The organism is Irregularibacter muris, from assembly GCF_024622505.1.
Classification (GTDB): Bacteria; Bacillota; Clostridia; order Eubacteriales; family Garciellaceae; genus Irregularibacter; species Irregularibacter muris.
Map to the genome: position 1 here is coordinate 57672 of NZ_JANKAS010000003.1, position 57671 is coordinate 115342.

Genomic DNA, 57671 nt, shown 5'->3' on the forward strand with positions numbered 1-57671 from the left:
TAATAATAATTGTGGGTTATCAGAATAGTCTGCACAGTTAAATAAGATGAATGGTACATTTCCAGAAAACACTCCGGATTTGACAGCATAATCATACATAGCCTCTGCAAAAATGGATTTCCCTACTCCGGTTTGTCCCACAATTAATGTGTGTAACCCCCTTGGTGGATAGATTATTGCAGCTTTAGCAAGTTCAATAGGACCTTTCATACTCTCTGTTGCACCAATCATATTGTTTAGAATACAATCTATTCTGTCATCCCTACTCTCTTGATCTACCCCATACCTGCTGATTTGATTTATATCATTTCTTTCATTCCTTAGATCCTTGTCAGCGTGCTTATTAATGATATAGTTTACCAGCAAATTAAACTCCTCTATATTTTTAAAGATATTATTAAATTTATATTTATATTTGTTTTCCGTAACTTTTTTGTCTATATATACTACTGGCCTTCCACTTATTTTTATTAATTGATCTTCTCTAAATAATTTGTTTAATTCTCTGCTGGCATTTGCTCTGCTAACCCCTATCAAACTTCCTATGTATTCTGCATTAAGTTCTGATAGGGTAATATTAGATTCATTTTTATAAAGACTCCGAGTTAAATAAGTTAGAGTGTCTTTTATCTTATCTTTCCGTTTACTAGGATTTTTTCTTCCTAAATCATTTTCTCTTACCATCTATTTCACCCTCTGTAGAAATCTTTTAAATCTATACGTATAAATATTTATGCCTAATTCATGCAAAATACGACAGAAATTTAAAAAATTTGTGGTGTAAATGGATTAATACAAGCATGATTATTTTAAGTCATTCACCCTAATCCCTTTACCATATTGCCCCTGCCAGTCCCCTGTAAACTGTTCTACAGCCATATCAGTTAAGGGATGGTAAATAAGTTTTTCTACAATCTCTATATTGGCAGTAATGGCATGACAGCCTTCTAGGGCACATCTATGAACCTGATGAACATTTTTAAAGCTTGCGGCTAGTATCTTTGTCTCTAGACCATAGAGAGTAAATAATTTCATCATTTCTCCCACTACTTGCACACCATCTGAAGAGATATTTTCTACCCGATTGACATAGGGGGCTACAAATTTTGCACCCGATTTGGCTGCCATAAGGGCTTGCTGGGCAGTAAAAATAGCAGTAGCTGTAGTCTGAATGCCTTCCTTTGCCAATATCTTTATGGCCTTAATCCCTTGGGGAATAACAGGAATTTTGACATAGATATTTCCCTCTAGTTGATTTTTTATAAAGTGAGCCTCTTCTACTATATCCTCCGCCCTTGTTCCTAGAGCTTGCACATGGAGCATTTTATCCTTCCCTATAATTCCCTGAATTTCTTTTAAAAGAGGCAAGAAATCCTTTTTTTCCTTGACAATAATAGAAGGATTGGTGGTTACTCCATCTATTGGGTATACTTCTACTGCTTTTTGAATGTCCTCTAGGTTGGCTGTATCTAATAAAAGTAACATTAGCTATAGACCTCCTTATTTTATCTATGCATAATAGGTATATTTACTATTTATTATAACAGATGCTCTTGCAGATAAATTTATTCATTAAAAACTTTTTATTAGGTATTATTAATCCTACCTCCTTATATATTGTTAAAAAAGGAGGTGTTATTTTGTCTAAATCTTCATTCCATGACTCAAAACTCTTAGAAGTTCACTTTTGCCACGAACAAGCCATTGAAACAATAAAAAACACTCTTGAAAAAGTATTACCTAGGCCCTTTGTGGCACTTTGTATAGGAACTGATCGTTGTCTAGGCGATTGTCTTGGCCCTTTAATAGGCTATGAGTTAATGAAAAATAATTTTCCCTATCCTGTATATGGCACTTTAGAAGATCCTATCCATGCCATGAATTTGAAAACTAGATTTTCAGAAATTAAACTCTCTCATCCTGATTTACCCTTTTTGGCTATTGATGCTTCTCTAGGAAAATTTGAAGCCATAGGGGATATACAATTGAGAAAGGGACCTATCTTCCCTGGCAAAGGTGTAGGTAAAGATCTTCCCCGGGTGGGGGATTACTCTCTTATCGGTATTGTAGATGCCTATAACCCTTTAGAGGAATTGACTATTCACCAAATTCGCCTTTATTTAATACATAGTATGGCTCAGGTCATTGCCCAAGGATTATTATCCGCGGTTAAAAGTACATAATAAAAAAGCAGGATGACTCCTGCTTTTTTATTCTTCCTGAAATTCCTCATCTTCATGCTTGGATTTTTTTATCAGCCATATTCCACCAATGATAAAAAGAATGGGTACTACACTTCTTTCTATCCCGTGTAAAACAATTCTTACAATCTCCGGTAAATATCCTACATATAGGACAGATCTCATAAGAGAAAATACTCCTATAACAATGATGGCAATTCCTACATAATAGAGATTGATATTTTCTAAAGATAGTCCCTCCAGCCCCTCATCTCTCACCACTTCACCTCTCTGGATGGCTTTTTTGGTGTTGTAGCTGTCAAAGAAGGCGTAAACATATATCAATATGGACAGCATACCCCCAATATGGTCAAAGAAATATAGCAAATTCATAACACTAACTCCCATGAGGAAGGCTCCTAGGATTATCGCCCCTCGCTTCATCAACCCCATGTACATATGGCCTGCTCCTGGTACTAGGGATAAAATAAACCAAAAGAAGTTGTTAATGTCATGGGAAACTATTTTCTTTCCCTTTTCTGTTGGGTATGCTTCCCTTGTCTCTACATTGTCTTTGCATTTTTCACAATAATGCTTTCCTAGTACTATGGCATCACACTGCTCACAAAGAGGTTGCCCACAAGATATACACATGGCAATGGCTTCTCTATCTCTATGATTTTTACATTCCATGATAATTACCCCCTATTCTCCATATTTTCCCTATGCAAATTTAACTGCTCTAATCCCTTGTTCAATAAACTGGCCGGACTGTATTCCATAATCTTATTTATATTAATTGGCTTATACTCTAGGTTTGTTGATAAAGTGGCTATTGTTGTGCCAAGGGATGTGAAATTTAGAAGCAACATGATAAACCCTGCTGCTACAAAACTTATTCCCCATTTTCTAAAATTTTGCCAATGGTTTGTCGTCTTGTTGGTTGTTCCCTGTAGCTTATTAATTTTATTCATAATGTTCATGGTAAAATTGTCGGGCAATTGGGGAATCTCTATTTTGTCTAATAAGGCATTAATGGTCTGTATCTCTTTAAGTTCTTCCGCACACTGCGGGCACATCCTCAAATGTTCTTCCATGCCTTTTTGTCTTTGCTCATCTAACTCCCCTTTTTCGAAAAGCTCTAAATTTAGTCTTATAATAGTACAGTCCACGGCATGTCATCTCCTTTTTTAGATAATAGTTTTTCTCTTAAAAGCTTTTTTCCCCTATATAATTGTGTAGCTACGGTTTTGCTAGGTAACCCCAAAGCTTTCCCGATCTCTTCATAGGATAATTCTTGAAAATGAAACATCATTAGGGGTACTCTATATCTTTCTGGCAATTGCCCTAGGGCATCATAAAGTCTTTGATTGGTTTCTTCCTTTATGGCTTTTTCCTCAGGACTAGGTCTAAGGTCTCTAAACTCCCGCTCCCCATCCTCTAGAATGGTATGGTCTATTCTTCTTTTATTTTTCCGAATCCAATCTATACATTGATTTTTAGCCACGCGATATAGCCAAGTGGAAAAAGAGGACTGCCCTTGAAAGGAACGAATATTTTGGTACACCTTCATCAATATTTCCTGTGTAAGATCCTGGGCCATATATGCATCCATGGTATAACCATAGGCTAGGGTATAGATTTTGTTTTTATACTCCTCCACTATCCATTCAAATTCACTGTTTTTCCCTTGCTGGATTCGGTGGATTCTTTCTTCCAAGGTCATCATTTCACCACCTTTACCCCAGATTCATCTCTCTTATTATTTGGGGTAAAATAGATTGAACCACAGATACTCCCCCCATAAAAATAACGAAAAATATTAATAGAATGATAATGCCTATATCAATTGTAACATGAAAGCCTTGCTTATTTTCATACAAAAACTTTGTAACCAAGAGTTCTATTCCATACAAAATTAGAAGTATTGGCCAAAAATGAGCAGCTTTAGGTATCCAAAGGGTTGGATATATATTTTGAATGGTCCAAAGACTCCCTATGGCAATTAAACCAACAGCCAGAGTAATGACTCCTACTTTTTTCTTTACAACAGGTTCCAAATTTTCACCCCCTACCCTTCTCTCTATTGATTAAGACGTAAGTATTTTTTAAATTACTTCATTTTTGCAAAAAAAAGTACCTATGGGGTGTGTGCAGGCCCATAGGCAAAAGTGTGTATAAAACAATGAAAATTTGTTCACTTCATGTAATATAATACCATGATATTCCTTCAGTGAAAATATTTAAAAGTACAATTTTTACATACAATTGTGTGTCAGTCAACAACATAAATTATTCTTGTATACACAACAAAGATTTTTCCATTTTGTTACTATATGTATTTTCTATAGCACTATAATTATATTCTATTTAGTTGCTTTTTGTCTTCTATAGGCCTTCTACAACCGTCATTACTTCGGCCATTAAATGATGGGCTGCTTTTTCTGCTGCGTTCATGGATTCTCCTTTGGTAGAGAAATAAAACTTAATCTTTGGTTCTGTACCAGAAGGTCTCATGCAAAACCATGACCCATCCTCTAAAATAAACTTTAATACATTCGATTTAGGTAAACCTAAGAGTTTTACTACATTTCTCTCATGATTGTATTGTTTTTGGGCTAAATAATCCTCTACGTAGCATACTTTTTTTCCATTCCATATCATAGGACAATTTTTTCTAAAATAGGATAGAATGTCATTGATTTTTTCCATTCCTGCCTTGCCCTCTAGAGTAATAGATTTTAAATCCTCATAGAAATAACCATATATCTCATAGAGTTCATTTAAAATTTCTTCAAGAGTTTTATCCTGACTATAATAATAGGCTGCCATTTCTGCAATGAGCATAGAAGATACTACTGCATCTTTATCTCTGGCATGGTTTCCTACAAGATAACCGTAGCTTTCTTCATATCCAAAAATAAAAGTATTTTTCCCTGTATTTAGAAATTCCTCCATCTTTTCTCCAATGAATTTAAAGCCTGTTAAAGTGTCGTAAACCTGTATATCAAAAGACTTTGCAATATCGGCACCCATTTCACTGGTCACAATGGTTTTTATGATGGCTCCATTGGAGGGCAGTATGCCTTTTTCTTTTTGAGAGGTAATTATATAGTTGGTCAAAAGGGCCCCTATTTGATTACCACTTAAAAGTAGATATTCTCCCTTTTTATTTCTAAATACTACCCCTACCCTATCGCTGTCAGGATCGGTAGCAATAATGAGATGGGCATTTTCTTTTTCCGCTAATTCCAGAGCTAAGGTATAAGCTTTTTCCTCCTCAGGATTAGGATATTCTACTGTTGGGAAATTGCCATCGGGTTTTGCCTGTTCTTCTACTACATAAACATTTTTAAATCCAACTTCCTTTAAAATCCTTTGTACGGGAATATTTCCAGTACCGTGAAGAGGAGTATATACCATTTTAAAGTCAGCAGCTAATTTTTGAATAACCTCCTGGCGCAAACTTTGGGTTTTGATGGTCTCTATAAAGACATCATCCACCTCTTTACCTATAACATTAAAAAGCCCTAGTCTTACGGCTTCATCCTTATCTATGGATTTGATATTGGAAAAGTCCCCCACCTTTTTTACTTCTTCTATAACTTTTTTTGCCTGTTCGGGGACTAGTTGTCCTCCCTCTGGGGAATACACCTTATATCCATTGTACTGGGGAGGATTGTGACTAGCAGTCACCACAATACCTCCTGCACAGCCTAAATGTCTCACGGCAAAGGAAAGCTCAGGAGTACTTCTTAATCCATCAAATAAATAGGTCTTGATGCCATTGCCATTGAGCACTAAAGCTGCTTCTTGGGCAAAATCTGGGGAAAAGTTTCTAGAATCATAGGCAATAGCCACTCCATCATACTTCTTCACTTTTCCTAGGCTATTTATGTAGTTGGCTAAACTTTGGGTGGCTACTCCTACGGTATATTTATTCATTCGATTAGTGCCTGCTCCAATAAGGCCCCTAAGACCTCCAGTACCAAATTCTAGATCCTTATAAAAACGATCTTCAATTTCAGCTAAGTCATCTTTAATGCCTTCCAGTTCATCCTTGGTTGCCTCATCAATATTTTCACTTTCCATCCATTGATTGTATTTATCCATATAACCCATGATTTTCCCTCCTGTAAAAATTTCATTTATTTACTATTGTACCCCAATTACAAAATATTTCCACCTAAGAGTGTATGGATTTTTTAATCTTTTTATTCAGCTTTTTAAAATCTTAAATTTTTCTCCTATCCTCTATACTCTTTCTCTTTTCTCCCTCTATCTCTCCATGGGATATTTTTCTCCATATGGGTATATTAAGAATAAAGAATTTAGGAGGTGCTTTATATGGATCAAAGTGAGATTGCCAATATCCTTAGGGAAATTTCTGAACTTTTGCAGTTTAAAAATGAAAATCCTTTTAAAATACGGGCCTATGAAAATGGAGCTAGAATTATTGAAACTTTAGAAGATGATCTCCATACCCTTGTAGCCGAAGATAGATTAAATACGGTTAAGGGGATAGGCGAAACTCTAGAAGAACAAATTAAGGAAATGGTTCTTGATCATCAATCTACATATTATGAAGAATTAAAATCTTCTATTCCCCCTGGTCTACTGGAAATGACTAAAATCCCAGGATTGGGAGCAAAAAAGATTATGAAAATATATAATGAGTTAGACATTACTACCCTAGGGGAATTGGAATACGCCGCCTTAGAAAATCGACTTTTAGACTTGGAGGGATTCGGCAAAAAAAGTCAGCAAAATATCTTAGAGGGTATAAAAATGATGAAAAGATATCATGGCCATTTTTTGCTTTCCCATGCCCTTGAGGCTGGAAAAGATATTTTACAGTGGGTAGAGAAACACCCCAAGACCATACAGTGTAGTCTGGGAGGGAGTATCCGTAGACGGAAGGAAATCATTAAGGACATTGACATCTTAGCCAGCTGTGCTAGGGAAGATCGGGAAGAGATCATGAATCACTTTTTATCCTATCCCCGAAAGGCCCATACCAATGAACAAGGAGATACCAAATCTAGTATGGGACTCAATATAGGCATAAATGTGGATATCCGCTTAGTAGAGAAAAAAGAATATCCCTATGCCCTTCATCATTTTACAGGGAGCAAAGAACACAATACAGCTATGCGCCATCGAGCAAAGAAGATGGGGCTGAAAATAAATGAATATGGCATTTTCAAAGAAGAAACAATCCTTCCAGCTAAAGATGAAAAAGAGTTTTTCTCTATTTTAGATCTTGATTATATTCCACCAGAACTCAGGGAAAATAGGGGGGAAATTGAAGCTGCTGAGAAAGGACAATTACCCAAGCTTATTACAAGAGAGGACATCAAGGGTACCCTACACAACCATTCTCACTATAGTGATGGGAATAATAGCATAGAAGAAATGGTCCAAGAAGCCATCAAAATGAATTTTTCCTATATCGGCATTTCTGATCATAGTCAATCCGCTGCCTACGCCCGGGGACTTACCAAAGATATTATTCATAGAAAACATCAGGAAATCCATAAGTTAAATGAAAAATATCCCAGCATAACCATTTTTAAAGGCACTGAATCAGATATTTTATCCGATGGCTCTTTGGATTATGATAATGACACTCTCCATCTCTTTGATTATGTCATCGCATCCGTGCACTCCCAGTTTCAAATGTCTAAAGAAGATATGACCAAGCGTATAATTACAGCCATTAAAAATCCCCATACTCGAATTTTAGGTCATGTGACAGGTCGCTTGCTTTTATCCCGTGAAGGGTATGAAGTGGATATAGAAGAAATTTTAAAGGCCTGTGCTCATCATCATGTGGCTATAGAAATCAACAGCAATCCCCATCGGCTTGATTTGGATTGGCGCCATTGTAAAAGAGCAAAGGAACTAGGCGTAAAGTTAGCTATCGAAGGGGACGCCCATAGATTATCAGGACTTCATTATATAGACTACGGCATTTCCATTGCTCGTAAGGGCTGGCTAGAAGCCCAAGATATCATTAACCATTATGATGCAGAGAGTATGGCAAAGTTTTTTAGGGAAAGGGATTAATCCATCTATCTTGTCACCATTCCCTTGCTTTATATCCTCTATAGGTGTAAAATTTTGATAAACAAAATTTATAACATTGGAGGCGGAAAATGTCTTTTGAGAGAAAACTACAACTTGCAACAGATTTTTACCAACTAAGTATGGGCAATGTATATTATCTTGATGATAAAAAAGAGCAAATAGCGGTTTTTGACCTTTTTATTCGCAAAAATCCTTGTGGTAGTGGCTATACTTTAGTGGCTGGATTGGAGCAGATAATAGATTACATAGAAAATCTGAAGTTTGACGAAGAAGATATCCAACTGCTAAGAGAGAATCATCCTGAATTTAATGAGGATTTTTTAGAATACCTCAGAAACTTTTCCTTTAGTGGGGAAATCTATGCTATACCTGAAGGAACAGTGGTATTTCCCAATGAACCCATTATTAGAGTAAAAGCTCCCTTAATCGAAGCCCAACTAATTGAAACCACCATGCTGACCATCATCAATCATCAGACTCTTATTGCCACCAAAGCCTCTCGAGTGGTCTATGCAGCAGAAGGGGATAGCGTACTAGAATTTGGTCTGCGAAGGGCCCATGGTCCAGAGGCAGGACTTTTCGGAGCTAGGGCTGCCATTGTGGGGGGATGTGCGGCCACCAGTAATGTAGAAACTGAATATATAACAGGACTTCCCTCTAAGGGGACTATGTCCCATAGTTTTATTCAAAGTTATAATTGTGAATTGGATGCCTTTAGAACCTATGCCAAATACAATCCTGACAATCTTATTCTGCTGGTGGATACATATAACACTCTAGAATCAGGTATTCCCCATGCTATTGAAGTATTCAAGGAGCTCAGGGAAAAAGGCAACCTTCAAAAAGGATATGGTATTCGTTTAGACTCCGGAGATTTAGCCTATTTAAGTAAACAGGCCAGAAAAATGCTCAATGAGGAAGGTTTCCATGATGCCATCATCTCTGCTTCCTCTGACTTGGATGAACATCTCATCAAAGACTTGAAACTGCAAGGAGCAGGCATCAATCTTTGGGGAGTAGGCACCAAAATGATTACCTCCTATGATTGTCCAGCCCTAGGGGCGGTCTATAAATTGTCTCAAATCGAAGATGGAGAAATCAAACCAAAAATCAAAATATCCAATGATGCCATCAAGATTACCAATCCGGGTTACAAGAAAGTCATTCGTTTTTATGACAAAGATACCCACAAGGCTCTAGCCGATTTAATTGCATTAGACCATGAGGTTATTGCTGAAGATAAACCTTTGGTGATCTTCGATCCTATTCACACGTGGAAAAAAAGAGTATTAAGCAATTTTTATATCAAAGAGCTTTTAGTGCCTATCTTTGTTAACGGCAAAAAAGTGTATAATTCCCCTAGTGTAGAGCAGATTAGAGCCCATGCCCAGGAGCAAAAGTCTACCCTTTGGGAAGAATACCAAAGACTCATCAATCCTCAGATCTACCATGTGGATCTTTCTGTAAAGCTATGGAATTTAAAGCAAGAACTTATCCATCGTGGCGATCATTAAACTTCATAAATGGCTAAGCCATAGCCTAAAAAACTGACGGGAGCTCCCGTCAGTTTTTGGTTTAACTTATTTTCTTTAATACAAAGCGCTCTATGACTTCTGCTACCCCGTCTTCATCATTGGTTTTGGGGGTAATATATTTGGCCAGTTTCTTTAGATTTTCACTGCCATTGGCCATGGCTACCCCTAATCCTACATTGGTAATCATCTCTACATCATTTTCACTGTCTCCAATGGCAATGACCTGTTTGGGATCTATATTTTGCTCCTTGATTAATCTTTCCAGGGCTTTATATTTACTTACATTCAGCCCTACCACATCCACAAAGAGATGATAGGTTCTTAGGATGGTGGCATCCTCTTTGGTGATCTCCCTTATACGTTTTTCTTCTTGTACGTTCTCTTCCCTTACATATATGACCATCTTTAATATTCCTGTTAACTCTTCTAATGCTTCCACTTGAAGAATTTGTCCATCTTGGCTTCTAGAGAAGACTTCCAGCAACCGTGGTGCTTTTTCATAATAGATACAATCCTTAGAAAAAGCCGCTATTTCTAAATTTTCCTTTTTATATCTTTTCACGAGATTTCGATAGACCTCATCATCTATTGCCGCTACATCCTCTGTTTGACCATGATGGGTAAATATGGTGTTGCCATTGCAGGCTACATGAGAATGATGATGAAGGTTTAAATCTCTAACTAAAGGCATCATAAAGCCATGCATTCGTCCACTCGCTAGGACTACCTTTACCCCTCTTTCCATGCATGCTTGAATAGCTCTTTTGTTCTTTTCCGAAACCATAGTTTGGGAGTTAAAAAGGGTACCGTCCAAATCTAATACAACCATTTTATACATAGAAATCATTCTCCTTAGATTTTTCTATACTGAAATTTATTTATATATACCCCATTTTATCATAGATTTTCAGTGATAACCTTTTCAACTTTTTCTATTAAATATTGAAGAAATCCTATGAATAAGGATTGATTATAGAGTTTTTCTATTGGATTTGTTGCTCTATCCATGATACTCTAGCCTTCGGAAGAACTTGTGTTATAATGATCAAACTATATATCAATGGAGTGATGGAAATGAATAAAATCATTAAAAACTTGCCCCTGCCTGTAGTTGGACTAATGTTGGCCCTAGCCACCACAGGTAATCTTGTTTTATCCTATGGGGAGATTTATAAAAATATTTTTGGTATATTATCGACAATTATTTTAGCATTGGTAGTCATAAAAATAATCAAGTATCCAAGGGAAGTTGCTGAAGACTTAAAAAATCCTGTTGTTGCCAGTGTTTTCCCTACACTTTCCATGGGAATCATCCTATTGGCAGCTTATATAAAACCTTATTTGGGTTCATTTGCCTTGGGATTATGGATTTTAGGACTTGTATTCCATGTACTTTTACTTGTTCATTTTACAAGAAAATATGTACTCAGCTTTACTATAAATAAGGTCTTCCCCAGTTGGTTTATTGTCTATGTGGGCATAGTAGTCGGTAGCGTTACCGCGCCGGTATTCGACAAGATCTATCTTGGCCAAATAATTTTTTGGTTTGGCTTTTTAGGCTATTTAGTATTCCTGCCGATCATTCTATATCGAACATTAAAAGTTAAGGGAATCCCAGAACCTGCCTTGCCTACCCTTATGATTTTTTCAGCTCCTGCCAGCCTTTGTTTAGCTGGATATATAAATTCATTTCCGGAGAAAAATATGTTTATAATAGGGTTTCTATTGGCCTTGTCTCAATTTACACTTTTAATGGTACTCATACAATTGCCTAAACTGCTCAAGCTAAAGTTTTATCCCAGTTATTCAGCCTTTACCTTTCCCTTGGCCATTAGTGCTATTTCGATTAAACTAGTCAATGGATTTTTAACCAATGCAGGAAGGTCCATTGCTGCACTACAATACCTAGTAAAATTTGAGGAGCTTTTAGCCCTTACCCTAGTCCTCTATGTTCTATTTAGATATATACATTTTCTATTGTCTAAAAGTAAGTCTACCAAAGTAACCACAGCTTAATCAGGCTTAGGCTTTGCTTTTCAAAGGAAAGCTTCATCTAGTTACCTGTTTGGGTAAAACAAATTTAGCAGAACCTAAAAGGATTACAAGCTCTTAGCCTTCAAAGATGGACATAGCCGAATTCAACCAATAATAAAAGATCAATGACGGGAGCCTGTCATTGATCTTTTATTATTCTACTTCTATTTGACCGTCTTCTATTAATTTTTCTGCTACCCATTGGGCAACTTTTCCTGTAATCTCTATACAATGTTTCTTTCTGCCAGGACTTTGGAAGTTATCCCCTTTCCATTGTCTAGTAATGACTCTACAGCAGGTTGAACCATATTGGTCCTTTACAAAATCATGCAAACCGGAAGCTAATGGGAACATTTTCTCATTCATAGCCTCTCCATGTACCCTACCATAGGCCATTCCCAGAGCCATTTGTCCACCACTTACTGCACCACATAAGCAGCCTGCCTTACCCATGCCTATGGGAAATCCTGATGCCATTTTTATAATATTATCTTCATAGGGTTTGCCTAATAGGTGATTGATGGTTTGGGCTACCGCCTCTGAGCAGAAAAATTCTCCTCTTTCAAAATACCCTTCGGCTTCCTTTTTTACGGCTTCTAATCGTTCTTCTCTTGTCATTTTAATCCCCCTAATAGCTTATCTATATTTATTTTAAGACAAGTCCTCTAGGAAGGCCAATTGAATATTTCTATACCTTTTACTTTTGTATAGATAGATATAATTCTCCTTAATTTTTAATTGATAGGATGAAGAAAGCAGCCATTCTCCCCTCTAATACTCTGAGAAATCTGATCCTTGGTGGGCAAGATCCCCTTCCTAGATCAAAATAAAAACCCCAGTTCTTGGGGTTTTAGATATAAAACTATATGGTCTTTTTATAGTTTTCCAGTAAATACTTTTCCGCTTCTAGCGACCATAGGCCATTATGCCTTTTAATAATTTTTGCCATCTCTGTAAAAAAAGGATCTCCATCTATCTTCGCCTTGTTTGCAAACTCTTCTATGGCCGTTAATTCCATGTCTATATGGGTATAGATTAGTTTTTTGCCTCCAGGTATATTGGGTAAGTTTAAGGTGGTATCTGCTGCCGCATTGAGACCACCGATATGGGTTATCATGACAGCAGGGTTGATAGCTTGTCGCGCGGACATCTCCAGAGACTCCTTCATATCATCAGTATTTCCCCCACTGGTTCCTGCAACGTGGGTAGCAGCATAGTGAACATTATAAAAATTCATCTGAGCTGAAAAATTGGAGTCTGTTGGTCCTGCAAAAAAGTTTAGACAACCATCTCTGGCTAAAATTTTATCTCCATCCTCCACAACTTCCTGTATAGGGGCGTAGACAAATACATCATGATAGCCTTCATTCTCTGTAAGTTCCCTTAAATATTCACTGGGATTTTCTATATTTTTTGTATTGACGAAAATCAGTTCTATGCCATTTTTCTTAGCCTCTTCCTTAGAAAACACAGTCTGGGCTCGGGCAATTCTCTCCTCATTAATATCTGTTACCACCAATAGCCTTGGCCTTTTATCACAATGTAAGATATAGTCTATGGCGCCCAGTCCCATGGGCCCACAGCCAGCTAAGAGAGCCATATTTCCACCTTCTACAATTCCCATAACATGCTCATATTTTCCCGTAACAGTATGATAATTGGCATGAAAAGCTCCAATGACACAAGACATTGGTTCTGCTAAAGAAGCTTCATAAAAAGCCTCCCCTTTATAGGGTAATAAACAACCTAATTCCATTACCTCTGGTGGAATAATGGCATAAGTACAGGCTCCCCCAAAATTCTTATAGGAATATCCTGGTGAGGCCATGCTTCCCTTATAGTTTAGTGCTGGTTGAATAGCAAATTTATCTCCTGGCTTAAATTGATGCTGCCATACCTTTCCTACTTCTACAATAATTCCAGAAAATTCATGTCCCATAATAATGGGGTTTTCTCCAATATCCTTCGGCACCCTTTTGTGATTTTCTCCTAAAATGGTTGCCTTATAGCTAGACATACAAACACTGTCGGTAATGATCTTTACTAATATTTCATCCTGCTTTATTTTAGGTAATTCAAACTCTTCTAACCTTAAATCCTTTGCTCCATATAATCTTACCGCTTTGGTTTTCATCTTTCTAACCACCCTTCCTATGATCTGAGTATATCCAAATGGACATGTTCTTCTAGCTGCTCTACCACCCTAGGATGGCCAGCCTCAGTACCTGCTGTCATGACACTGGCAGCACTAGTGGCGATAGATAGTTTGATAGCTTTCTCTAAGGAGTATCCCCTATGAATTGCTAAAGCTAGAGCCGCTACCATTGCATCTCCTGCACCAACCGTACTTATCACATCTACTTTTATCCCCCCTACCTTTATGGTTTGTTCCTTGGTCATAAAGATGGCCCCTTCTCCCCCTAGGGAGAGAACTACAATCTCTACACCATGCTTAAAAATATTTTTAGCACATTCTATTGCCTTCTCGGTATTTAGGATTTTTTGCTGATATACTCTTTCTAATTCATGAATATTGGGTTTAACTAGATAAGGACCAGCCTCAATACCTTGGCGTAAAAGAGAGCCATCGGCATCTAATATGGTTTTTACCTTCCTTTTCTTTGCCTTAGCAATGATTTTCTGATAAATCCCATCTTCCACATTACTAGGTACGCTACCTGATAACACTAGTATATCTTGTGGGTTCAATAAAAAAAAGAGCTTATCCATAACTTTTTGTAAATCCTCCAAGGTCAAAAGAGGTCCCTTTTCATTGATATCGGTATTCGTATTTTCTTCTCTATCTACGATTTTAATATTGGTTCTCGTCTCTCCGTTAATAGATATAAAATCATGATCAATTCCTAGCCTATCCAATTGGTCTTTAATAAAATCTCCTGACCTTCCGGCCAATACTCCAAGGGCTTTACTGTCCCCCCCTAGTTTTTGAATAACCTTGGACACGTTAATCCCCTTACCCCCAGGGTCTATCCTTACTTTCGATATTCTATTGACATGATTGATGGTAAAGTTATTTACTTCTATTGTTTTATCTATAGCAGGGTTTAAAGTCAAGGTGATAATCATTGGTCCCCTCCCCTCCTTCTTTTTTCATTTTAATAAGGAAATTGCAGAATAGATTTTTAGCATATCATCCTTCTCATTTATTCTATAAAATAAATAGTCATCATGATAGGATCTCTACTAAAAATTCTATCCATGCAATTTCCTTATCTAGATTTATAATGCCTCTGCTGTAAATTTGCTATAAATTTCTTCTACACTTGTTGTCTTTTTAAAAACTTCAGCTATTTCTTCATTCTCTAAGGTTGAGGCTATATTCGCTAAAATGCTTAAATGTTCATCCCCAGCCCCTGCAATACCAATAACAATGTGAACCTTGTTCTCATCAAATAAAATCCCATCTGGAAATTGCAACACGACAATACCTGATTTTTTAATAAGATGCTTTGCACTCCCTGCCCCGTGGGGAATGGCAACACCATTTCCGATATAGGTACTTAAATGTTCCTCCCTTTCAAGCATAGATTGAATATATTCTTTTTCCACATAACCATCATCCACTAAAATCTGTCCTGCCATTTTGATGGCTTCTATTTTGGTTACAGAAGGGAGATTTAATTTTATATTTGCTTTTTTAAGAACATCCATTTTTTCTTCAAAGAAATGAATCTCTTGTCTCCTATTGCTTTTTCCCTTTAGTCTATCTATAAGTCCTTCTAAAGCTGCATCATTAAAATAATCCTTAATGGATATATGTTCAGCATTTTTTGCTTTGGCCTTTGCCCTTTCTGTTAAACTCTCATGGGTAATCACTAGTTCAGCATCGGCAGGAATTTCTTCGATTGCCCCGTGGATTACCTGGATGTCTAAACCTGCTTTCTTTATCTTATTTCTTAAATTGGTAGCTGCCATAGCACTGGATCCCATTCCTGCATCACAGGCAAATACAATCGTATTCACAGATAGTTCTGGTTGTTTCCCCTTTAATTCTGCTACTCTTTCCTGGGCCTCTGACAGTTCATCTTCATTCTGTCTATTACTGACTCTTTTAATAAAGTAAGCCCCCACTAAGAAACTCACTGCTGTAGAGATCAACACTCCTGCCAATACAGGTAGGTAGCCCCCCTTTGGAGTCATGGCTATTAGTGCAAATATGCTTCCTGGTGAAGGAGTAGCCACTAGACCTGCTCCCAAAATACTAAAGACTAATACCCCACTCGCTCCCCCTGCGGCAACGGCTAATAGTAAGATTGGGTTCATTAAGATATAGGGAAAATAGATTTCATGAATTCCCCCTAGAAAATGAATAATCACTGCCCCAGGGGCTGATTGTTTAACCGACCCTTTAGAAAACACCCAATAGGCTAATAATATTCCTAACCCTGGGCCGGGATTTGTTTCTAAAAGGAAGAATATAGATTTCCCCAATTCCTTAGCTTCCTGCAATCCCAAGGGTCCTAAAACTCCATGATTCATAGCATTATTTAAAAAGAGAATTTTTCCTGGTTCAACAAATAAAGAAGTTAGAGGAAGTAGACCTGCATTGACAATTGCTCTCACGCCTACTTCTAATACATGGTTAAGGTTTTGTACAACAGGACCAATTCCCAAGAATGCTAGTAATGTTACTATAGCACCGATAATTCCTACTGAAAAATTGTTTACGAGCATTTCGAAGCCTGCTGGAATCTTCCCCTCTACGGCGTCATCAAACTTTTTAATGATATATCCTCCTAAGGGGCCCATGATCATAGCTCCTATAAACATAGGTACATCTGCTCCCACAATTACCCCCATGGTTGCCACTGCCCCCACAACGCCTCCCCTTTTACCGCCTATCATTTGTCCCCCTGTATAACCAATCAATAGGGGAAGTAGGTAAGTAATCATTGGGTCTACTAATGCCCCCAGTTGTTCATTGGGCACCCATCCTGTAGGGATGAACAGAGCGGTAATAATTCCCCAGGCGATAAAAGCTCCAATATTTGGCATAACCATGGCACTCAAAAACCTTCCAAATTTTTGTACTCTTTCTTGGGCCTTTTTTGTTGAATTATTTTTCTTATCCATTTTATACCCTCCTATCTTTTATTTATTCTTTCTTGATAAAACGCCTTTAACCCATTACTAATTTCTACATAAGCCTCCTCTCTTAGACCGTTTTTCAACAAAGATAAAAAATGTGGTCTATTGATGATTAACTTACTCACCTCACCCATGACCTCTAATTGAATAGGGGTACTGTCTTTAGGAGCTAACATAAGAATAACTAAGTGCATCCCTGTCTTTTCTTCATTATGATGAGTAAGATGAATTGCACCAAAATATAATTCTTCAATACTTGCACTTCGACAATGAAGTAAATGAAAGTTCTTATCAGAAATAAAGGTTCCACCCTTTTCTTCTCGATTACATAAATCCTGCCTTAATTGTTCTTGAGCTGATTTTTCCTCAAGTATTTCCCTACTAATGATTCCAATCAAGTCTTCCATTCCGTAAGCATTTAGTGTTTTAAGAAAAAAGTTATCCAAAATCTGTATAATCCCTTGATTATAGCTTTGCATCTGTAATAATTGATCTCTAAAGCTTATTTCTTTTGTTTTTCTTTTTTCTTTTGAAGCCATGATTTTTTCTGAAAAGTTAGATATGAATTGATCAATCTTCTCTTTATCTTCTTTTAATAAAAAGGGATTGACAATAATTACTGGAATATCATTTTTTTCAATGGAAATGGTGGAAATAATGAAGTCAATTTCCTCTTTTTCCAGCCATTTCTCTTCTATATGAAAAGTAGATATCACATCCACCACTTCAATCATTTTATATTCTTTTTCTATTCTTGCGGCTAAAAGTCTTGAGGTCCCAATCCCGCTAGGACAAGCCACGGCTACTCGAAACAAAGATTGGGGAAATACTTCTCTGTTTTCAATGGCTGCTCCCAGATGCATAGCCAGATAACCTATTTCTGACTGCGGTAGTGTTTCTCCCAAGTAATCCTCCAATGTCTTGGCGGCTTTTTGGCTAATGCTGATTAAATGGGGATATCGGGTTTTAATCTCCTCCAATAGAGGATTTCTAATGTCCATTTTCATTTTCAGTCTTTTCAAAGTAGGTCCTAAATGATTAACCAACCCCATTAACAGCTTTTCATTATTCCTCAGAAAATACCCTGTTTCTGATTCTGCTACTTTAATCATTTCCCTTGCTAATTTAACCAGTTCATAGTTTGCTATATTTTTATCTGCATTGTTATATACAATATTTTTATTTTTAGACCCCATAAGATGCATTGTAATATATCCCACCTCATCATCATGAATCTTTATATGAAAAAGATGAGAAATATTATTAGATATCTTTTTCGCGATTAAAAACTCTGGATTTTTACGGAGTTCCTGTAAAAAATTTTGATCCATTACAATTTTTTCACCGTTTTCAATGCGCTTGATGGCCAAGGCAAGGTGAACAATTAATCCCGCGTAAGCACTCTCGGCTAATTGATAACCCATATCTTCCTCAGCTTGATAGATAAGCTCTTCTAATTTTATGATGATATCCTTATCAATTAAATTCAACAGCCTATTTCTTGTCCTTATTTCAATATTTTTCGATCCCTCTGATGGATTGGTTATATTCTTTCGTACAAAATCTAACAATTGTTTTTCTTCTACATTTTTATAAATGAGATTGACTATGGCTCTTCTTTTATTCCTTTCTTCCCCCTGAATAAAAACTCCTAGCCCAGGCTTTCTCACTAATTTAAGATGATACCGCTCCAACCATTCTTCCACCTTATTTAAATCCTTACTGATGGTCCCCTCTGTAACATCTAAAATTAGGCTTAAGTAATATAATTTAATGGGTTCATTTTTTTGCAAAAGTTCACTGGTAATGATGGTCTGTCTCTCTGAGGGGGTAAATATCTTCACTGCACTTGTATTATTTATCCATTCCAACAGCTGCTCTTTTTTTTCTTTTGCACAATGCAAGGAAATGCCTACCCCAGTTTTCTTGATTAATCTTATTCCTCTTTTTACCAACCAATCTTCTATCTCTTTAAGCTCTCTTAAAATAGTTCTCGAACTTACACCAATGTCTTGGGCGATATCTGCTATAGTAATATAATCATGCGCATTACAAAGTTTTGCCAATATATCCTTTTTTCTTATACTTATTTTTTCCCTCTTCATCAAACTACCTCCCGGAGTATGTTTGGCTAAGTAACAATTGATTTTATCAAAATAACTTTCTCCAATAATGACATGATTAAATAACAACATCCCTATGAAAATGTTTTAATTTTCTTACTACTTATTATATTTTAGTCTCTAGGTCTATACAACTTAAAGATATGTAGATAAGTCCATAAGTAATTGTGACAAAATTAAATAGCTTAGGAAGTGTTCACTTCCTAAGCTATTTAATCATTTTCATATATTCTATATGATATAGAGATATTCTTTTTATAATTTTGAAGCGGCTTCCTGGTCTATAACCAATATTACATCCCTATGTAGCTGTAGGATGGAAGATGGTGCTTCAGGAGAGATCTCCCCTTTTACAGTGTTGTAAATAGCATCAGCTTTCCCTTTACCTGAAGCCATTAAAACTATTTTCTTACTTTTCATAATGGTGCCAATACCCATGGTTAAGGCCTGGGTAGGAACTTCCTCTTCACTTTCGAAGAACCTTGCATTGGCTTGAATGGTATCTTCATTTAAACCAACTAAATGGGTATCCCTCACAAACTCAGTATCAGGCTCATTAAAACCAATGTGAGAGTTATTGCCTATTCCTAGGATTTGAAGATCAATTCCTCCAGCCTTCTCAATTTTTTCTTCATATTCTCTACATTCTTTTTCTGTATCTTCAGCCATACCATTGGGTATATGGGTGTTTTGGGGATCCATGTTTACATGGTTAAAAAGTTTATCCTGCATGAAATAATAATAACTTTGAGGATTTTCCTTTTCTAATCCATAATACTCATCTAGGTTGAAGGTTTTTATTTTACTAAAATCAATGTCCCCCTTTTTGTTCGCTTCTATTAGCTTTTGGTACATTCCCTCGGGAGTGCTGCCTGTGGCAAATCCTAATACACTTTCTGGTTTTAAAATCATTTGACTAGCCACTAAAGCAGCTGCCTTTCGGCTCATTTCTTCGTGGTTCTTTGTAATAATTATTTTCATATCCTTCATCTCCTTTTATTCCATTTTTGTAACATTTAGTGGGCTTTACATAGGTCCACCCCTAGATGCTGGAATATACAATCTCGCCTTCTACTAAGGTCATAAACACATTGTAAGCCTCATCTAGGATACATAAATCTGCATCCTTCCCCTTTATTATACTCCCTTTTTTATGATGAATGTTTAATTTTTTTGCAGGATTTAGGGATAATAATCCAATGGCTTCCCATAGTTTGATGGGACTAGACTGTAAGATGTTTTTTAATGCCCCATTCATGGTTAAAATACTCCCTGCTAGAGTCCCGTCTTCTAGTCGCGCCGATTTGTCATCTACAACAACCTTCTGACCGCCTAAGTCATAGTTTCCTTCCCTGAGACAGCCTGCCCTCATAGAGTCAGTAACCAAAATTACTTTCTCCAATCCCTTAGTCTTTATAACAAAGTCTAATAAGGCTGGGTGAACATGAATGGTATCGGCGATGAGCTCACAGGTAATTTCACTTTGCAAAGCTGCTCCTACCGCTCCAGGTTCTCTATGATGTAGAGGAGTCATTGCATTAAAGAGATGGGTCCCATGGGAAATCCCCTTTTCAATAGCTTGTAAGGCTCTTTCATAATTGATATTGGTATGTCCCATAGAGAGAACCATATCCTTTATACTTCCTACTTGTTGTATAAAGGAAAATTTCTCATCTTCTTCGGGAGCTAGGGTAATGATTTTTATGACGTCTAAATAGTCCTTGATGAACTCAAATTGGGGCTTGATAATAAATTTAGGATTTTGGGCTCCCTTAAATTTCTCACTAATAAAGGGGCCTTCCATATGGGCACCTAATACCTTTGCCCCTGGCATTTTTTTATTCATAGCCTCTCTTACCCTATCTAATGCCTTATAAATACGATCTTTCCCCATGGTCATCGTGGTGGGTAAAAAGGAAGTAACCCCAGTAGTCCCTATGGTTTTACTGATGATTTCCAAATCCCTAAGAGTACCATCCATGGTATCACTACCCCCTGCCCCATGGATATGGATATCAATAAAACCTGGAGAGATATATTTGCCCTCTAGATCTATAATTTCTATGTTTTGGCTTTGGATAAATTCATCTTTGGGTAAAATTTCTTTAATTGACTTCTCAAATAGGATAATATGGTCTTCTAGTATTTCATTTTCCCCTATAATCCTTCCATTAATAAAAGCCTTCATCAGAATCACCCTTATTCTTTTATTTATTTCATCAATTCCTCAATTTCCTCCACGGTCTTGGGTATGCTCTTGGACAGTACTTCATGGCCATCTTCAGTAATGAGGACATCGTCCTCTATACGGATGCCTATTTTTTCTTCTTCTATATAAAGTCCAGGCTCTACAGTGTAGACCATACCAGGCTTTAGTATTCCTCCTCTTCTCCCCACATCATGAACGTCTAGGCCTAAATGATGGCTTATCCCATGATAATAGTATTTGGATATTTCCTCTTCCTTTTCAATAAGACCAATTTTCATGCATCCCTCTGCCAACACTTTTTTTGCTATTTTATTTAATTCATCATAGAGCAAACCTGGTTTCATAGCCTTAATAACTTCTAATTCTGCCTTTAAAACAATATTGTATATTTCTTTTTGTCTTTCACTAAATTTTCCGCTTACAGGGAAAGTTCTACTAATATCTGCACAATAATGCTGGTAATCTGCTCCTAAATCAAATAATATCAGTTCTCCCTCTTCTAGAGTATTATTATTTTCCTCATAGTGCAGAATAACAGCATTTTCTCCCGAAGCTGCTATGGTAGGGAAAGCATTGTCCCTTGCCCCTAGATAATTAATGGCAAAATCAAAGTAGGCTTCTAATTGGTATTCCTTTAGACCAGATTGCATATTGGTCATAATGTTTTTAATACCTTCTGCAGTTATTTCAATGGCCTTCTTTATTTTCTCAATTTCTTCAGGCTCTTTGATGGTTCTTAGCTCACTAATCATCGGATAGATGTCCTTAATCTGTAAATAGGGGAAACGCTTCCTTATCTCCTTAGCAAAATTTAAGCCCTTCTGTTCTTCACTATTCCATGTGGCTTTTTCCAAATCCAGATAAATATTCTCATAGGAATACTGAGCCAGTAAATTGGTCAATTTTTGCTCAAATTTATGGGTCCAGTCAATTTTAGCAATTCCTGATATATCCTCTGCCTGCTCTTTAGAATATTTTTTTCCTACCCATTTTTCTAAGATGGGATCTGCTTCATCAATAAATATTTCTTCCTCCACTTTTCCTTGGCTTTTGGTGATGATTAGCATAACATTTTCCTGATCTAGACCGGTTAAATAGTAAAAATGTCTATTTACCACAAAAGGATGGGTGGAATCTGCCGACCTTTGAGGGGCTTGCCCCGAAAATAGTACGACTATGCTATCCTCTTTTAATTGTTCTACAACTTTTTTCCTGTTTTTCATGAAAAAATCTTGTTTCATACGTTATCACTCCTTGTTCTGATTTTCCCTTTGATCATATATTCGCCATTTTATCAAGTATTCCTGCTCAATTCTATAGGAACTATGGGTCCTGTATTCTCTCTTTGCCTCTAAAACCTTCCTGTCCTTATAATAGAAACGATCAACCACAATCCCATCGCTACCGATGCCATTAGCCCTATTTTTACAAAATTAATCCCAATGATATTAAAGGCATTGCCCTGTAAGGACATTCCTACTATAAATCCACTAATGACTATACTTAGGGCTAAAAGAGCTACACTAAAGGACAGCTGATTGGCCATTTTATTTATGGTTTTTATAATCTTTTCTTCATTTTTTAAATGTACAACTATTTGTGTCTCCTTCTTATCAAATTTATTTAAAATATTTAAAAAACTGCCAGGTAATTCTCTAAAAAGTTTTGCATAATCTAAAATGCTTCCTCCCATATCCTTAGCTAGTTTTTTAGGAGAATAAATATCTAGTAATAATTTTTGTGTAATGGGCTGGGCAATTTCTACGATGTTGAGGCTAGGGTCTAACTTTGCCACCAACCCTTCTAAAATAATCAGGGTTTTGACAAGCATGGCAAATTCATTGGGAATAGTAATATGATATTGAAAGGCTAGTAGAAAAATTTCATTTAATACTTTTCCTATCTGAATTTCTTTTAAAGGAACTTCTAAATATTGATCCTTCATCCTATCAATTTCTTTTTCCAATCTTTTAAAATCTATGCTCTCTCCCATTGTCCCTATTTCACTTATGGCCTGCACCATAAGTTTGCTATTTCTTAAAGTAATCCCTACAATCATCCTAAAAAATTGTTCTCTCTTTTTCTCCCCTAATTGTCCCACAATACCCATGTCTAAAAAAACAATTCTATTTTCTGATAAAACTCTTATATTCCCTGGATGGGGATCTCCATGAAAAAAGCCGTCCCGGAGAATTTGTTCCAAAATAGAGGTGGTCAGTCTCTCTGCGATTATCACAGGATTAAAGTTTTTTCCACCCGATGATTCTATATCCCTTAGGGCATTTCCTTGGATATATTCCATGGTTAGGATTTTTTCAGTAGTATACTCTTCATATACAAGAGGGAAAAAAATATTTTTATTGTTTTTAAAGTTTTTTCTAAAAATGTTTATGTTTCTAGCCTCATTATGAAAATCCAATTCCTTATATAAGCTCTCTTTAAAATCTCTGGCCAAGGCAGTAAAGTCATATAGCTTACTATATTTGGTCCGATGATCCAAAAAACTTGCCACTTCCTCTAAGATGCCAATGTCGGAACTTATGTTTTTTTCAATTTCCGGCCTTTGTATCTTGACCACTACTCTTTTTCCATCCTTCAATTGAGCTTCGTGTACTTGAGCTATAGATGCTGTAGCCAGAGGCTTCTTTTCAAAATTCCAAAATAAATCCTGTAACTCTCCCTGTAACTCTTCTTCTATGATCTTTTTTATCATTTCAAAGGAAATAGGAGCCACATCATCTTGGAGATTTTCCAACTCTACAATAATATCAGCAGGCAATAAATCCCTACGGGTGCTTAAAATCTGACCAAACTTAATAAAAGTAGTACCCAATTCCTCTAATGCCATTCTTACCCTCTGTCCTCTTGCCAGATGGTCCTTATCATTGCTTAGATTTTTTCGAACAGGATGTACTCTGAGATGTTTTAAAAGACCCAGCTGATTTAACTGATTGTAAAAGCCATACTTAATAAATACTCCTAGAATTTCCTTCACCCGTTTTAAATTACCATATGTATTTCTCGGCCACAATTTCATCACAACCTATTTATTAGTTAGTTCTATCTCATTTTATTATGATATCCCTATACTTTCTTATTCCCTAAATCATTCAATCTAATCCTTGATCATCATTGTTCTCTTTTTGTACCAAAAACACCCAAGGTTTTATCCCTTGGGGTATGGTTAGATAACTACATCAGACATCTCTATACTGGCAATATCAATCCCACCATTTTGTTCTGTCTTATCCACGGAAAAAGCCTCTATCATGATCTTTCCATCTTTGTCTCTTAAAGATTTGGCAGGCAAAATCACTTTAAATTCACTTCCCTGTCCTACTTCACTAAATACTTCTATGCTTCCCTGATGCATTTCTACTAGGTGCTTCACTAGGGACAAACCTATACCACTTCCCCTTGGATTGGTTTCATGGAGGTCATATCCCTGTTTAAATCGTTCAAAAATACTTTCCCTTAGGGTTTTCTCAATCCCTACCCCCGTATCTTTAACGCTTATGGCCACCGCATCTTTAAGATCATTGACCACGACTTGTATTTCGCCACCTGCTAGTGTAAATTTTATGGCATTGGATAATAGGTTCAATAATATCCTTTCCACAGAGTTAATGTCTATGGCTAATATTTTTTCCTCTATATCGGTATCGAAAATAAAAGATATGTTTTTTTCCTCCATATAGGGAATGACTGAATAGCTAATATCCTCTACTACTTGTACGATATTATAATTTTTCATCTCTATTGGAAAATATCCCGAATCTATTTTATTCATGTCGATTAAATTATTAATGAGACGAATCATTCTATTGCAGTTCTGTTTGAGAACGCTTACATATTTGCCCATCTTAGGAGACTCTATTCCTGCCTCTATTTTTATCAAATGACTAACAGCAGAAATGATATTAATAGGTGTTTTAAGTTCATGGGAAAGATTGGTATAAAAATCAATTTTAAACTCATCTAGTCTTCTTTTTTCTTCCAACTTTCTTTCCTTTTCCTCCATATCCCTTTGCAGCTCTTCAGCCACCTTCTTTTGAGTAACCTCTCTTAATATGGTCAATACTATTTCGTCTTCTTTATCTCCATAGAGGGAGGAAAAGGATTCTACATAATGTAGGTTTTTATGGCTATCTAAAATTATATATTCACTACTGACATAGGTGTTGTTATTAAATAAGTTTTTGCCTTTTTCCCGGATATTCTTTATATCAGAATAAGGTAATATGGATAAAAGATTCATTCCAATAGCTTTTTTCTTGTCCTCTATACCAAATAGTTTGGCACAAGCGGCATTTGCATATATACATTTTAAATTGTGATGCAAAATTACAGCATCAGGCATGCTATCCATAAGCAATCTATACCTTTTTTGACTATCGATTAATAATTTTTGGTTATTTTTAATAGGAGTAATGTCCCGGAAGCTATGTAACCATCCCTTGGTATTATACACCTGAAAAGGAGTGATGAAGCTTTCAAAATATCGACCGTCTAGAAGAGCTATTTCAAAATGACCTTCATTATGGGTATGATAAACTTCCTGAATATTATTCAAAAATGTTTTAGGATCCTTAGTCATCTTCGCAGCATAATGTTTTGCCTGCTCATTATCCCTATTTTTAGATAAAAAATCTGACAATCCCCACATACAGGCAAATCGGTTATTATAATGAATAATTTCTCCTTGGTCATTCATAACCATAATCCCTTCTTCTAAGGAATTTAATACTTTCTGTAGAATGACCTCTTGTTGCTGTAAGTGTTCTTTTATTTCATTTTTATTCTCTATCTCCTGTCGAAGCTTTTCATTGCTTTCTATTAATAAAGAATAAGGCATTTTTAGATAATCGCCTATGATGGCCTTATAAATAAAATAAAAGGATATGAATTTTAAATTATGCCCCATGATATTGAAAAAAGTCAACTTACTTATATGAAAGATAAAACAAATCTCAGACAAAATAGACGCACCCAAGGCTAACATAGTGAAGGTACATATTTCAGGTTTATAATGTTCTTTGTCATTCCATAAGCGCATCATATTGATGGATAGAATAATGATGAGGAAGTAGTGACTCCACATTGTTGTAAAATAAGAGACCCTATAGGACATTTCAATATATCTAACTATATTGTGACCTATTATTCCCCCTATCATTAATAAAAGTATCGTGCCATAAATAATTACTACCTTTTTTCTCTTTAAGCTCTGATGAAAAAAAGTAATAGCCAAAATTAAAGTAATTCCCTCAAAATATCGCCCACAAAACAAAGTATTAGAGAATATATCCCAGTTTACATCTGCTCCCAAGTGAGGTTGAAGGGTATGGGCAACATCAATGGCAGTTACAATACTGTAACTAGCACCTAGAATGAGTAATTTATAGTCTTTGTTTAGTTTATAGGTATTAAAGGAAGTGATGGATATACTAAATCCCATGATCACGATAAGAGTCTGAATAGAGAGATGGAATAAGGAGAAATTTTTTCCACCAATATAAGTTAGCATCCCTAAGATGATTAGAAAGAAACAAGTAAAATAAAAAGCTTTTGTATCCTTTATATGGAACTTATCCCTTTTTACTTTATTATTTATTGAATCCTGAGCTAGACTAGTCATCCCATTCCCTCCCTTCTTTCCCCCTGAAAAGAATTTGTTTCGGTAAATGAACCTATTTAAAGAGTCTCATTGTTATCATTCGACACTATGCTGTTATTTCCTTTAAAGCTTGCTAAAAAGTTTCATATTATTTTTAGACAGGAACACTCGTTCTGAATGCTTTTAGAGATTTTCTCTCTGGAAGAAGAGGGGATGACTTGTCCTTTTTTGTATAAACTGTATAATAAATGAAAAGCCCTTTAAAATATAAACAATAAGGAAGGATGTATATTATGCTAGATAGGGAAAAAGGAGAAAAATTACTCCATCAACATGTAATCACTCCCCATATCCTCAAGCACTCCTATGCCGTAGAAAGTGTGATGAGAGCTTTAGCCAGAAGACTGGAGCCAGAAAGTGAAGATTTATGGGGACTAGCTGGACTATTGCACGATCTAGATAATGATTTAGTGGATTGGCAATCTGATATGTCCCTTCATGGACCAAAGACTGTTGAATTATTAAGGAATGCCAATTTAGGTAACGAGGAAATGTATCAGGCTATTCTAGCCCATAACCCGGCTACAAAGGTAAAACCTAAAGCTAAATTTGAGCGGGCTCTTTATGCAGGGGATCCCATTACAGGATTCATCACCGCTATTGCCCTAGTATATCCTAGTAAACAACTTAAAGATGTAAAAGTAAAGTCTATAACCAAAAGAATGAAAGAGGTCCGCTTTGCTGCAGGAGCCAATAGGGAAGCTATGGCCTCCATAGAAATGCTGGATATCCCCTTCCCAGAATTTGCAGAGCTTTCTTTAAATGCTATGCGAGAAATTTCTGAAATATTAGGATTATAAAAAAACAAAAATCCATGGAGTTGGTGCTCTATGGATTTTTGTTTTTCTTTTTACTTATTAGTTTTTTTCCATTAATTCCATGAAAACATTTCACCATCCCAGGGGAAACTATCATTAATCACCTATTTTTATATTTTAAATATGATGAATTATAACAACATAAACGGGGAGATTTTTAATGAAATGTACTGATTTTATATTTCAAGGAAAGGATGGTAAGTCCCTACAGGGATATAGATGGAGTGGAAAAGACTCAGTTGAGCCTAAGGCTATTATTCAGATTTCCCATGGAATGATGGAGCAGGGACAAAATTATGAGGATTTTTCCCATCCCCTAGTAGAGGCCGATTATGTGGTCTATGCCAATGATCATCGGGGGCACGGTAGAAATGTAAAAACAATAGATGAATTGGGATATTTTGCAGAAAAAGGAGGGTGGAACATAGCGGTTGGAGATATGCGGCAACTCACCAAAATTATCCAAAGAGATTATCCTCAAAAGCCCATTTATCTCTTTGGCTATAGTCTGGGTTCTTTACTTGTCCGGGATTATATCACCCACTGTCCTCAAAGTGTAGTGGGTGTCATCCTATGTGGTACCCATGGAGGAATAGGTGGATGGAATGTTATTGCCATGACAGCATTAAAATGGATGATGAAGTGGAAGGGGAAAAAGATGATTAGTCCCTTTTTAAATCAATTATCCCTAGGAAATTCCCAGGGGTTACTTCCTTTATCCCATATTCCAATCCCTTCAAAGCCTATAAAAAATATACCCCCTATAAACTCCATGGATTCTGTGTTTTATAGACAGCATTATAAAATTAGTTTTTATTATGATTTGTTATATGGTCTTAAGAAGGTATGTGATCCTAAAGTCATCCATGCTGTCCCAAAAGATCTACCTATTTACTTATTTTCAGGGGAAAAAGACCCCGTGGGCGACCATACCAAAGGCGTGCTCAAAGTCTATCATTCTTATCTTAAAGCAGGTATGAAAAATGTATATTGTCGATTTTATAAAAACGTCGGTCATGAAATTTATAATGAAAGTAATAAGTCGATGGTATTTAAAGATTTAATTGAATGGTTGGAGGATAATGCTCCAAATATAAAAAAATAAAAAGCCCAAGAGGGATTAGAAGTGAAAGAGCTGTGGCAAGAACATATAATATATATGCTTGTGCCACAGCTCTTGATTTATCTCTAAAATCCAAACTCTTCCTTTAACATCAGAAGGGTATGGGTATCCACCCCTGAAAGAATGGCACTCATCACTTCTTTTTGTTGCTTAGGTGGAAGGGTTCCATAGGACTTTTTTGCATCCTCTATATCTTTTTGAGAATGATCATCCGGATTTTTGATCATATTTTCTATAGACTTTTGAATTCTATCAATCACATCTTTTTGGTTATTTTCCTCAAGAATCTCCTTTATTTTGTCTAAATCCTCTAGAACATTGCCCAATATGTTTTCCACCTTTTCTTTTTCCTTTTCCTCTAAATCTAAAAATTGAAGGGCCCATTGGATTTTGCCCTCTTTATCTAAGGCAACATGTAATTGTCCATCCTTAACAGCAATATAGGAAATGGATAGGGGTAAAATACTTTTATCTATCTTTATCTTACCTTCCTCAATAGTAAAATGCTCACTGTCTTGTTTTTCTATTGTGCTGAGTAAGAAAGACTTAGGAATAGGTAGTTTTCCTACCATCACTTTATTAGGACGGTAATAAATATAAGGCTGTTCAAAATGAATGCTTCCCCGGGAAGTCAATGTAAAGGATAATCCCCTGTAGACAATAGGTACATGCAGGATGAGTTCTTCTTTTTTCATGTCAATTCCAATATCTTTTATTTTTAAATTGCCTATTATCCTATCTTCATTAAATTCTTTCTTGAGTAGGGCATTGATTTGATCCTTATTTAATATAATTTCTCCCTTTTCCCCTAAGGCATTTTCCATAAGACTAAATACCTGATGATCTTCATCGGATATTGAAGGCGGTTGGGGCTGCCAAAGGGCAAGGCCTAAGGTAAATAAAAATATCACCAGAAAGGCAAATATTAATTTCTTTTTGAAGAACTTTCTCTTGGTCATGGGATTATCTCCTTTAGCACTTTTATGCTTTTAATATTTCCTTGTTCCTCTCTTTTATTCTATTGTATTTTTGCGGGATATTCCACTACATTTTTCTTCTACCTCTTCCAAATCTGGTATAGATTGTCTTCCCCCTAATTTTTCCACAGATAGAGCAGATGTAGCTGATGAAAATTTAAGATTTTTCATCAGGGAAAAATCCCTTAATAGTCCATAGGCAAAAGCCCCGTGAAAAATATCTCCTGCCCCTGTTGTGTCAATAGCTTTGGCATTATAAGCAGGTAGCTTTATTATTTCACCCTGCTTATCGTAGATCAATCCCTGATCTCCCAAGGTCACTACCACTTGCTGTGGGGATAGTTTTTTCAATCTATCCATACACTTTTTATAATTTTCTGCGGAATCTAAATCCTCTATTGTACTATATTGTTTAGCAAACTTTTCTGAAGCCACCAGATAATCTACCTTCCTAGCCAATATCTCTGTAGCCTCCTTTAAAGATCCTGCATCTAAAAGGCTAATGGCTTTGGGAAATCTCTCTAAAATTTCTAAAGAAGCTTTCAACTCATGACCATCTACCAAAATAACCTTAGGTTGAATATTTTCTAAAAGCTGCTTATTGATTTTCAGACCTCTATGGGGCAGTTTTCTATTGATAATGGTCCTACTCCCATTTTCTTTATTGATGAGAATAGTGGAAAAAGGAGTGGGATAATTTTTTTCTATTTCTATTAAGGAAAGATCCACATCTACTTCTTGAAACTCTCTAATGATTCTTTCTCCATAGATATCCTCCCCGATCAAGCCCACAAATCCAGTTTTCACTCCCCACTTAGCTAATAAATAGGCAGCATTAGCAGCAGGACCACCCCCTGCTTCTAGGGATTCTTCAATAGAATATTTGTCATTTTCCTGCGGGTATTTCTCCAAAGGCAATGTAACATCATAAGCTGCATGACCAATACATAGTATGTCCATTTAACATCCTCCTTTACAAGATTCAACTAAAATATTACTTACTTTCTTAGAAAAAGTAAAAGCCCTAAAAAGGGCTTTTACTGATTATTCTTCCTCTTCCACTATATGATTCAAGGCTGGGCTCTTTGTTTTAACAAAGCTTGGGATAATGAGGACGAATAACGCGATAGCCACCAGTATATATATCCCCGCACTTCCTAAAAAGCTAGTTGCCTTACCAAATAGTATGCCTACTACACCAAAGTCAAAATCTCCAAAGGTAGTATTTTGGAATCCTAAATCTCCTAGCACAGGTAGTAGTAATGCAGGGAGGAAGGTAATGCCCAATCCATTGACAAAGGATCCTATAATAGCTCCTCTTCTCCCTCCAGTAGCATTTCCATAGATACCTGCTGTTGCTCCGCAGAAGAAGTGGGGCACTAAGCCTGGAATAATCAGAACTCCGCCTAAAGCTCCTAGGATAAACATTCCCACTATACCTCCTACAAAACTAGCTAAAAATCCAATCACTACAGCTGTAGGTGCATAGGTGAAAAGAACGGCACAATCTACAGCGGGTACTGCATTGGGGATAATTTTTCTGGAAATTCCTTCAAAAGCAGGAATTAAATCTCCTAGAATCATTCGCACTCCATTGTATACAATGGTTACCCCTACAGCAAATTTCAAAGCCGCCATAGCAGCAAATACGATAAAGTTGGTGCCATCAGATAATCCTTCTACAAAGGCAGGTCCTGCTGCAATAGCCGCAATGAGATAAAAGACCAACATAGTAATGGCGGTAGAGATGGTGGTATCCCGTAGAAATCCATATTTCTCTGGTATCTCAATGTCCTCTGTGCTATTTTCAGGCTTACCCACCAACTTTCCTACCCAAGCCGATAAGTAATAGCCTAGACTCCCAAAGTGACCCATGGCGATATCATCACCCTCCGTAGCCTGAAGGGTATATTTTTGTCCTATAGCTGGAGAAATGGCACTCCAAGCCCCTAAGACAAAGCCACCTATTAAGATCAATGTAGTCCCTTCTAATCCTGTTGTACTCAATACTGCGGATAATAAACAAGCCATGAAAAATGAATGATGACCTGTTAAAAATATATACTTGTACTTCGTAAATCGTGCAATAAGAATATTGAATATTAGACCAAACAATAGGATAAACATAGTCTCTTTTCCTAATAAATCCTGAGCAATAGCTACAATGGCCTCATTGTTAGGCACTACCCCTTTAATATTGAAACCATATTCAATCATTTTCCCTAAAGGTTCTAGGTTAGCCACTAAAAAATCCGCACCTGCACCTAGCATCAAATAACCTAAAATAGGTTTTAATGTGCCTGTCATGATTCGATTAAAGGGTCGACGTAGTGCCAACAACCCTACAAGGGATATCAATCCCATCAACAAAGCTGGCTGGGTTAAAATATCTTGAGAAATCACTCGCAATATACCCATGAATATTCCTCCTTTTTATTTTTTTACTGAAATCCTTCAAAACATCTGGTTTTATTTGTTAGCCTTCTCCAATAAAGTGTCTAAAACATCTTCTTTGATCTTCTTTTTATTGACATAACTTCTAACCACCACTAATTCTTTTCCTTCAAATTGGCTAGCCAATTCCTTCACTGTAATAATCAAATCACTTTTCTTTCCCTGGGCTGAATTAAAATCTGTCGATTCTACATTGGCTTTAATGCCCTCTTCTTCACATATCTGCTCTACTCTCATTTTCAACATTAAGCTACTGCCTATACCATTACCACATACCGTCAGAATGTTTAACATAAAATTCCTCCCTTTCTTTGCTCTAAATATCAAAAGCTCTTAGAATATTGATGACTTCTTCTTTATCCTTTGCTTGAATAATTTTTTCTATGGTTTCCTGGTCATCTAGTATTTCTACCCATCGGGATAAAAATCCTAAATGGCTTTTATCATCCCCAGAAGAAAAGCTCACCACCAACTTCACAGGGTCGTTGTCCTCACTTCCAAAGTTTATGGGATTCTTCAAGGTTAGTAAGCTCATACCCATCTTTAAGGCTCCCCTTTCAGGTCGAGCATGGGGCAGGGCAACTCCTTCAGTGATGACAATATAGGGGCCTAACTCCTTCACCGTATTGATCATGGCTTCAATATATTCTTCTGTTATTGCCCCTATCTTTAACAATAATTGCCCACCTTTTCTAATGGCTTCTTCCCAATTCTCTACCTCTGTATTTAATTCAATACTTTCCTTAGTAAGAAGATCTTTAATCACTTAAGCACCCCCTGCTTGTTTATTCTTACCTCATAGATAAGTATTCATATAATTACCCATTTCCTCCACCATATAACATTACCAGCTTGTATATAAAAAAAATTTCAAATAAAAACTCTCTATCTCCACTTTTTTCAAAGTGGAGATAGAGAGTATGATGATGTTTAATCAATATTTTAAAAGGCAGACAAATCATGAAATGATCTAGCTATTATTTTGTTTTCCCTCGAATATATTTTTCATAAATCCTTTTATGTCTTTGTACATCCCGAATAGCTTTCTGCTTTTTATAGGCTTCCTGTAGACTCATGATCAGCAGAACACTCATCACAAGAAGAATAATGGCAAAGGGCAGGCCTGTGGTGATTACAGCTGTTTGAAGGGCATTTAGAGCCTTCTCTCCACCGATTAATAAAAGAACAGCTGCCACAAATCCTTCCATAAAAGCCCAAAATACTCTTTGGGGTATGGGAGAATTGGGTTTGCCACCGGAGGAGATATTATCCACTACCAGAGAACCCGAGTCACTAGAGGTAACAAAAAATGAAATTACCAATATTGTCCCAACGATAGAGAGTAAGACTCGGAGACTACCTTGAAAAACAGGCATTTTTAGTAGATTAATCATTTCAAAAAGAGCAACGGGTAACTGATCCTGTACTACCTGAAATAAACTACCGTCTGCCAGATTATTAAGATAAATTGCCGTACCCCCAAATACTGATACCCATAAAAAGGACAATAAGGAGGGAACAATTAACACCGCCAAGACAAACTCTCGAATGGTTCGACCCTTAGAGATTTTTGCAATAAACATTCCTACAAAGGGTGACCAAGATATCCACCAAGCTAAATAAAATATAGACCATTGGCCTTGCCATGCACTATTTTTTTCTGAAATAAAAAAAGAGGTCTTAATAAAATCATTAATATAGATTCCTAAAGAATTGGAAAATAGTCGTAGGATATATCCCGTAGGTCCAATGAGAAGAACAGCCAGCATAAATACAGCTGCAATACGTATATTTAATTCAGATAGAATTTTCACGCCTTTATCCAGGCCTGAAACAACTGAGGCAGTGGCCATAAGGGTAATGATGGCAATAAGTACTACCTGTATATTTACACTAAAGGGAATACCAAATAAATAATTTAATCCACTATTGATTTGCTGTACCCCTAGTCCCAAAGAGGTAGCTAGTCCAAATAAACAGGATAGAATAGCTAAAATATCTATAATGTCCCCCAAAACTCCAAATACTTTGTCTTTGAATATAGGGTAAAATACCGAGCGCAAGGAAAGAGGCATATTTTTATTATAGGCAAAATAGGCTAAGGCCAGAGAAATTAATGCATAGATTCCCCAAGGGTGCATTCCCCAGTGAAAAAATGTCGTAGCCATAGCGGAATAGGCCTGGTTAGAATTTTCAAATATAGGAGGAAGAATATTAGAGTGTTGTAGGGGTTCCCCTACAGACCAAAACATTAAACCAATTCCCATACCGGCAGAGATTAACATAGAATACCAAGCAAAGTTAGAAAATTCAGGTTTACTATGATAACCCCCAATTCTGACATTCCCCAATTTGGAAAAGGCAAAGAGAAGGCAGACAACAATGAAAACATTACTAGATAGTACGAATATCCAATCAAATCGAGATAGGATAAGATTTTTTATTCCCTCAAACATTACACTAGCTCGATCTAAATTAATCAAGGCATAGCCAGAAAATAATAGAATAAATAACCCAGCTACAATAGATACTACAGGGTTCATATCAAAGCCAAAACCCTTAAAGTTCCTACTATATAGTTTTTCTTCTAATTCTTTGGTATGATCATCATTCATTTCAAAACTCCTTTATAATTTCTTTGGGTAGACATTTTCCCCACAGTTTTCTAGTATCACATAAAACTTAATTTTTGTAAAGGGTTGTCACTTTAATAACTAAATTTTTTCCCGAAAAATATAATTATATACCTATTGTGATCGGTTGCCATACAGTCTATTCAAAGAAATTTAGGTCATAAAAAAAATCGCCTGTTTAAAGACGATTTTTTATGAAGGCGGAAAATTTGTCTTGCTGGCCAGAGGCCAAACTTTCCTATTTTATAACTGGGGGAATAGCCGCTTACTTTTTATATCATTACTTTATACTTGGTATCCACTGGGATTTCTTTCCTGCCATCTCCAAGAATCCCTGCACATATCCTCAATGCCTTTTTCTGCTATCCACCCTAATTCTTTTTTTGCCTTCGTAACATCTGCATAGCATTTGGCAATATCTCCTGGTCTTCTGTCTGTTAATTCATAGGCTATTTTTTGTCCTGTAGCCTTTTCAAAGTTTTTTACAATATCTAGTACACTATAGCCTGTTCCTGTCCCCAGATTATAGGCTTCTACCCCTGTAGTATTCATAATTTTCTCTAGGGCTTTAATATGTCCCTTGGCGAGATCTACCACATGAATATAATCCCTAACTCCAGTACCATCATGGGTATCATAATTATTTCCAAAAACACTGAGCTTCTCTCTCTTGCCTACGGCCACTTGGGTTATATAGGGCATGAGGTTATTGGGCATACCGCTGGGGTCTTCCCCTATTCTCCCACTTTCATGGGCACCAATAGGATTAAAGTATCTCAGTAGGGCTACACTCCACTCATTATCCCCTACGTATACATCCTGAAGGATGTTTTCTATCATTAGCTTGGTACTCCCATAGGGATTGGTAGTACTCAAGGGGAAATCTTCCGAAATAGGCACCCTATCGGGCATACCATATACAGTAGCCGAGGAACTAAATACCATTTTCTTGATTTGGTGTTTCTCCATGACTTCACAAAGCATTAAAGTTCCTGTGATATTGTTGTGATAATATTTCAAGGGTATACCCACCGATTCCCCTACAGCCTTTAATCCCGCAAAATGGATGACCGCATCTATAGCATTATCTGAAAATACTTTCTCTAGTCCTTCCTTATCCAATAGATCTATCTGATAAAACTTAAAGTCCTTACCGGTGATTTCCTTTACTCTCTCTAAAGCCTGCATCTTACTATTGGAAAGATTATCCACTACTACAATATCATAGCCTTCATTTAATAGCTCTACACAGGTATGGCTTCCTATATATCCCGCTCCACCAGTAATCAAAACTTGCATTCTTATCCCCCCTGAATATTAGATTTTTCTTTTACCTTATCTCCTACCATTATATCCAATCTTTATGGTTGAAACAATATTTCTATTTATTTCCTGGGAGGAAGGTTTCTGTCCTAGATAAACTTTTCCCCTTCTTGATCTGGGCAAAATATCCTTTGGTTTCTGCAACAATTACACCGCTTAGCCCAATAAGGCCAATCAAATTGGGAATAGCCATTAAGCCATTGACGATATCTGCCAATATCCAGATAGTATCTAACTTTAATAGTGCCCCCATAGCCACTAACACAATAAAAATATATTTATAGGGTTTAATTCCCTTTACTCCAAATAAATACTCGGTACATCTTTCCCCATAATAATTCCATCCTAAAATAGTGGTAAAGGCAAAGAAGATCAAACCTATGGTTACAATAAAAGCACCTATTCCCGGTAGTCCCTGACTAAAGGCTGCATTGGTCATCTGTGCTCCTTCAAGATTTCCCTGCCATGCCCCTGTCATGATCAATACCAAACCTGTCATGGTACATACAATAAGGGTATCAATGAAAGTACCCGTCATGGAGATAAGCCCTTGCTCCACACAAGAATTGGTCTTAGCAGCTGCACTGGCAATGGGTGCACTTCCTAAGCCCGATTCATTGGAAAAAACTCCCCTTGCTACACCATTTCTAAGGGCAAACATCATGGTAGCCCCTAAAAATCCTCCTGTAGCTGCAGTAGGAGTAAAGGCAGATTTCACCACCAAGGCTATGGTTTGGGGTAATAATTTAATATGAAGTCCTAAAATGATCAAGGAGCCTAAAATATAAAATACCGCCATAAAGGGCACCAGGATTTCTGCTACTTTGGCAATACTCTTAATTCCTCCCAAGGTCACCAAAGCTACAAGAACAGTGATGATAATAGAAGCAACAACAACAGGTAGCTGAAAGGTGATTTTGGTTGCCTCTGCAATGGCATTGACTTGGGGGAAAGTCCCTATGCCAAAAAAAGCCACCCCAATGCCAAATAGGGCAAACATCTTAGCCAGCCACTTCTTACCAAGACCTCTTTCTATATAGTACATAGGGCCGCCTGACATCTGACCATTGTCATCTACCACCCTATACTTTACCGCCAATAATCCTTCCCCGTATTTGGTAGCCATACCAAAAAAAGCTGCCACCCACATCCAAAATAAAGCCCCTGGTCCACCGGCCTTAATGGCAGTGGCTACCCCTACAATATTACCCGTACCGATGGTAGCTGCTAGGGCAGTACAAAGGGCCGCAAAACTAGATACATCTCCTTGGGCACCCTCTTCCTCCTTAGCAAATAAATAGCGTAGGGCTAGAGGCAGTTTAAAAACTTGTAATACTCCTAAACGAATCGTGAGATAAATTCCAGTACCTACCAATAGGACCAATAAGGGTGGTCCCCACACCCAGGCATCAATTTGTTCCAATATTTTTGTCATGTTTTCCATTTTTTCTTCCTCCTTGTAATATGCTCTCTCAAGGAAGACCTCTATAAAAGACAGAGACCAAATCCATAGGATTTGGCCTCAAATTAATTCAACAATAAAGAATTAAGCATTCAGCTCTGTCCTTTTACCTGAGAGTTTCCCTGATTTCAAGAAAACGGCTAGCGCCGCCCTTGTGAAATAAGAAAGTTTACTCCCTTGCTAACAAGGTCAACTTTTTCTTATCCAAACAAATCAGATTGCTCCTTCGGTGCTCTAATTAGAGGCTCTCCAGAGGTTCGTCCAATAGCGGTCCTTTTGCCTGAAAGCGTAACTTCTTCGGCGGATCTTTTGATCTCTCTCCCACTATCTTCATCCGACTATATTCAATTATTTATGAATAGATTTTAACATCGGCACCGGAAAATTTCAAGGAGTTTTTTTTGTTTTGTGTTAGAATAGAAATGACTAAAAAATAGAAATCAAAAATCATCTTATAGCGCATAAGAAAGATATCTATAAAAAGGGTGAAGGATTATGCATAGTAATCTGTATATTTCTGAAAGATATTTGCAAAGTATTTTATATGAAATGAAAGAAATTGTGGAACAGGATTTAATTTTTATGAATCCCAAAGGAGAAATCATCGCCTCCACTGACCCTGAGCGTCTAGGTAGTGTTCATTATGGGGCAATAAAGGTTGCAAAAACCAGACAGGATTTGGTTATCCATAGCCATACCAAGTATAGGGGAGCTAAAAAAGGGATCAATATGCCAGTGATCTTAAACAATAAAATCATTGGAGTTATTGGCATCACAGGGGATAGTAATGAAATAGAAAAATATGTAAAAATCATTAAACGTTTGACAGAAATCCTAGTGAGGGATGGTTACATCAAGGACTTAGAAAATAACGAAATGGAAAAAGATCGAATGATAATGGAATCCCTACTCTTTAATGATAGGGAAATCGATGAAAATTATATTATAAAATACAAAAATCTATTTAATATTACCGATAATATTCCCCGTATTATCCTTGTAGCCACTGTGGTAGGCCATGAAAATAAAAGAATTTTAAATAAAGACAAGGTTCATCGATTATTTCGCTTGGTATTAAAGGATGAAAAAACCATTATCTCCCTATTTGGAAATAATATTGTCATTATGGTAGAAGTGGAGAATGAATACAGAAAACAAATTCACACTATGATTGGCTATGTGAAAAACAGAGTCAAACAAGAAGCAAACCTCCACTTGAAATTTGGAATAGGTGATGTACAAAGAGAATTATCCAATATAAAAAAATCCTATATTAAAGCCAGTGATGCTCTAAAATGGTCCCTTGCCGTGACCAAAAAAGAAATTACCTACTATGATGATATGGACACAGAAATCCTTTTTAATAACATTCCCTCAAATCATATCCATGAATATATTGATAAAGTCTTAGGCAGGCTAAACCCTTCGGAATTAAATGCCTACTCCAAGATTAGTGATCTTTATGAAAAACATAATGGCTCCATCAAAAGAATTTCTGAAGAATTATTTATCCATAAAAATACACTTCAATATAAAATTAACAAACTGGCTAAAATAACAGGATATGATATGCGTATCCTACATGACTTTACCGTCCTTCGCACAGCCTTTATATTAAGAAAATTTAATGAATAAACCCTTTTTTCATGTTTCCTATAACATAAAAAGTGCTTATTATCTAGAGATAAATGGTCTATAGACCGTTTATCTTTCTTTTTTTGTACTATATACTTTAATCACAGAAGGATAATTTTCAAAATATCTTTAAAAAGCAATGATTCACCGGTGAAAAAATTGCTTAATATTTTATAGTCATTTTAAACGTTTTCATAATCTATTTTATCTCTAAGGAGGTCAAAAATGAATATTACTGTATGTATCAAACAAGTTCCTAGTACTTCTGAAGTTGAAATTGATGAAAAAACAGGCAACTTAAAGCGGGACGGTGTAGATTCTAAAATTAATCCCTACGATTTATTTGCCTTAGAGGAAGCAGTAAGAATTAAAAAGAAAAATAATGCCACAGTTAATGCCCTTACCATGGGGCCCAATCAAGCAGAAGAGATTCTACATGAAGCCTATTGCTTAGGAGCAGATCAGGGCTATCTAATTACCGATAGAAAATGTGCTGGCGCAGACGTATTGGCTACGTCAAAGGCTTTATCCGAGGGCATCAAAAAAGTTGGAAAGTCCGACTTAATTATCTGTGGTAAGCAAACAACCGATGGAGATACTGCCCAAGTAGGCGCCGAGATTGCTGAATTATTAGGCATCCCCCATGCAAATAATGTATTGGAAATCAAAGAAGTGAAAGAGGATTCTATCATCTTAGATATAGATTTACCCACCATGGTGCAAACCATTGAAATGCAACTGCCTTGCCTACTCTCTGTAGACAAGGATATCAATCAACCTAGATTACCATCCTATAAGCTAAAAAAGGTGACCAAGGATAAAAAAATTCTCTCCTTTGGTGTAGCTGATTTTGAAGATTCAGATGAATCTCATTATGGTATGAACGGCTCTCCTACTCAGGTAGTTCGAATATTCCCTCCTGAGTCTACCAAAGAAACAGAAACCTGGGAGGGCAACTCTGATGAGCTTGCTGAAAAAATGGCTCAAAAAATTCTAGAGCTAAAAATTTTATAGGAGGCTAACTATGGCGAAAATAGAAATTATTCAAAGTGAAAAAATAAATGACCCCCAAGGCCAAGAAATAATAGGCATTTGCCCCTTTGGAGCAATAGAATTTAATGATGGAAAATTAGACATTAATTCTGCCTGTAAAATGTGTAAGATCTGCACTAAACAAAAACCACAGTATTTTAAATTTGTAGAGGATAAGAAAAAGAAAGAAATTGATAAATCCCTTTGGAATGGAGTAGTGGTATATGTAGAACATACCTATGGAGATATTCACCCTGTCACCTTTGAGCTCCTAGGAAAGGCTAGAGAGTTAGCCCATAAAATCGGCCATGAAGTATTCGCTCTATTTGCAGGATATGATATCCAAGAAAAAGCTCAGGAATTATTACATTATGGGGCAGATAAAGTATTTGTTTATGATAAAAAAGAGTTAAAAGACTTTCGTATAGAACCCTATGCAAAGGTATTTGAGGATTTTATCCATAAGCAAAAGCCATCAGTGGTATTGGTTGGCGGGACCACGATTGGTAGAAGTTTAGCTCCCAGGGTAGCTGCTCGATTTAAAACAGGATTAACTGCGGATTGTACCTGTTTAGAAATTGATGCAAATACAGATTTATCCCAGATTAGACCTGCCTTCGGGGGAAATATCATGGCCCATATAAAAACTCCAAATAGTAGACCCCAATTTGCAACCGTCCGCTATAAGATCTTCACTTCCCTTGAACGGATGTGTCAACCAAAGGGACAAATTATTTCCTGTGATATCGATAAAAGTTCTCTAACCTCAAAAATAAAGGTCCTCGATATTCGTGAAAAAGAAAAGGCAAAATACATTGAGGATGCCGAAGTGTTGGTGGTGGCAGGTAGAGCAATACAAAAAGAAGAAGATCTGGCTATGATAGAAAATTTAGCTAATCAATTGGGTGGAATGGTGGCCAGTACCCGCCCTCTTATTGAAGCAGGTTGGACTGATCCTAAGGTACAAATCGGACTTTCCGGGAGAACAGTAAAACCAAAACTCATCATTACCTGTGGAGTCAGTGGTTCTGTCCAATTCCGAGCGGGTATGGAAAATTCCGATACCATTATCGCTATTAATTCTGATCCAAAAGCCTCTATTTTTGACATAGCAAACTACTCTATTATTGGTGATATTTATGAAGTAATCCCTAAATTGATTGCAAAATTGCAACTTGAAAAGGCCGATGAGGCCGCTGCTACTCAAGCATAATCATGCATCTAAGTATAATAAAAAATCAGGAGGGTTTCTATGACTACAGCAACCATGATGAAATATAAAAAAATTGATGAAGAAGATATCAAATACCTTACATCCGTAGTAGGTGAGGATAGTATCTTTGTAGGGGAAGAAAACATACACGATGATTATAGCGGAGATGAATTGGCCGGTATTGAAAGATACCCGGAAGCGCTCATCTATGCTAAAAATACTGAAGAAATTTCCAAGGTTTTACGATATGCCAATGAAAATCATATTTCTGTTACCACAAGAGGCCAGGGAACTGGTTTAGTGGGCGGGTCTATCGCCCTATGTGGAGGAATTATGCTCAGTACAGAAAAAATGAATCAGATTTTAGAAATTGACGAGGAAAATCTTACTGTCACTGTAGAACCGGGAGTATTATTAATGGAGCTTACTGAATTTGTAGAGTCCCATGACCTTTTCTATCCTCCAGATCCTGGGGAAAAAAGCGCATCCATTGGGGGGAATATCTCTACCAACGCCGGCGGCATGAGAGCTGTAAAATATGGAGTGACTAGAGACTATGTCAGAGGTATAGAATTTGTACTGCCCAATGGTGAGATTATGAATTTTGGAGGTAAGATCGTTAAAAACAGTTCGGGGTACAGCTTAAAGGATATGGTGGTAGGTGCTGAAGGCACCTTAGGGGTAGTGAGCAAACTTATTCTTAAGCTATTGCCCCTTCCTAAATATAAGCTTAGTTTATTAATTCCCTTTGAGGACCTTTCAAAGGCCATCAAGACCGTCCCTGAGATTATTAAATCTAAGAATATTCCAACGGCTATAGAATTTATGCAAGGAGAGGTTATTCTTGCGGCAGAAGAATTTTTAGGAAAGAAATTCCCAGATAACTCCTCTGATGCCTATTTACTTCTGCAATTTGATGGAAATTCAAAGGAAGAATTGGAAAATGCCTATGAAAAAGTTGCCGATATTTGTCTTGATTGTGAGGCCTTAGATGTACTTATTGCCGATACAGATGAAAGACATGACTCTATCTGGTCAGCTAGAGGAGCTTTTTTAGAGGCCATAAAAGCATCCACCACCCACATGGATGAATGTGATGTGGTTGTGCCTAGAAATAAAGTCAGTGATTTTGTGATCTTTACCCACCAGTTACAAGAAAAATACAACATGAGAATTAGTAGTTTTGGCCATGCCGGCGATGGTAATCTTCACATCTATCTCTTGAAAGATGAAATGGATGATGAAACCTGGAATAAAAAAGCAGGGGAAGTATTTAAAAAGATGTACAATAAAGCCTTTGAAATGGGCGGAGCGGTTTCCGGTGAACACGGTATTGGATTTGCCAAAATCCCCTATTTAGAAGACGAGTTTGGTGAAGAAGGTATGGAGCTTTTTAGAGGAATTAAACTTGCCTTTGATCCCAATGAAATTATGAATCCTGGAAAGCTTGGTTCTAACTATAAAGTCAATTTATATCAATAAAAAGTATATCTATCTTATGGTAAGACCATGGAAACTTTCACAATTTATTTCATATTAAATCCTAAAATAACTCATTATATCCGTGGAGAATATCCCTATATTTTTACTTGCCTTTTATTATAGGGTCTGCACAAAAATATAGGGGTATTTCCACTTATAAGATGAGTGCTTACAGAGTTTAAAAAAATGTAAAGGTGGAATGTAGAGCATGATCAAGCAATTTTCAATCATTGTATCTGTGTTGGTCCTATCCTATATAATAGAAATAGGCTTTGGATTGCCCATACCAGCCTCTATTATTGGGATGTTATTGTTGTTGATACTCCTTTTTACCAAGGTAATTCCTTTAGAGGCAGTGGAAAACATTTCAGGATTTCTACAGAAAGAGATCACCCTATTTATCCTTCCCTTGGCTATCGGCATTATGGATATGGTGCATCTTTTCGACGGAAAGTTTTTCCTTACTTTACTGATCATTATCCTCTCCACTACCCTTTCTATCTTTGCTACTGCTCTAATCATGAAATTGATATTAGGAAAAAAAAGAACTTCAAAGGAGGCAAATAGTCTATGATAAATGCATTATTGCAAAACACTGCCTTTGGAGTGGCTCTAACCCTCCTTGCCTATGAAATAGGAAAATGGATACAGAAAAAAACCGGTCTTAAAGTGCTATCTCCACTGATTACGGCAACCGCTTTCATTATAAGCGTCTTAGTTTTATTTCATATCGATTATTCTACCTATCAGCCCGGTGCAAATATTATTATTTTCTTTGTTGGACCTGCTACAGTGTCCTTTGCCGTTCCCCTTTATAAAAATATAAGAGTCATTAAAGATAATCTTATGCCCATACTGGTAGGATTATTAGGGGGATTGTTCACAGGCATGATATCGGTTTTAGGGCTATGCTACGCTTTTGGTATAAACCAACAGTTAACCACCTCCATGCTTCCAAAGTCTGTAACCTCTGCCATAGGATTTGCTATCTCGGAAATGATTGGTGGGGTAGCTGAAATCACCTTGGTTCTTATTGTCGTAGCAGGTGTAACAGGCTATGTAGTAGGCGAATTTGTATTTAAAATTTTGAAAATAGATGATCCCGTGATAAAGGGTATTGCCCTGGGCACCAATTCCCACGTGGTAGGAACCGCCAAGGCCATGGAACTTGGGGAAAAGGAAGGTGCCCTGTCCTCAGCAGCCATTACCCTAGCAGGACTTCTTATGGTATTTTTAGTGCCTCTATTTATCAAGATTGTTGGATTATAAAATAAATGAGTAAATTAAAGGAGGATAAAAAATGACAAAAGTAAAAATCCCCTATTCTAGGGAGTTTATTCCCTTGGATATTCCAGATAAAAATATAGAGGGAATTTTAGAATCTACGGCTCATCATTTTAAGCCCGATGAAGATCAAGAAAGCCTTGTCAAAAATGCCTTGGAAAACCCCATTGACTCTCTCCTTCTCAGGGAATTAGCTAAGGGCAAAGAAAAGATTGTTCTCATCACCAGTGATCATACCCGGCCCGTACCCAGTAAAATCACCCTTCCTATTTTGTTGGAAGAAATTCGCAAGGGAAATCCCCAGGCAGACATCACCATTTTAATTGCCACTGGATTTCATCGTTCCACTACTAGGGAAGAGATGATTGACAAATTCGGAAAAGAAATCGTCGATCATGAAAAAATCATCAATCATGATTGTAGAGATCAACAACAGTTGATAAAGGTGGGTATCCTTCCCTCTGGAGGAGAGCTATGGCTAAATAAACTGGCTATGGAGGCAGATTTATTACTCTCTGAAGGCTTTATAGAACCCCACTTTTTTGCGGGATTTTCTGGGGGAAGAAAAAGTGTTCTGCCAGGAATTGCAGGAGAGACCACGGTGTTATCCAATCATTGTTCCAAATTTATTTCTAGCAAACATTCCCGTACAGGAAGTCTCAAGGAAAATCCCATACATAGGGATATGATGTTTGCAGCAAAGAAGGCAAAACTCTCCTTTATTTTAAATGTAGTGATTGATAATCAAAAGAAAATCATCCATGCAGTAGCTGGTGATAGTCTAGGGGCTCACCAGGCTGGATGCCAATTTGTGGAAGACCTAGCCAGTGTAAAGGCCAAACCCGCTGACATTGTCATTACTTCCAATGGAGGTTACCCCCTTGATCAAAATATTTATCAAGCCGTTAAAGGAATGACCGCAGCAGAGGCCTCTTCTAAAAAAGATAGTCTCATCATCATTGCAGCAGCCTGTAACGACGGTCATGGGGGCCAAGGTTTTTATGAAACCTTCCGAAATGCTTCAGGTCCTCAGGAAGTTATGGAAGAAATTCTGAAAACTCCTATGGAAAAAACTAAACCTGATCAATGGGAATCTCAAATTCTAGCCCGTATATTGATGGAACATGAAGTTATTCTTGTATCCGATCAATGTGATCCCCAGATCATCAAAGATATGCATATGTCCTATGCCAAGAGCCTTGAAGAGGCTTTGGACATTGCCAGAAGAAAGAAAGGAAAAGATGCAAAAATCACTCTCATCCCCGATGGGGTATCCGTTATTGTGAAAAAATAATATATCTTTGCAACCACCATTATAAGAAAAGGCATTATCTCTGATTCCTTATAATGGTGGTTGCATTTTTCTTTTATTTCCTTTATGATATACAATAAGAAATTCACCTAAGGAATTGCTTTATAATAAAATACTCTATATTGTATATGTCCGATAATAGGGTTCGGACGTCTCTACCAGGATGCCATAAACAACCTGACTACGATATCATTAAGTTTGGAAGGATTCTTACTCTCTTTCCAAGCTCTTTTGTTATCCTAGTCATGCTAGGATTTTTTATTGCCTCTATACTTTTAAACCCTAAATTTGACTATAGGAGAAAGATAATGATGAATAAAAGATTTTCCCTACAAGAAGTGACCAAGGAATTGGTGGCAGTAGCCAAAGGAACAAAGCCTGCCCAAATGGTCATCAAAGGAGGTAAACTGATTAATGTCAATACCGGCGAAATTCTTCCTCATATGGACGTAGCCATTACCCATGGAAGAATTGCCCTTGTAGGAGATGCTGCCCATACGATTGGACCAGATACTCAGGTTATTGATGCAAAGGGGCTTTATATTTCCCCTGGTTTCATGGATGGCCACATTCACGTGGAAAGCAGTATGATGACCGTAGGAGAATATGCTCGAGCAGTGGTACCCCATGGGACAACTTCAATCTATATGGATCCCCATGAAATCGCCAATGTACTGGGTATAGAAGGGGTAGGCCTAATGACTAAAGAAAGTCGTAATTTGCCCTTAAGAACCTTTGTGGCTATGCCCTCTTGTGTACCAGCTGCTCCAGGCTTTGAAGATACTGGTGCCCATATAGGACCTAAAGAAATTAAGGAAGCTATGGCCTGGGAAGAAGTCGTCGGACTAGGAGAAATGATGAACTTCCCTGGGGTCATTTATGGAGATGATTTTATCCATCAAGAACTACAAGCTACTTTAGAGGCCGATAAAACCATTACTGGTCATTTTTCTATTCAGGAGACCGGCGCTGACCTTAATGCCTATATTGCTTCGGGAGTAAGATGCTGTCATGAATCGGTAAGAGCAGAAGATGCCCTGGCCAAAATGCGCTTAGGAATGTACGTACAACTACGGGAAGGATCAGCATGGCATGATGTGAAAGAAACCATTAAAAGCATTACAGAAAATTCTATTGACAGTCGTTTTGCTACTTTGGTCAGTGATGATACCCACCCCAATACCTTAATTACCCTGGGGCATCTAGATCACATAGTGAAAAGAGCTATTGAAGAGGGAGTAAAACCCATTACCGCCATACAAATGGTGACTCTCAATGTAGCCCAATGCTTTGGCATGGATAAAGACCTGGGCACTGTCTCCCCTGGACGCTGGGCAGATATTGTTCTTCTCAGTGATTTAACCCAAGTAAAAGTAGAAAAGGTTATTGCCAATGGAGAGCTTGTAGCAGAGGAGGGAAAAATGCTTGTGGAAATTCCTAAGGTAGAATATCCAGAGGCAGCAAAGAATACCATGAATCTTGCTAAAAAATTAGAAGCTAAGGATTTTGTCGTCCCTACCCCTACTCCAGAAATGACCCAAGCTAAAGTCAGAGTTATGGAAATCATTGAGGCAAAGGTAGGCACCTATGCTAGAGAATGTGTCCTGCCTATAGAAAATGGTGTAGTCACCAATGATCTTGACCAAGATATTATAAAAGCTGTCGTTATTGAAAGACATCACGGCACTGGCACTATGGGAAAAGGCTTTGTTAAAGGCTTCCATCTCAAGGCGGGAGCCGTAGCCTCCACCGTAGCCCACGATTCCCACAACCTTCTTATTGTAGGCACTAATGATGAGGATATGGCCTTAGCGGGCAATACCCTGGCTGAAGTTGGGGGCGGAATGGTAGCCGTCAAAGATGGAAAAGTCATCGCCCTTCTTCCTCTCCCCATAGCAGGACTTATGTGCCAAGAACCAGCAGAAGAGGTGGCCAAGAAAGTAGAAGCTTTAGAGGAGGCTTGGAAGAAATTGGGCTGTGACCTGGTCTCTCCCTTTATGACTATGGCTCTCATTGCCCTAGCCGTACTGCCAGAGCTTAGACTGACCAATAGAGGATTGGTGGATACTATAAAGTTTGAGTTAGTAGATTTATTTGTTCAATAAGTCCTTCTATATTTCTATTAATTTTCTTTATATATATTTATCTATTCTTTCTTTAAAAGTCGTTTAAAACTATTCTTTTGGGTATAAATAGAATAAATACCTTTAAGGAGGATGCAAAAAAATGTACGGAAAATTAAATCAATATTTATCAAATCTAGCAGTATTAAATGTAAAGTTGCATAATTTACATTGGAATGTGGTAGGATTGGAGTTTGTACAAGTTCATGAGTTCACTGAATCCTTATATGATGATTTCTTTGAGAAATATGATGCAGTGGCAGAGTTAATGAAAATGAGAGAGGAAAATCCATTGGTTACTATGGAAGACTATCTTAAAAACTCCTCCATTAATGAATTAAAAGAGAATAAGTTTTCTCCTGCTGAAGTACTAGAAATTGTAAAAGATGATTTAAGCAAGATGAGAGATTTAGCCATTGAAATCAGAAACTTAGCCGATGAAGCTAATGATTTTGTAATAGTAGGCGAGTTTGAAGGTCATGTTGCCGATTATGATAAAAACCTATGGTTCTTAAAGGCAATGCTTACAAAATAGAGAGAGAAATCCAAAGGGACTAGTTTTCAAAAACTAGTCCCTTATATTTTAAAATAGGAAATCTATCTACAATATATCCCTTATAGAAAAAAGCCAAGGTGAAAAATCTACACCTTGGCTTTTTCTATTCTCTATTTATTAATATTCACAAGAATTCACTGTTCTAGGGAAAGGAATAACGTCTCGGATATTACTTACTCCGGTAATGTACATGACAGCCCTTTCAAAGCCTAGACCATAGCCTGCGTGTTTGACTCCGCCATATCTTCTCAAATCGAGATACCACTCCATGTCTTCCTTATCAATGCTAAACTCTTCCATTCTTTGTTCTAAGACATCTAATCTTTCTTCCCTTTGGCTGCCACCGATAATCTCTCCCACACCAGGTACTAGTAGATCCATGGCTGCCACAGTTTTGCCATCTTCATTTAATCTCATATAAAAGGCTTTAATATCCTTAGGATAATCTGTTACAAACACTGGTTTTTTAAATACTTTTTCACTAAGATATCTTTCATGTTCTGTCTGTAGATCATTTCCCCACTCTACTGGATATTGGAACTTTTCGCCAGACTTTTTCAACATTTCCACAGCCTCTGTATAACTAACCCTTGCAAATTGGGATTTAATGATGTTTTCTAATCTTCCCTTTAATCCCTTATCTACAAATTTATTAAAGAATTCCATTTCTTCTGGGGCCTGTTCTAATACGTAGTTAATGATGTATTTCATCATATCCTCTGCCAGAGTCATGTTGTCCTCTAGATCAGCAAAGGCAATTTCCGGCTCAATCATCCAAAATTCCGCAGCATGCCTAGCGGTATTGGAATTTTCTGCTCTGAAGGTAGGTCCAAAGGTATATACGTCTCGAAAGGCTAGAGCAAATACTTCTGCTTCCAATTGTCCACTTACTGTAAGGTTGGTAGATCGCCCAAAGAAATCCTCAGAATAATCCACTTTTCCATCCTCTGTCAAAGCGGGGTTTTTAAGATCCATAGTGGTTACTCGAAACATCTCTCCTGCTCCCTCTGCGTCACTAGCGGTGATAATAGGAGAGTGGACATAGACAAATCCCTTTTCTTGAAAGAATTTATGTATAGCATAAGCAATTAAAGAACGTACGCGAAATACTGCACTAAATAAATTGGTTCTAGGACGCAAATGGGCTATTTCCCTCAAGAACTCTCTAGTATGTCTTTTAGGTTGAATAGGAAAACTTTCGGGGCAATCTCCTTCTACTATTACTTCCTTTGCTTTTATCTCAAAGGGTTGCTTGGCATTAGGGGTTTCTACTAGCGTTCCTCTAATGGTCACGGCGGAGCCTACGCCCAAATGGGCTATTTCTTCAAAATTTTCTAGATTCACTCTTTCATACACTACTTGAAGGGTATTGAAGTGGGTACCGTCATTTAGATTCATAAATCCAAAGGCCTTTTGATCCCGATTGGTTCTTATCCAGCCGTTAATTTCTACTTCCTTATCCTTATATCTTTTGGTATCTCTAACTAATTGTCTAACGACTACTTTTTCCATATGTATTTTCCTCCTCGTTCCTCTTTTGCTTTACTCATTTAGCCTATATTATATATAAAATTTCTTTATATGACAAAGGTTTTATCTTTTCTACAATACTCCTAACTCCTTAAGCTCTGCCTCTAACTGCTGGGGAGAGATAAAATGTATTCCCCTTATCCCCACTTTTTCTGCTCCTTGGGCATTGGGTTTCATATCGTCTATAAATATACATTGAGAAGGAGTTAAATTGTATTTTTGGATAATTTCCTGGTAGATTTCCCTTTGGGGTTTTAAGAGTTTTACATGGGCAGAAATCACCTCTCCATCTACCTCCCTTAAAAACTTATATTTTTTATGTACTATATCAAAAATTTTATCATTCATGTTAGAAAGTAAGTAGATATTATATTTCTTTTCCCTTAGCTTATTCATGATATCTACTGTACCCATTATGGGTACCATAAGTTCATGCCAAGTATCTAAAACTTCCTCTACCTGCTTTTGGTAATGAGGAATTCTTTTTCCGATTACTTCCTTTGCCCTTGTTACCTCCATTGTGCCCCTATCTAATTCTATCCATTCGGCACTAGCAAAGATATTTTCAAAAAGAGTTTCTGCTATTTCCATGGATGGGGAATACTTTGTCTTTAAATACCTTTCTGGTTGATACTCTAATAAAACCCTTCCAATATCAAATATTATGGTATCTATCATTTCCATTGTCCTCCTCCATATTCTTATCATAGATCCCCTCTTTAAATTCCGTAGGGGTAAGACCAACATTTTTTTTAAATATAGAACTAAAATACCGTCCATCACTATAGCCCACTGCATGGGCAACTTCATATACCTTTAACTCCTGATGAGTCAATAATTTTAAAGCTTCTTTTATACGATAATTAGTCAAATATTCTCCAAAGGTATATCCTGTCTTTTTCTTTAATAACCTACTTAAATAACTTTCACTAATATATAAATGCTCCGCAGCAGTTTTTACCGAAATATCCTCCCTATAGAATTCCTTAATATAATTAATGCTCTCCATAACATATCGATCTTTGGAGGAACTTTCCGGCTGGTATAAATATTCTTTAAAAAATTTTATCTCTCTTTGCTGCAAGTGATGAATGTTTTTCTTTAGTTTCCTTTGCTGTTTTTTGTATTGAATATATTCCACTACCCTTTGTAAGGTATCAAAAAACTCCTTATCCTCCACCGGTTTTAATAAATAGTCCCTTACTCCTAACCGAATGGCCTGCTGGGCATATTGAAAATCATCATAGCCTGAAATAATGATATACTCTACCTCCACCTTATCTTTAAGTTCTTTTAACATTTGTATTCCATCCATTTTGGGCATGCGTACATCGGTAATCACCAAATCCGGTTTCAATCTTTCTATCATTTCCTTACCCTGCAGTCCGTTTGCCCCTTCTCCGATGACTTCACAGCCAAAGCATTCCCAGGGTGTGGTAAGAGTAATGCCCTTTCGAATTAATTGTTCATCCTCTACGACCACTACCTTTATCATACTTCCTCATCCTTTATTTCCTTTGGGATTCTGAGGGTGGCTTTTGTTCCCCCTTGAGCTCTTGGAAGGATATCTACTCCATAATCCCTTCCATAATATAGCTTCACCCTTTGGTCTACATTATAAAGCCCTATGTGTTCATCTGTCTTTATGGACCTATAGAGATTTTCAATCTCTTTTTCCTCTATACCTTTTCCATTGTCCATTACCTGCAAAATAATATGATCTTTTTCTTCATATCCTAAAATCTCCAATAGACACTCCTCTTCCATTTCCTCAAACCCATGGAGAATAGCGTTTTCCACTAGGGGTTGTAATATTAATTTTGGTATTCTATAATTTAATGTCTTTTCTTCTATATGCATATTAATCTTCAACTTATCCCCCAATCTCACCTTTTGAATATAAAGATAACTTTCAATGAGATGAAAACTATCCTCCACTGTAGTAAATTCATCTCCAATATTAATACTATGGCGTAGAAGTTTCCCTAAATGGGTAGTAATGTGGGTAACTTCATCCATTTGATTTAACTTGGCCATCCATTTTATGCTGTCTAGGGCATTATATAAAAAATGAGGATTGATCTGAGCCTGCAAGAGTTTTACCTCTGATTTTCTTATCTTTCTTTGCTTTTGAATCAGATTATTCATTAATAACTTTAATCTCTCTACCATATGATTAAAACTTTTGCCTAACATCCCTATTTCATCTCTGCGATCAAATTCTACCCTTACAGCCAAGTTCCCCTTCTCCACATCTTCCATAGCTGATACCAGTTCATTTATCGGATGAGCAATATTTCTTGCTAAAAACCACGCAATGGCGAGACAAATAAAGAGACTCATCCCTCCTGCCCATAGGATAAGTTCCTTGACATCCCTATTATTTTGTATAATCATATCCAGGGATACTAGGGTAATGGTCTCTAAATGGGTGTAAGAGGAGGTATGTTTAAGAAATAAATAGGGTTTATGACTATTCATATTCCAATAAATATCTTTATGGGCCTTGGTCATATCCCTTTGATATTTTTGTCCTAAAAAAGAGCTCTCCTCATTGGGATTTTTTAAGTTAATCATAACATATTGATGTTGATCTATAAGGATCATATCAAAGGGCAGTGTAGTCTCATTATAACTCAATATATCCGCTATAATGGTTCTGGGAATGTCAATGATGATATAACCTACACAGATATTTTCTACAAAAATTGCCCTTGCCATGCTAAGAACAATACTATTCTGACTAGGATCTAAATATTTATGGGCATAGAGCACAGTTTCTCCCTCTGCCTCAATGGCTTTTCTAAAGATCCCCCAATTATTATGTACCTTAGAATCATAGGGATTTGTCCAAGGATGGGTACCGAAGATAAGTTCTCCTTCGGTATTGATGATATAGGCAGGACCTTTATTTTTCTTAGGTGCCATCAAATAGTAAATCTTTTCATAGATATCTTGATAACTTTCTTCCTTAGACAGTTCTCCGAGCAAGACCTTTTTAATTTGCTCATCTTGATATAGTGTAGATAAACTCCTATCATAATCTTCAATAAGTCTATCTATCCTCTCATGGACTTGGAGTACATAATTATTGGTCTGTTCATAAATTATATTTTTATAGGACTCATTGGAAAATCCACTAATAAAAAAACCTATTATCGTAAGGGGAATAAAGCTTACAATAATAAAGAATAGCAATAATTTATAAAAATATTTACCCATGGGTTTTTTCAAATTCATCCTCTTCCTCCCCTTTTATCCAACCCTTTCTACTGGAACAATTCATGTCCTTTCCTATGGTCAATTATACTCTAGGATAATCTTGAGGACAACAAAAGGAAGGGTGGATAGCCCTTCCCTCCTTTGATGGCAGAATATCTTAAATAGAGATCTCATCTCCACCAAATTTGTAAAACAGTAGTAAGGATATGACTGTAGCCACTGTTAATATGGAGGCTAGAGCGGCGGCTGTTCCGAAACTTGCCCTTATTACCTCAGTATAAATAGCTACCGATATGGTGGAAGTCTTCCCTGTATAGAGAATAATGCTGGAGCTTAACTCATTTATGGTGGTAATCCAGCTAAGTATTGCTCCTGAGAATACTCCTGGCGCCATCATTAGAGCGGTCACCTTAAAGAAGGTCTTCATAGGGGAAACCCCAAGGTTTATAGAGGCCTCTTCAATACTGGGATCAATCTGATGAAGTATGGCTGTAGAAGATCTTACCGTATAGGGAAGCTTTCGAATGACATAGGCCATAATCAAAATTCCTGCTGTGCCGCTGAGCACTATAGGTGGCTTGTTAAAGGCTACTAAAAGAGTGATCCCCAATACAGCCCCTGGAATGACATAGGGAAACATCACCAAAACATCCAATAAACCTGTCACTTTGGTTCTCTTTCGTACTACCAAGTAGGAGATTAAAAGTCCTAGGATAATCATAATAACAATGGCTATGGCAGAATACAGGAAAGTATTGGTTATATTTCTAGAGAGTCTATGGATAACCAGTTCATAACTTCCTAAACTAAAGCCCTTCACAAATATAGGCCCACTGGTCTTGATAAAGGAAGTAATTAGCACTACTACTTGCTGAGCCATGGCTACTCCTGCAATAAGAAAACAAAATACTGTCCCCGCAATCTTTTTCCCCAAAGTTAATTTCCTTACCTTTGGTGGACGTAAGGCACTCATCATATAATTTTTCCTGGAGACCACTAGATTTTGTATTAATAATATCGCCACAGAGATGAAAATAATGATTACACTCAGGGCACTCGCCATAGCAGCATTACCACCTATTTCACTCATAAATTCATCATATACCAATACAGGCAATACTTTATACCCTTCTCCTATGAGCATGGGGGTACCGAAGTCAGCTAAAGAGGTCATAAATACCATCAAAGCTCCTGCTGAAATGGTAGGTAAGATTAAAGGAAATGTAACTGTTAAAATTCTCTTTATTCCAGATACCCCTAAGTTTTCAGCTGCTTCTTCCAAAGAAGAATCTATGCTTTTCAATGCCCCAGATACATATAAAAAAATATAGGAAAAAAACTTCAAGGTAAATACCAATACAATCCCCGTCCAACCGTATATAGGGGGCACTTCTATTCCTATACCAGCAAATAATTTTGTCAAAAATCCATTTCTACCGAGTAATAATATCCATGAATAAGCCCCGATAAAGGGTGGAGACATTAAGGATAAAATGACCATAATATTGATGGTCTTTTTTCCCCAAATATCAAATCTGGTCCAAATATAGGCCATGGGTAGTCCTAAAAGGGTAGCAAGTATTGTGGCGGTGATACATACCGATAAACTATTTTTTAAACTGCTATAATAATAGGGTAAGTCAAAGAAGTCCTTGTAATTGGCCAGCGTAAAGCTTCCTGTCCCTTTCTCTAAAAAACTTCGATAGATCAAGGAAGAAAATGGATATAACAAAGAAACAGCTAAGGTCAAAAATAGGAGAACCGTGACTACATTCCAAAAATTTAGATAGCTACTGAAAGACCTCTTGCCTCCCACAGGGTTGTTATCTAAAGGACTATTCAATTGAGCTGCACTCATATTAAAGACTCCTTTCCTGTGTGATCAAACATATTAATCTTTTCTACCTTTGGTGTAATGCCTACCCTATCACCGATATTTCGAATAAAGCTGACGTCTTTGGTATATTCGTTGACTTCTATCATCTGTCCATTTTCTAGTCGGATTTCATAGTTAATAAAATCTCCCAAGAATGTACCTAGAACAATTTCTCCAAATAATTTTCCCTCTTCTATTTCCCCAAGAACAAATTCCTCTGGTCTAACAGACAGGAGAATTTCTCCCTCATATTCTTTATTTAATTTTATCTGCAACTTACATTTTTCCAAGATGGTCAGCTCAGACAAATTTCCCCTATCCTGCTTGATGGCCTTACCCTTTAGGAAGTTGGAAGTCCCAATAAAGTTGGCCACGAAGACATTATTGGGTCTTTTATAAATCTCTTCGGGCTTTCCTATTTGTTGGATAACTCCTTTATCCATAATGGCAATTCTATCAGAGATAGCCAGGGCTTCCTCTTGATCATGGGTTACGTATATGGTGGTAATGCCCAACTGCTTTTGTAATTTTCGAATAGTTGTACGCATTTGTACCCTTAGCTTTGCATCTAGGTTACTTAAAGGCTCATCCATTAATAAAATCTTCGGATGAATGACAATGGCCCTAGCTAAGGCTACCCTTTGTTGTTGTCCCCCACTGAGTTGGGCGGGTTGTCTGTCCTTGTACTCTTCCATCTGTACCATTTTTAGAGCATCCTCTACCCTCTCTTCTATTTCCTTTGCTCCTACTTTTCGTGCCTTTAATCCATAGGCCACATTCTTGCTAACAGATAAATGAGGAAATATGGCATAGTTTTGAAATACCATACCGATATCCCTTTTGTGAGCAGGGATATGATTGATTACCTGATCCTTAAAAATAATTTCTCCCCCGTCAATAGGATTAAAGCCTGCAATCATTCGGAGGAGTGTAGTCTTTCCACATCCCGAAGGACCTAATAGGGTAAAGAGTTCTCCCTTTTCAACTTCAATATTTGCTTGATTTACTGCTTTATAGTCTCCGAATTTTTTTACTAAGTCTCGTATGATTAAATTCTCAGTCACAATATTCACTCCCTACCCAAATAATATAGTAAAATCACTTATATATTTAAAGCCCACGGGTACTTCATAAGCTTCTACTCCATACTCCCGAGCAATACGATCTAATAAGCGGGTGGTGCAAACATTTCTTGCTACCCCTCATTTAATCATTCTTCTGCCCCCTTTATTTTAAAGCTTAAAAGCTAGTCTTGCCCCTTCAAGACCAAACTTTCCTACTTGATTGGTACGGCCTTAACCACTTTGTTGTAAAAAGGGACATTCTCTAAATGTCCCTTGATTTTAAATGTTTTTATTCTCTACCTATAACAATGTTTTTCCATTTATCTAGTACTTCTTCTTTATTACTGGCTGCCCAGGCGAAATCATAGTCCACTAGCTTAATATCATCAATTGGTCCTAATCCTTCAGGTGCTTCCATATCCGTCCGGATAGAACGACGGGCAAAATCTTCCACCACGATGTTTTGTACATCTTTACCCACTACAAAATCAACAAATTTCTTGGCATTTTCTTCATTTTTAGCCCCTTTAATTACTGCTATACCATCGGGTACAGCGGAAGTCCCTTCGGATGGATATACAACGCCTACATCGGCACCAGCATTTACATACCGCATAGCTGCTTCTTCTAAAGTAAGACCTAGGCTATATTCTCCATCGGATACTCCTGTATATACTCCTGAAGAACCAGAGATGATTTTCCCATCTAAGTTCTCTACAAATTTCTTAATGAAATCCCAACCTTCATTCCCATCTTCTTTACGAGCCTCCAACATGGTTACTAGCGTTGTATAAGAAGAACCGGATTTTGCAGGATCAGCAAAAGCAATTTTTCCCTCCCACTTGGGATCTAATAAGTCTTCCCAAGAAGCAGGTACTTCATCTTCTTTTACTAGGTTTTTATTGTACATAATTACCATAGGAAGAGCACTAAATCCAGTCCAGGCATTATCAGCATCTTTAAAATGAGTCGGAATAACATCATCCTCTGTGGTTTTGTAGGCTTCAAAATAATCTTTAAAAGAATCTAAAGATTCTGCACCACCGCCCCACATAACATCTCCTAGGGAATTTCCACTTTCAGCCTCCACTCTTTTCAATAATTCCCCTGTACCTGCTGCCACCACATCTACTTGAATTCCTGTCCTCTCTTGAAATTCTTTTACGATTGGATTGATTACTTCAGCGTTATGAGGACTATATACAGTAACTGTACCAGCATTTTCATTGGATGCACCCTCTTGGTCTTGGCCTCCTGTCTCACCATCAGTATTGCTACTACCACAGCCTATCAAAAGACCTGCCAAAAGCATGACGGCTAAAACAGTAGCGAGTATCTTTTTAAACTTCATTGCCTATTTCCCCCTTAAAATGTAATAGTTTACATCTATAGAATATTGTTTTTTTTTCTCTTTTACAATTGAAAATACTATACCTTTGTAGAAAATACTGAACACTTTTAGAATAGATAAGATATAAGATAAATGACAAAAAGAGAAATCCTATTCTATCTTAGGATTTCTCTTTTTTATAAGGGATATCTTAGCAAATCCCTATCTATTAATAATTAAGAGCTCTTCTTTCAAAATGAGCCTT

General features: G+C 37.0%; 49 protein-coding genes, 1 pseudogene and 3 riboswitches (2 of these 53 cut by a window edge). Of the genes and pseudogenes, 15 read left to right on the forward strand and 35 right to left on the reverse strand.

Going from position 1 to position 57671, the window contains the following annotated elements:
* Together NSA47_RS04675 and NSA47_RS04680 are read right to left on the reverse strand one after the other, a co-directional pair.
* A protein-coding gene (locus tag NSA47_RS04675) for a sigma-54-dependent transcriptional regulator (RefSeq protein WP_257529753.1) crosses the window boundary here: on the reverse strand, positions 1-684 show its 5' portion. Its footprint begins 1962 nt before the window's first position; only the first 684 of its 2646 coding nucleotides appear in the window; it begins with the start codon at positions 682-684; its stop codon lies beyond the left edge, outside the window.
* Positions 685-804: 120 nt separating this feature from the next.
* The gene (locus NSA47_RS04680; protein WP_257529754.1) at positions 805-1485 is read right to left on the reverse strand and encodes a fructose-6-phosphate aldolase; all 681 of its coding nucleotides are present in this window, start codon (positions 1483-1485) and stop codon (positions 805-807) included.
* Positions 1486-1640: 155 nt separating this feature from the next.
* Between NSA47_RS04680 and yyaC the strand changes: the two genes are divergently transcribed.
* Positions 1641-2183, forward strand: coding sequence for a spore protease YyaC (yyaC, locus tag NSA47_RS04685; protein WP_257529755.1), 543 nt, complete (start codon positions 1641-1643; stop codon positions 2181-2183).
* A gap of 27 nt (positions 2184-2210) precedes the next feature.
* On the opposite strand, the gene NSA47_RS04690 is transcribed toward yyaC, so the two are convergent.
* The 5 genes from NSA47_RS04690 to NSA47_RS04710 all read right to left on the reverse strand — a co-directional run bounded on the left by NSA47_RS04690 (position 2211) and on the right by NSA47_RS04710 (position 6302).
* Positions 2211-2873 carry a B-box zinc finger protein gene (locus NSA47_RS04690; protein ID WP_257529756.1) on the reverse strand — a complete coding sequence of 221 codons (663 nt, stop codon included), beginning with the start codon at positions 2871-2873 and terminating at the stop codon, positions 2211-2213.
* A 5-nt stretch (positions 2874-2878) separates the two neighbouring features.
* Positions 2879-3352, reverse strand: a complete 474-nt coding sequence (locus NSA47_RS04695) for an anti-sigma factor family protein (RefSeq protein ID WP_257529757.1) — start codon at positions 3350-3352, stop codon at positions 2879-2881.
* The gene (locus NSA47_RS04700) at positions 3334-3906 is read right to left on the reverse strand and encodes an RNA polymerase sigma factor (RefSeq protein WP_257529758.1); all 573 of its coding nucleotides are present in this window, start codon (positions 3904-3906) and stop codon (positions 3334-3336) included. Before NSA47_RS04700 ends, NSA47_RS04695 begins: the two co-directional genes overlap by 19 nt.
* A gap of 13 nt (positions 3907-3919) precedes the next feature.
* The gene (locus NSA47_RS04705) at positions 3920-4240 is read right to left on the reverse strand and encodes a hypothetical protein (RefSeq protein WP_257529759.1); all 321 of its coding nucleotides are present in this window, start codon (positions 4238-4240) and stop codon (positions 3920-3922) included.
* Between the two features lie 328 nt (positions 4241-4568).
* Positions 4569-6302, reverse strand: a complete 1734-nt coding sequence (locus tag NSA47_RS04710) for a phospho-sugar mutase (protein ID WP_257529760.1) — start codon at positions 6300-6302, stop codon at positions 4569-4571.
* Positions 6303-6527: 225 nt separating this feature from the next.
* Here NSA47_RS04710 and polX point away from each other — a divergent pair, with 225 nt between their 5' ends.
* Positions 6528-8249 (forward strand): DNA polymerase/3'-5' exonuclease PolX, encoded by a 1722-nt coding sequence (gene polX / locus NSA47_RS04715; RefSeq protein WP_257529761.1) that lies wholly within the window; start codon positions 6528-6530, stop codon positions 8247-8249.
* 89 nt (positions 8250-8338) lie between these two features.
* A complete protein-coding gene (locus NSA47_RS04720) occupies positions 8339-9784 on the forward strand; it encodes a nicotinate phosphoribosyltransferase (protein WP_257529762.1) in 1446 nt (481 codons plus the stop codon).
* A gap of 61 nt (positions 9785-9845) precedes the next feature.
* Here NSA47_RS04720 and NSA47_RS04725 read toward each other — a convergent pair whose 3' ends face one another.
* Entirely contained in the window at positions 9846-10643 is a 798-nt protein-coding gene (locus NSA47_RS04725; RefSeq protein ID WP_257529763.1) for an HAD family hydrolase, read from the reverse strand.
* 236 nt (positions 10644-10879) lie between these two features.
* On the opposite strand from NSA47_RS04725, the gene NSA47_RS04730 reads away from it, so the two are divergent.
* Positions 10880-11821: a TDT family transporter gene (locus NSA47_RS04730; RefSeq protein WP_257529941.1), complete on the forward strand. Its 942-nt coding sequence runs from the start codon at positions 10880-10882 to the stop codon at positions 11819-11821.
* Between the two features lie 171 nt (positions 11822-11992).
* Here NSA47_RS04730 and NSA47_RS04735 read toward each other — a convergent pair whose 3' ends face one another.
* The 10 genes from NSA47_RS04735 to NSA47_RS04780 form a co-directional block, all read right to left on the reverse strand.
* Positions 11993-12457, reverse strand: coding sequence for a C-GCAxxG-C-C family protein (locus NSA47_RS04735; RefSeq protein WP_257529764.1), 465 nt, complete (start codon positions 12455-12457; stop codon positions 11993-11995).
* Between the two features lie 244 nt (positions 12458-12701).
* Positions 12702-13973 (reverse strand): zinc-binding dehydrogenase, encoded by a 1272-nt coding sequence (locus NSA47_RS04740; RefSeq protein ID WP_257529765.1) that lies wholly within the window; start codon positions 13971-13973, stop codon positions 12702-12704.
* A gap of 17 nt (positions 13974-13990) precedes the next feature.
* A complete protein-coding gene (gene pfkB / locus NSA47_RS04745) occupies positions 13991-14926 on the reverse strand; it encodes a 1-phosphofructokinase (protein ID WP_257529766.1) in 936 nt (311 codons plus the stop codon).
* A gap of 153 nt (positions 14927-15079) precedes the next feature.
* Complete coding sequence (locus NSA47_RS04750; RefSeq protein ID WP_257529767.1) at positions 15080-16933, reverse strand: PTS mannitol transporter subunit IICBA; 1854 nt, start codon at positions 16931-16933, stop codon at positions 15080-15082.
* A gap of 11 nt (positions 16934-16944) precedes the next feature.
* Positions 16945-19053: a BglG family transcription antiterminator gene (locus tag NSA47_RS04755; protein ID WP_257529768.1), complete on the reverse strand. Its 2109-nt coding sequence runs from the start codon at positions 19051-19053 to the stop codon at positions 16945-16947.
* A gap of 273 nt (positions 19054-19326) precedes the next feature.
* Positions 19327-20052: a glucosamine-6-phosphate deaminase gene (gene nagB / locus NSA47_RS04760; protein WP_257529769.1), complete on the reverse strand. Its 726-nt coding sequence runs from the start codon at positions 20050-20052 to the stop codon at positions 19327-19329.
* Positions 20053-20113: 61 nt separating this feature from the next.
* Positions 20114-21259 carry an N-acetylglucosamine-6-phosphate deacetylase gene (gene nagA / locus NSA47_RS04765; RefSeq protein ID WP_257529770.1) on the reverse strand — a complete coding sequence of 382 codons (1146 nt, stop codon included), beginning with the start codon at positions 21257-21259 and terminating at the stop codon, positions 20114-20116.
* Positions 21260-21282: 23 nt separating this feature from the next.
* A complete protein-coding gene (locus tag NSA47_RS04770; protein ID WP_257529771.1) occupies positions 21283-22521 on the reverse strand; it encodes an aminopeptidase P family protein in 1239 nt (412 codons plus the stop codon).
* Between the two features lie 110 nt (positions 22522-22631).
* The gene (locus tag NSA47_RS04775) at positions 22632-24317 is read right to left on the reverse strand and encodes an ABC1 kinase family protein (RefSeq protein WP_257529772.1); all 1686 of its coding nucleotides are present in this window, start codon (positions 24315-24317) and stop codon (positions 22632-22634) included.
* A gap of 147 nt (positions 24318-24464) precedes the next feature.
* The gene (locus NSA47_RS04780) at positions 24465-26918 is read right to left on the reverse strand and encodes an MASE3 domain-containing protein (RefSeq protein WP_257529773.1); all 2454 of its coding nucleotides are present in this window, start codon (positions 26916-26918) and stop codon (positions 24465-24467) included.
* A 272-nt stretch (positions 26919-27190) separates the two neighbouring features.
* Here NSA47_RS04780 and NSA47_RS04785 point away from each other — a divergent pair, with 272 nt between their 5' ends.
* On the forward strand, positions 27191-27757 hold the full coding sequence (locus NSA47_RS04785; protein ID WP_257529774.1) for an HD domain-containing protein: 567 nt from the start codon (positions 27191-27193) through the stop codon (positions 27755-27757).
* 178 nt (positions 27758-27935) lie between these two features.
* Positions 27936-28880: an alpha/beta hydrolase gene (locus NSA47_RS04790; RefSeq protein WP_257529775.1), complete on the forward strand. Its 945-nt coding sequence runs from the start codon at positions 27936-27938 to the stop codon at positions 28878-28880.
* Between the two features lie 83 nt (positions 28881-28963).
* Here the strand turns inward: NSA47_RS04790 and NSA47_RS04795 are convergent, their stop codons facing one another.
* The 8 genes from NSA47_RS04795 to NSA47_RS04830 form a co-directional block, all read right to left on the reverse strand.
* A complete protein-coding gene (locus tag NSA47_RS04795; protein WP_257529776.1) occupies positions 28964-29857 on the reverse strand; it encodes a hypothetical protein in 894 nt (297 codons plus the stop codon).
* 54 nt (positions 29858-29911) lie between these two features.
* Positions 29912-30835 (reverse strand): carbohydrate kinase family protein, encoded by a 924-nt coding sequence (locus NSA47_RS04800; RefSeq protein ID WP_257529777.1) that lies wholly within the window; start codon positions 30833-30835, stop codon positions 29912-29914.
* An 84-nt stretch (positions 30836-30919) separates the two neighbouring features.
* Entirely contained in the window at positions 30920-32293 is a 1374-nt protein-coding gene (ulaA, locus tag NSA47_RS04805) for a PTS ascorbate transporter subunit IIC (protein ID WP_257529778.1), read from the reverse strand.
* 51 nt (positions 32294-32344) lie between these two features.
* Complete coding sequence (locus NSA47_RS04810) at positions 32345-32623, reverse strand: PTS sugar transporter subunit IIB (protein ID WP_257529779.1); 279 nt, start codon at positions 32621-32623, stop codon at positions 32345-32347.
* A 22-nt stretch (positions 32624-32645) separates the two neighbouring features.
* Positions 32646-33095, reverse strand: a complete 450-nt coding sequence (locus NSA47_RS04815) for a PTS sugar transporter subunit IIA (RefSeq protein ID WP_257529780.1) — start codon at positions 33093-33095, stop codon at positions 32646-32648.
* Positions 33096-33306: 211 nt separating this feature from the next.
* Positions 33307-34944, reverse strand: a complete 1638-nt coding sequence (locus tag NSA47_RS04820; protein ID WP_257529781.1) for a BCCT family transporter — start codon at positions 34942-34944, stop codon at positions 33307-33309.
* 303 nt (positions 34945-35247) lie between these two features.
* Positions 35248-36261 carry a UDP-glucose 4-epimerase GalE gene (gene galE / locus NSA47_RS04825; protein WP_257529782.1) on the reverse strand — a complete coding sequence of 338 codons (1014 nt, stop codon included), beginning with the start codon at positions 36259-36261 and terminating at the stop codon, positions 35248-35250.
* A gap of 82 nt (positions 36262-36343) precedes the next feature.
* On the reverse strand, positions 36344-37729 hold the full coding sequence (locus NSA47_RS04830; protein WP_444546810.1) for an alanine/glycine:cation symporter family protein: 1386 nt from the start codon (positions 37727-37729) through the stop codon (positions 36344-36346).
* A 114-nt stretch (positions 37730-37843) separates the two neighbouring features.
* A riboswitch (glycine riboswitch) is annotated at positions 37844-38002 on the reverse strand.
* A 3-nt stretch (positions 38003-38005) separates the two neighbouring features.
* Positions 38006-38081: riboswitch (glycine riboswitch) on the reverse strand.
* Positions 38082-38242: 161 nt separating this feature from the next.
* On the opposite strand from NSA47_RS04830, the gene NSA47_RS04835 reads away from it, so the two are divergent.
* The 9 genes from NSA47_RS04835 to NSA47_RS04875 all read left to right on the forward strand — a co-directional run bounded on the left by NSA47_RS04835 (position 38243) and on the right by NSA47_RS04875 (position 48363).
* Positions 38243-39382, forward strand: coding sequence for a CdaR family transcriptional regulator (locus NSA47_RS04835; RefSeq protein WP_257529783.1), 1140 nt, complete (start codon positions 38243-38245; stop codon positions 39380-39382).
* 225 nt (positions 39383-39607) lie between these two features.
* A complete protein-coding gene (locus NSA47_RS04840) occupies positions 39608-40396 on the forward strand; it encodes an electron transfer flavoprotein subunit beta/FixA family protein (RefSeq protein ID WP_257529784.1) in 789 nt (262 codons plus the stop codon).
* 10 nt (positions 40397-40406) lie between these two features.
* Positions 40407-41627 (forward strand): electron transfer flavoprotein subunit alpha/FixB family protein, encoded by a 1221-nt coding sequence (locus tag NSA47_RS04845; protein ID WP_257529785.1) that lies wholly within the window; start codon positions 40407-40409, stop codon positions 41625-41627.
* Positions 41628-41684: 57 nt separating this feature from the next.
* Positions 41685-43109, forward strand: coding sequence for an FAD-binding oxidoreductase (locus NSA47_RS04850; RefSeq protein WP_257529943.1), 1425 nt, complete (start codon positions 41685-41687; stop codon positions 43107-43109).
* A 208-nt stretch (positions 43110-43317) separates the two neighbouring features.
* Positions 43318-43683, forward strand: coding sequence for a CidA/LrgA family protein (locus NSA47_RS04855; RefSeq protein ID WP_257529786.1), 366 nt, complete (start codon positions 43318-43320; stop codon positions 43681-43683).
* Complete coding sequence (locus tag NSA47_RS04860) at positions 43680-44378, forward strand: LrgB family protein (protein WP_257529787.1); 699 nt, start codon at positions 43680-43682, stop codon at positions 44376-44378. The genes NSA47_RS04855 and NSA47_RS04860 overlap by 4 nt, the downstream gene beginning before the upstream one ends.
* A gap of 31 nt (positions 44379-44409) precedes the next feature.
* The gene (gene larA / locus NSA47_RS04865) at positions 44410-45687 is read left to right on the forward strand and encodes a nickel-dependent lactate racemase (RefSeq protein ID WP_257529788.1); all 1278 of its coding nucleotides are present in this window, start codon (positions 44410-44412) and stop codon (positions 45685-45687) included.
* Between the two features lie 120 nt (positions 45688-45807).
* A riboswitch (purine riboswitch) is annotated at positions 45808-45909 on the forward strand.
* A gap of 104 nt (positions 45910-46013) precedes the next feature.
* Positions 46014-47810, forward strand: a complete 1797-nt coding sequence (ade, locus tag NSA47_RS04870) for an adenine deaminase (protein ID WP_257529789.1) — start codon at positions 46014-46016, stop codon at positions 47808-47810.
* 121 nt (positions 47811-47931) lie between these two features.
* A complete protein-coding gene (locus NSA47_RS04875) occupies positions 47932-48363 on the forward strand; it encodes a Dps family protein (protein WP_257529790.1) in 432 nt (143 codons plus the stop codon).
* Between the two features lie 138 nt (positions 48364-48501).
* Here the strand turns inward: NSA47_RS04875 and asnS are convergent, their stop codons facing one another.
* The 9 genes and pseudogenes from asnS to rbr form a co-directional block, all read right to left on the reverse strand.
* The gene (asnS, locus tag NSA47_RS04880) at positions 48502-49896 is read right to left on the reverse strand and encodes an asparagine--tRNA ligase (protein WP_257529791.1); all 1395 of its coding nucleotides are present in this window, start codon (positions 49894-49896) and stop codon (positions 48502-48504) included.
* A 90-nt stretch (positions 49897-49986) separates the two neighbouring features.
* Positions 49987-50592 carry an HAD family hydrolase gene (locus tag NSA47_RS04885; RefSeq protein ID WP_257529792.1) on the reverse strand — a complete coding sequence of 202 codons (606 nt, stop codon included), beginning with the start codon at positions 50590-50592 and terminating at the stop codon, positions 49987-49989.
* The gene (locus tag NSA47_RS04890; protein WP_257529793.1) at positions 50570-51409 is read right to left on the reverse strand and encodes a response regulator transcription factor; all 840 of its coding nucleotides are present in this window, start codon (positions 51407-51409) and stop codon (positions 50570-50572) included. The genes NSA47_RS04885 and NSA47_RS04890 overlap by 23 nt, the downstream gene beginning before the upstream one ends.
* The gene (locus tag NSA47_RS04895; RefSeq protein WP_257529794.1) at positions 51406-53154 is read right to left on the reverse strand and encodes a sensor histidine kinase; all 1749 of its coding nucleotides are present in this window, start codon (positions 53152-53154) and stop codon (positions 51406-51408) included. Before NSA47_RS04895 ends, NSA47_RS04890 begins: the two co-directional genes overlap by 4 nt.
* Positions 53155-53293: 139 nt before the next feature.
* The gene (locus tag NSA47_RS04900; protein WP_257529795.1) at positions 53294-54994 is read right to left on the reverse strand and encodes an ABC transporter permease; all 1701 of its coding nucleotides are present in this window, start codon (positions 54992-54994) and stop codon (positions 53294-53296) included.
* Complete coding sequence (locus NSA47_RS04905; RefSeq protein ID WP_257529796.1) at positions 54991-56076, reverse strand: ABC transporter ATP-binding protein; 1086 nt, start codon at positions 56074-56076, stop codon at positions 54991-54993. The genes NSA47_RS04900 and NSA47_RS04905 overlap by 4 nt, the downstream gene beginning before the upstream one ends.
* A 12-nt stretch (positions 56077-56088) precedes the next feature.
* A pseudogene (locus tag NSA47_RS04910) lies at positions 56089-56199 on the reverse strand (hypothetical protein); the annotation flags it as partial.
* Between the two features lie 166 nt (positions 56200-56365).
* Positions 56366-57427, reverse strand: coding sequence for an ABC transporter substrate-binding protein (locus tag NSA47_RS04915; protein ID WP_257529797.1), 1062 nt, complete (start codon positions 57425-57427; stop codon positions 56366-56368).
* A 208-nt stretch (positions 57428-57635) separates the two neighbouring features.
* Positions 57636-57671, reverse strand: partial view of a rubrerythrin gene (rbr, locus tag NSA47_RS04920; protein ID WP_257529798.1) — the final stretch only. 501 nt of this gene lie beyond the right edge of the window; only the last 36 of its 537 coding nucleotides appear in the window; its start codon lies beyond the right edge, outside the window; the stop codon is at positions 57636-57638.

What these genes read in the sequence shown, in the direction of transcription:
- NSA47_RS04775 (WP_257529772.1), bottom strand. Translation starts at nt 24,317, where the DNA reads ATGAAATTGTGGCCGAGAAATACATATGGTAATTTAAAACGGGTGAAG.
- NSA47_RS04740 (WP_257529765.1), bottom strand. Translation starts at nt 13,973, where the DNA reads ATGAAAACCAAAGCGGTAAGATTATATGGAGCAAAGGATTTAAGGTTA.
- NSA47_RS04845 (WP_257529785.1), top strand. Translation starts at nt 40,407, where the DNA reads ATGGCGAAAATAGAAATTATTCAAAGTGAAAAAATAAATGACCCCCAA.
- NSA47_RS04895 (WP_257529794.1), bottom strand. Translation starts at nt 53,154, where the DNA reads ATGAATTTGAAAAAACCCATGGGTAAATATTTTTATAAATTATTGCTA.
- NSA47_RS04755 (WP_257529768.1), bottom strand. Translation starts at nt 19,053, where the DNA reads ATGAAGAGGGAAAAAATAAGTATAAGAAAAAAGGATATATTGGCAAAA.
- NSA47_RS04690 (WP_257529756.1), bottom strand. Translation starts at nt 2,873, where the DNA reads ATGGAATGTAAAAATCATAGAGATAGAGAAGCCATTGCCATGTGTATA.
- nagA (WP_257529770.1), bottom strand. Translation starts at nt 21,259, where the DNA reads ATGAAGGCTTTTATTAATGGAAGGATTATAGGGGAAAATGAAATACTA.
- galE (WP_257529782.1), bottom strand. Translation starts at nt 36,261, where the DNA reads ATGCAAGTTTTGATTACTGGTGGAGCGGGATATATAGGAAGCCATACC.
- NSA47_RS04885 (WP_257529792.1), bottom strand. Translation starts at nt 50,592, where the DNA reads ATGATAGATACCATAATATTTGATATTGGAAGGGTTTTATTAGAGTAT.
- NSA47_RS04780 (WP_257529773.1), bottom strand. Translation starts at nt 26,918, where the DNA reads ATGACTAGTCTAGCTCAGGATTCAATAAATAATAAAGTAAAAAGGGAT.
- polX (WP_257529761.1), top strand. Translation starts at nt 6,528, where the DNA reads ATGGATCAAAGTGAGATTGCCAATATCCTTAGGGAAATTTCTGAACTT.
- NSA47_RS04735 (WP_257529764.1), bottom strand. Translation starts at nt 12,457, where the DNA reads ATGACAAGAGAAGAACGATTAGAAGCCGTAAAAAAGGAAGCCGAAGGG.
- NSA47_RS04835 (WP_257529783.1), top strand. Translation starts at nt 38,243, where the DNA reads ATGCATAGTAATCTGTATATTTCTGAAAGATATTTGCAAAGTATTTTA.
- NSA47_RS04770 (WP_257529771.1), bottom strand. Translation starts at nt 22,521, where the DNA reads ATGAAACAAGATTTTTTCATGAAAAACAGGAAAAAAGTTGTAGAACAA.
- NSA47_RS04840 (WP_257529784.1), top strand. Translation starts at nt 39,608, where the DNA reads ATGAATATTACTGTATGTATCAAACAAGTTCCTAGTACTTCTGAAGTT.
- NSA47_RS04860 (WP_257529787.1), top strand. Translation starts at nt 43,680, where the DNA reads ATGATAAATGCATTATTGCAAAACACTGCCTTTGGAGTGGCTCTAACC.
- NSA47_RS04700 (WP_257529758.1), bottom strand. Translation starts at nt 3,906, where the DNA reads ATGACCTTGGAAGAAAGAATCCACCGAATCCAGCAAGGGAAAAACAGT.
- NSA47_RS04820 (WP_257529781.1), bottom strand. Translation starts at nt 34,944, where the DNA reads ATGAATGATGATCATACCAAAGAATTAGAAGAAAAACTATATAGTAGG.
- NSA47_RS04725 (WP_257529763.1), bottom strand. Translation starts at nt 10,643, where the DNA reads ATGTATAAAATGGTTGTATTAGATTTGGACGGTACCCTTTTTAACTCC.
- NSA47_RS04720 (WP_257529762.1), top strand. Translation starts at nt 8,339, where the DNA reads ATGTCTTTTGAGAGAAAACTACAACTTGCAACAGATTTTTACCAACTA.
- NSA47_RS04750 (WP_257529767.1), bottom strand. Translation starts at nt 16,933, where the DNA reads ATGGATAAGAAAAATAATTCAACAAAAAAGGCCCAAGAAAGAGTACAA.
- NSA47_RS04800 (WP_257529777.1), bottom strand. Translation starts at nt 30,835, where the DNA reads ATGGACATACTATGTATTGGTCATGCAGCTTATGATGTTACATTGCCT.
- NSA47_RS04795 (WP_257529776.1), bottom strand. Translation starts at nt 29,857, where the DNA reads ATGACCAAGAGAAAGTTCTTCAAAAAGAAATTAATATTTGCCTTTCTG.
- NSA47_RS04855 (WP_257529786.1), top strand. Translation starts at nt 43,318, where the DNA reads ATGATCAAGCAATTTTCAATCATTGTATCTGTGTTGGTCCTATCCTAT.
- NSA47_RS04830 (WP_444546810.1), bottom strand. Translation starts at nt 37,729, where the DNA reads ATGGAAAACATGACAAAAATATTGGAACAAATTGATGCCTGGGTGTGG.
- pfkB (WP_257529766.1), bottom strand. Translation starts at nt 14,926, where the DNA reads ATGATTATCACCTTGACTTTAAACCCTGCTATAGATAAAACAATAGAA.
- NSA47_RS04730 (WP_257529941.1), top strand. Translation starts at nt 10,880, where the DNA reads ATGAATAAAATCATTAAAAACTTGCCCCTGCCTGTAGTTGGACTAATG.
- NSA47_RS04915 (WP_257529797.1), bottom strand. Translation starts at nt 57,427, where the DNA reads ATGAAGTTTAAAAAGATACTCGCTACTGTTTTAGCCGTCATGCTTTTG.
- ade (WP_257529789.1), top strand. Translation starts at nt 46,014, where the DNA reads ATGATGAATAAAAGATTTTCCCTACAAGAAGTGACCAAGGAATTGGTG.
- larA (WP_257529788.1), top strand. Translation starts at nt 44,410, where the DNA reads ATGACAAAAGTAAAAATCCCCTATTCTAGGGAGTTTATTCCCTTGGAT.
- NSA47_RS04810 (WP_257529779.1), bottom strand. Translation starts at nt 32,623, where the DNA reads ATGTTAAACATTCTGACGGTATGTGGTAATGGTATAGGCAGTAGCTTA.
- NSA47_RS04710 (WP_257529760.1), bottom strand. Translation starts at nt 6,302, where the DNA reads ATGGGTTATATGGATAAATACAATCAATGGATGGAAAGTGAAAATATT.
- NSA47_RS04875 (WP_257529790.1), top strand. Translation starts at nt 47,932, where the DNA reads ATGTACGGAAAATTAAATCAATATTTATCAAATCTAGCAGTATTAAAT.
- NSA47_RS04900 (WP_257529795.1), bottom strand. Translation starts at nt 54,994, where the DNA reads ATGAGTGCAGCTCAATTGAATAGTCCTTTAGATAACAACCCTGTGGGA.
- NSA47_RS04790 (WP_257529775.1), top strand. Translation starts at nt 27,936, where the DNA reads ATGAAATGTACTGATTTTATATTTCAAGGAAAGGATGGTAAGTCCCTA.
- asnS (WP_257529791.1), bottom strand. Translation starts at nt 49,896, where the DNA reads ATGGAAAAAGTAGTCGTTAGACAATTAGTTAGAGATACCAAAAGATAT.
- ulaA (WP_257529778.1), bottom strand. Translation starts at nt 32,293, where the DNA reads ATGGGTATATTGCGAGTGATTTCTCAAGATATTTTAACCCAGCCAGCT.
- NSA47_RS04680 (WP_257529754.1), bottom strand. Translation starts at nt 1,485, where the DNA reads ATGTTACTTTTATTAGATACAGCCAACCTAGAGGACATTCAAAAAGCA.
- NSA47_RS04785 (WP_257529774.1), top strand. Translation starts at nt 27,191, where the DNA reads ATGCTAGATAGGGAAAAAGGAGAAAAATTACTCCATCAACATGTAATC.
- NSA47_RS04890 (WP_257529793.1), bottom strand. Translation starts at nt 51,409, where the DNA reads ATGATAAAGGTAGTGGTCGTAGAGGATGAACAATTAATTCGAAAGGGC.
- nagB (WP_257529769.1), bottom strand. Translation starts at nt 20,052, where the DNA reads ATGAAAATAATTATTACAAAGAACCACGAAGAAATGAGCCGAAAGGCA.
- NSA47_RS04850 (WP_257529943.1), top strand. Translation starts at nt 41,685, where the DNA reads ATGAAATATAAAAAAATTGATGAAGAAGATATCAAATACCTTACATCC.